At 62.6% G+C, this 56437-nt stretch carries 49 protein-coding genes, 6 tRNA genes and 1 pseudogene (2 of these 56 cut by a window edge); 26 read left to right on the forward strand and 30 right to left on the reverse strand.

Annotated elements, in window-relative coordinates; translation table 11 throughout:
• Both CAF78_RS10650 and CAF78_RS10655 read right to left on the reverse strand, forming a co-directional pair.
• Positions 1-1523, reverse strand: partial view of a hypothetical protein gene (locus CAF78_RS10650; RefSeq protein ID WP_085675518.1) — the 5' portion only. The gene continues 958 nt to the left of window position 1, outside the view; only the first 1523 of its 2481 coding nucleotides appear in the window; it begins with the start codon at positions 1521-1523; its stop codon lies off the left edge, out of view.
• A 27-nt stretch (positions 1524-1550) separates the two neighbouring features.
• Positions 1551-3359, reverse strand: coding sequence for a hypothetical protein (locus tag CAF78_RS10655; protein ID WP_085675517.1), 1809 nt, complete (start codon positions 3357-3359; stop codon positions 1551-1553).
• Between the two features lie 223 nt (positions 3360-3582).
• On the opposite strand from CAF78_RS10655, the gene CAF78_RS10660 reads away from it, so the two are divergent.
• The 4 genes from CAF78_RS10660 (at position 3583) to CAF78_RS10675 (ending at position 14564) form a co-directional block, all read left to right on the forward strand.
• Positions 3583-8517: an RHS repeat-associated core domain-containing protein gene (locus tag CAF78_RS10660; protein WP_085675516.1), complete on the forward strand. Its 4935-nt coding sequence runs from the start codon at positions 3583-3585 to the stop codon at positions 8515-8517.
• Positions 8518-8572: 55 nt separating this feature from the next.
• On the forward strand, positions 8573-10588 hold the full coding sequence (locus tag CAF78_RS10665) for a hypothetical protein (RefSeq protein ID WP_143515036.1): 2016 nt from the start codon (positions 8573-8575) through the stop codon (positions 10586-10588).
• 237 nt (positions 10589-10825) lie between these two features.
• Positions 10826-12979, forward strand: coding sequence for an autotransporter outer membrane beta-barrel domain-containing protein (locus tag CAF78_RS10670; RefSeq protein ID WP_085675514.1), 2154 nt, complete (start codon positions 10826-10828; stop codon positions 12977-12979).
• Between the two features lie 64 nt (positions 12980-13043).
• Entirely contained in the window at positions 13044-14564 is a 1521-nt protein-coding gene (locus CAF78_RS10675) for a hypothetical protein (RefSeq protein WP_256573865.1), read from the forward strand.
• A gap of 50 nt (positions 14565-14614) precedes the next feature.
• Here CAF78_RS10675 and CAF78_RS10680 read toward each other — a convergent pair.
• The 5 genes from CAF78_RS10680 to CAF78_RS10700 all read right to left on the reverse strand — a co-directional run bounded on the left by CAF78_RS10680 (position 14615) and on the right by CAF78_RS10700 (position 15177).
• Positions 14615-14690, reverse strand: a tRNA-Gly gene (locus CAF78_RS10680).
• Positions 14691-14776: 86 nt separating this feature from the next.
• Positions 14777-14852, reverse strand: a tRNA-Gly gene (locus tag CAF78_RS10685).
• A 3-nt stretch (positions 14853-14855) separates the two neighbouring features.
• Positions 14856-14931 (reverse strand) — tRNA-Glu (locus tag CAF78_RS10690).
• A gap of 92 nt (positions 14932-15023) precedes the next feature.
• Positions 15024-15099 (reverse strand) — tRNA-Gly (locus tag CAF78_RS10695).
• A gap of 2 nt (positions 15100-15101) precedes the next feature.
• Positions 15102-15177 (reverse strand) — tRNA-Glu (locus tag CAF78_RS10700).
• Positions 15178-15514: 337 nt separating this feature from the next.
• On the opposite strand from CAF78_RS10700, the gene CAF78_RS10705 reads away from it, so the two are divergent.
• Positions 15515-16282 carry a hypothetical protein gene (locus CAF78_RS10705; RefSeq protein WP_085675513.1) on the forward strand — a complete coding sequence of 256 codons (768 nt, stop codon included), beginning with the start codon at positions 15515-15517 and terminating at the stop codon, positions 16280-16282.
• A gap of 129 nt (positions 16283-16411) precedes the next feature.
• On the opposite strand, the gene CAF78_RS10710 is transcribed toward CAF78_RS10705, so the two are convergent.
• On the reverse strand, positions 16412-16894 hold the full coding sequence (locus tag CAF78_RS10710; RefSeq protein WP_085675512.1) for a GAF domain-containing protein: 483 nt from the start codon (positions 16892-16894) through the stop codon (positions 16412-16414).
• 2 nt (positions 16895-16896) lie between these two features.
• Complete coding sequence (locus CAF78_RS10715; protein ID WP_085675511.1) at positions 16897-17784, reverse strand: ATP-binding protein; 888 nt, start codon at positions 17782-17784, stop codon at positions 16897-16899.
• 76 nt (positions 17785-17860) lie between these two features.
• On the opposite strand from CAF78_RS10715, the gene CAF78_RS10720 reads away from it, so the two are divergent.
• The gene (locus CAF78_RS10720) at positions 17861-20215 is read left to right on the forward strand and encodes a response regulator (RefSeq protein ID WP_085675510.1); all 2355 of its coding nucleotides are present in this window, start codon (positions 17861-17863) and stop codon (positions 20213-20215) included.
• On the opposite strand, the gene CAF78_RS10725 is transcribed toward CAF78_RS10720, so the two are convergent.
• On the reverse strand, positions 20205-20693 hold the full coding sequence (locus CAF78_RS10725) for a glutathione peroxidase (protein WP_085675509.1): 489 nt from the start codon (positions 20691-20693) through the stop codon (positions 20205-20207). The two genes, CAF78_RS10720 and CAF78_RS10725, sit on opposite strands and share 11 nt — an antisense overlap.
• A gap of 1 nt (position 20694) precedes the next feature.
• Positions 20695-21096: a peptide-methionine (R)-S-oxide reductase MsrB gene (gene msrB, locus CAF78_RS10730; RefSeq protein WP_085675508.1), complete on the reverse strand. Its 402-nt coding sequence runs from the start codon at positions 21094-21096 to the stop codon at positions 20695-20697.
• A 165-nt stretch (positions 21097-21261) separates the two neighbouring features.
• On the opposite strand from msrB, the gene CAF78_RS10735 reads away from it, so the two are divergent.
• Both CAF78_RS10735 and htpX read left to right on the forward strand, forming a co-directional pair.
• On the forward strand, positions 21262-22473 hold the full coding sequence (locus CAF78_RS10735) for a pyridoxal phosphate-dependent aminotransferase (RefSeq protein ID WP_085675507.1): 1212 nt from the start codon (positions 21262-21264) through the stop codon (positions 22471-22473).
• A 245-nt stretch (positions 22474-22718) separates the two neighbouring features.
• Positions 22719-23606 carry a protease HtpX gene (gene htpX, locus CAF78_RS10740; RefSeq protein WP_003259721.1) on the forward strand — a complete coding sequence of 296 codons (888 nt, stop codon included), beginning with the start codon at positions 22719-22721 and terminating at the stop codon, positions 23604-23606.
• A 51-nt stretch (positions 23607-23657) separates the two neighbouring features.
• Here the strand turns inward: htpX and CAF78_RS10745 are convergent, their stop codons facing one another.
• Complete coding sequence (locus tag CAF78_RS10745) at positions 23658-24305, reverse strand: thiopurine S-methyltransferase (RefSeq protein WP_085675506.1); 648 nt, start codon at positions 24303-24305, stop codon at positions 23658-23660.
• Positions 24306-24407: 102 nt separating this feature from the next.
• Between CAF78_RS10745 and CAF78_RS10750 the strand changes: the two genes are divergently transcribed.
• Positions 24408-25160 carry a class III extradiol ring-cleavage dioxygenase gene (locus CAF78_RS10750; protein ID WP_085675505.1) on the forward strand — a complete coding sequence of 251 codons (753 nt, stop codon included), beginning with the start codon at positions 24408-24410 and terminating at the stop codon, positions 25158-25160.
• A gap of 154 nt (positions 25161-25314) precedes the next feature.
• Here the strand turns inward: CAF78_RS10750 and CAF78_RS10755 are convergent.
• Together CAF78_RS10755 and CAF78_RS10760 are read right to left on the reverse strand one after the other, a co-directional pair.
• Positions 25315-27037 (reverse strand): annotated as a pseudogene (locus CAF78_RS10755) (DEAD/DEAH box helicase).
• Positions 27038-27435: 398 nt separating this feature from the next.
• The gene (locus CAF78_RS10760) at positions 27436-28191 is read right to left on the reverse strand and encodes a spermidine synthase (protein WP_085675503.1); all 756 of its coding nucleotides are present in this window, start codon (positions 28189-28191) and stop codon (positions 27436-27438) included.
• Positions 28192-28308: 117 nt separating this feature from the next.
• Between CAF78_RS10760 and CAF78_RS10765 the strand changes: the two genes are divergently transcribed.
• A complete protein-coding gene (locus CAF78_RS10765) occupies positions 28309-29655 on the forward strand; it encodes a class II 3-deoxy-7-phosphoheptulonate synthase (protein WP_079227016.1) in 1347 nt (448 codons plus the stop codon).
• Here the strand turns inward: CAF78_RS10765 and CAF78_RS10770 are convergent.
• Positions 29636-30856 carry a winged helix-turn-helix domain-containing protein gene (locus CAF78_RS10770; RefSeq protein WP_085675502.1) on the reverse strand — a complete coding sequence of 407 codons (1221 nt, stop codon included), beginning with the start codon at positions 30854-30856 and terminating at the stop codon, positions 29636-29638. The genes CAF78_RS10765 and CAF78_RS10770 overlap by 20 nt on opposite strands.
• 134 nt (positions 30857-30990) lie before the next feature.
• The gene (locus CAF78_RS10775; protein WP_085675501.1) at positions 30991-31209 is read right to left on the reverse strand and encodes a DUF1127 domain-containing protein; all 219 of its coding nucleotides are present in this window, start codon (positions 31207-31209) and stop codon (positions 30991-30993) included.
• A gap of 96 nt (positions 31210-31305) precedes the next feature.
• On the opposite strand from CAF78_RS10775, the gene CAF78_RS10780 reads away from it, so the two are divergent.
• The gene (locus CAF78_RS10780; protein ID WP_085675606.1) at positions 31306-32157 is read left to right on the forward strand and encodes a LysR substrate-binding domain-containing protein; all 852 of its coding nucleotides are present in this window, start codon (positions 31306-31308) and stop codon (positions 32155-32157) included.
• Positions 32158-32226: 69 nt separating this feature from the next.
• Here CAF78_RS10780 and CAF78_RS10785 read toward each other — a convergent pair whose 3' ends face one another.
• Entirely contained in the window at positions 32227-32976 is a 750-nt protein-coding gene (locus CAF78_RS10785) for a sulfite exporter TauE/SafE family protein (protein WP_085675500.1), read from the reverse strand.
• A 140-nt stretch (positions 32977-33116) separates the two neighbouring features.
• Here CAF78_RS10785 and CAF78_RS10790 point away from each other — a divergent pair, with 140 nt between their 5' ends.
• The 3 genes from CAF78_RS10790 to CAF78_RS10800 all read left to right on the forward strand — a co-directional run bounded on the left by CAF78_RS10790 (position 33117) and on the right by CAF78_RS10800 (position 35154).
• Positions 33117-34073, forward strand: a complete 957-nt coding sequence (locus CAF78_RS10790; RefSeq protein WP_085675499.1) for a LysR family transcriptional regulator — start codon at positions 33117-33119, stop codon at positions 34071-34073.
• 55 nt (positions 34074-34128) lie between these two features.
• Positions 34129-34584 (forward strand): MarR family winged helix-turn-helix transcriptional regulator, encoded by a 456-nt coding sequence (locus CAF78_RS10795; protein WP_085675498.1) that lies wholly within the window; start codon positions 34129-34131, stop codon positions 34582-34584.
• A 141-nt stretch (positions 34585-34725) separates the two neighbouring features.
• The gene (locus CAF78_RS10800; RefSeq protein WP_027596038.1) at positions 34726-35154 is read left to right on the forward strand and encodes an organic hydroperoxide resistance protein; all 429 of its coding nucleotides are present in this window, start codon (positions 34726-34728) and stop codon (positions 35152-35154) included.
• A gap of 57 nt (positions 35155-35211) precedes the next feature.
• Here CAF78_RS10800 and efp read toward each other — a convergent pair whose 3' ends face one another.
• Entirely contained in the window at positions 35212-35781 is a 570-nt protein-coding gene (gene efp, locus CAF78_RS10805; RefSeq protein ID WP_060508821.1) for an elongation factor P, read from the reverse strand.
• Positions 35782-35829: 48 nt separating this feature from the next.
• On the reverse strand, positions 35830-36963 hold the full coding sequence (gene earP, locus CAF78_RS10810; protein ID WP_085675497.1) for an elongation factor P maturation arginine rhamnosyltransferase EarP: 1134 nt from the start codon (positions 36961-36963) through the stop codon (positions 35830-35832).
• A 130-nt stretch (positions 36964-37093) separates the two neighbouring features.
• Between earP and CAF78_RS10815 the strand changes: the two genes are divergently transcribed.
• Both CAF78_RS10815 and CAF78_RS10820 read left to right on the forward strand, forming a co-directional pair.
• Positions 37094-37492 (forward strand): hypothetical protein, encoded by a 399-nt coding sequence (locus tag CAF78_RS10815; RefSeq protein ID WP_085675496.1) that lies wholly within the window; start codon positions 37094-37096, stop codon positions 37490-37492.
• Between the two features lie 2 nt (positions 37493-37494).
• Positions 37495-37965: a GreA/GreB family elongation factor gene (locus CAF78_RS10820; protein WP_085675495.1), complete on the forward strand. Its 471-nt coding sequence runs from the start codon at positions 37495-37497 to the stop codon at positions 37963-37965.
• A 114-nt stretch (positions 37966-38079) separates the two neighbouring features.
• Here CAF78_RS10820 and CAF78_RS10825 read toward each other — a convergent pair whose 3' ends face one another.
• Positions 38080-39012, reverse strand: a complete 933-nt coding sequence (locus CAF78_RS10825; RefSeq protein ID WP_085675494.1) for a LysR family transcriptional regulator — start codon at positions 39010-39012, stop codon at positions 38080-38082.
• 117 nt (positions 39013-39129) lie between these two features.
• Between CAF78_RS10825 and CAF78_RS10830 the strand changes: the two genes are divergently transcribed.
• The 4 genes from CAF78_RS10830 to CAF78_RS10845 all read left to right on the forward strand — a co-directional run bounded on the left by CAF78_RS10830 (position 39130) and on the right by CAF78_RS10845 (position 43926).
• Complete coding sequence (locus tag CAF78_RS10830) at positions 39130-39879, forward strand: 3-oxoacyl-ACP reductase family protein (RefSeq protein WP_085675493.1); 750 nt, start codon at positions 39130-39132, stop codon at positions 39877-39879.
• A gap of 49 nt (positions 39880-39928) precedes the next feature.
• Positions 39929-41110: an MFS transporter gene (locus CAF78_RS10835; RefSeq protein WP_085675492.1), complete on the forward strand. Its 1182-nt coding sequence runs from the start codon at positions 39929-39931 to the stop codon at positions 41108-41110.
• A gap of 119 nt (positions 41111-41229) precedes the next feature.
• A complete protein-coding gene (locus CAF78_RS10840; protein ID WP_085675491.1) occupies positions 41230-41610 on the forward strand; it encodes a hypothetical protein in 381 nt (126 codons plus the stop codon).
• Between the two features lie 180 nt (positions 41611-41790).
• Positions 41791-43926: a TonB-dependent siderophore receptor gene (locus CAF78_RS10845; RefSeq protein WP_085675490.1), complete on the forward strand. Its 2136-nt coding sequence runs from the start codon at positions 41791-41793 to the stop codon at positions 43924-43926.
• Positions 43927-44164: 238 nt separating this feature from the next.
• Here CAF78_RS10845 and CAF78_RS10855 read toward each other — a convergent pair.
• Positions 44165-44254 (reverse strand) — tRNA-Ser (locus tag CAF78_RS10855).
• Between the two features lie 290 nt (positions 44255-44544).
• Between CAF78_RS10855 and CAF78_RS10860 the strand changes: the two genes are divergently transcribed.
• The 3 genes from CAF78_RS10860 to CAF78_RS10870 all read left to right on the forward strand — a co-directional run bounded on the left by CAF78_RS10860 (position 44545) and on the right by CAF78_RS10870 (position 47070).
• The gene (locus CAF78_RS10860) at positions 44545-45234 is read left to right on the forward strand and encodes a crotonase/enoyl-CoA hydratase family protein (RefSeq protein ID WP_085675488.1); all 690 of its coding nucleotides are present in this window, start codon (positions 44545-44547) and stop codon (positions 45232-45234) included.
• Between the two features lie 81 nt (positions 45235-45315).
• Entirely contained in the window at positions 45316-46035 is a 720-nt protein-coding gene (locus CAF78_RS10865) for a 1-acyl-sn-glycerol-3-phosphate acyltransferase (RefSeq protein ID WP_085675487.1), read from the forward strand.
• 63 nt (positions 46036-46098) lie between these two features.
• On the forward strand, positions 46099-47070 hold the full coding sequence (locus tag CAF78_RS10870) for a magnesium and cobalt transport protein CorA (protein WP_085675486.1): 972 nt from the start codon (positions 46099-46101) through the stop codon (positions 47068-47070).
• A gap of 106 nt (positions 47071-47176) precedes the next feature.
• Here the strand turns inward: CAF78_RS10870 and CAF78_RS10875 are convergent, their stop codons facing one another.
• Entirely contained in the window at positions 47177-47911 is a 735-nt protein-coding gene (locus CAF78_RS10875; RefSeq protein ID WP_085675485.1) for an amidotransferase, read from the reverse strand.
• 479 nt (positions 47912-48390) lie between these two features.
• On the opposite strand from CAF78_RS10875, the gene CAF78_RS10880 reads away from it, so the two are divergent.
• Complete coding sequence (locus CAF78_RS10880; RefSeq protein ID WP_085675484.1) at positions 48391-49191, forward strand: cytochrome c; 801 nt, start codon at positions 48391-48393, stop codon at positions 49189-49191.
• A gap of 115 nt (positions 49192-49306) precedes the next feature.
• On the opposite strand, the gene CAF78_RS10885 is transcribed toward CAF78_RS10880, so the two are convergent.
• From CAF78_RS10885 to CAF78_RS10900, 4 genes are all read right to left on the reverse strand, one after another.
• A complete protein-coding gene (locus tag CAF78_RS10885) occupies positions 49307-49639 on the reverse strand; it encodes a ribonuclease E inhibitor RraB (protein WP_085675483.1) in 333 nt (110 codons plus the stop codon).
• Between the two features lie 174 nt (positions 49640-49813).
• On the reverse strand, positions 49814-50050 hold the full coding sequence (locus CAF78_RS10890; protein WP_027919510.1) for a hypothetical protein: 237 nt from the start codon (positions 50048-50050) through the stop codon (positions 49814-49816).
• Positions 50051-50190: 140 nt separating this feature from the next.
• Positions 50191-52248, reverse strand: coding sequence for an LTA synthase family protein (locus tag CAF78_RS10895; protein ID WP_085675482.1), 2058 nt, complete (start codon positions 52246-52248; stop codon positions 50191-50193).
• Between the two features lie 144 nt (positions 52249-52392).
• On the reverse strand, positions 52393-52584 hold the full coding sequence (locus tag CAF78_RS10900) for a PLDc N-terminal domain-containing protein (RefSeq protein ID WP_085675605.1): 192 nt from the start codon (positions 52582-52584) through the stop codon (positions 52393-52395).
• A gap of 124 nt (positions 52585-52708) precedes the next feature.
• Here CAF78_RS10900 and CAF78_RS10905 point away from each other — a divergent pair, with 124 nt between their 5' ends.
• Positions 52709-53647, forward strand: a complete 939-nt coding sequence (locus tag CAF78_RS10905) for a ZIP family metal transporter (RefSeq protein WP_085675481.1) — start codon at positions 52709-52711, stop codon at positions 53645-53647.
• 62 nt (positions 53648-53709) lie between these two features.
• Here the strand turns inward: CAF78_RS10905 and CAF78_RS10910 are convergent, their stop codons facing one another.
• The gene (locus CAF78_RS10910; RefSeq protein ID WP_085675480.1) at positions 53710-54240 is read right to left on the reverse strand and encodes a hypothetical protein; all 531 of its coding nucleotides are present in this window, start codon (positions 54238-54240) and stop codon (positions 53710-53712) included.
• Between the two features lie 58 nt (positions 54241-54298).
• Positions 54299-54823, reverse strand: a complete 525-nt coding sequence (locus CAF78_RS10915) for an ankyrin repeat domain-containing protein (RefSeq protein WP_085675604.1) — start codon at positions 54821-54823, stop codon at positions 54299-54301.
• Between the two features lie 268 nt (positions 54824-55091).
• Here CAF78_RS10915 and CAF78_RS10925 point away from each other — a divergent pair, with 268 nt between their 5' ends.
• Positions 55092-55364: a DUF3509 domain-containing protein gene (locus tag CAF78_RS10925; protein WP_027596016.1), complete on the forward strand. Its 273-nt coding sequence runs from the start codon at positions 55092-55094 to the stop codon at positions 55362-55364.
• Between the two features lie 121 nt (positions 55365-55485).
• On the opposite strand, the gene CAF78_RS10930 is transcribed toward CAF78_RS10925, so the two are convergent.
• Positions 55486-56022 (reverse strand): oxidase, encoded by a 537-nt coding sequence (locus CAF78_RS10930; RefSeq protein WP_085675479.1) that lies wholly within the window; start codon positions 56020-56022, stop codon positions 55486-55488.
• Positions 56019-56437 carry the 3' portion of an MFS transporter gene (locus tag CAF78_RS10935; RefSeq protein WP_085675478.1) on the reverse strand. It continues 739 nt past the right edge of the window, so 419 of the gene's 1158 nt are visible here — the last part of the coding sequence; its start codon lies off the right edge, out of view — the gene reads right to left on this strand; the stop codon is at positions 56019-56021. Before CAF78_RS10935 ends, CAF78_RS10930 begins: the two co-directional genes overlap by 4 nt.

The following is a 56437-nucleotide window of genomic DNA, read 5'->3' on the forward strand; positions in this document are numbered from 1 at the left end:
ATTGCGCCGCCGAAGTTCAGCTTGATGGTGTTCTCGACCACCTCATCCAAACGTAGCTCGCTTGGAAGATCTTTGGCGAGCGCGGCCCTGATCGGCCCAAAAGCATTGGATTTGAAAAGACTAACTTGGCCACTGTAGGCGAGTAGCACAGCAAAGAAAAAATGCCCCAGATCCAACGGACTACCCGACGACTCAGGGTCAAATGAAAAGAGCCGTTCAGGGTCCTTGATCATTCCTGAGCGTGCATCAAAGCTGGACAATTCCAACTTGGCGCCATTTATATTATTTACCCGCCACTCGCCATTGATATTTAAACTGGTTTTACATTTCCAGATTCCGAGTAAAAATTTTGGGTTTATCCAAGGGGCCGGTGCGTAGCTGAGCTCCCTGTAACTTTGCACCCGCGTGAAAACCTCATGCGAATCAACCGCCAGTTTCAGCGTGACGCGATCTGCCATTGCATTGATTGTCAATCGTCCTGCGATGGGTACCTCATCTGTAATCATCAGAGTTTCAGCTTCACAGTGAACGCTTCCGTCCTCGGTTTCGTTCTGATAACTCTCTGTGATGACCTCTGACTGGTAGGCCAATTTCCCCGCTGTTGCGATTGCCGATAGCCCACCGCCTGGTGTCCGCTCAATCTTGAACTCGACATTTTGGAAAATGTCACGCGGAAGGTTTCTAATCACGGTCGCAAGCGCGACGCGCATGCGCTCAAAAAAAACACTCGCCGAATAATGGTCACTGTCATCAGGAATCAAGTAGCGGTATTCCGGCCCTGGGGTATCAGGCTTGCCGATGCCTGCAACCATGTTGACCAATCCCAGTATCGCGCCGTCAACCTCCTCATCACCGTCTTCCATCGGCGATTGCTTGACTGCAGGATTGCGCTGAGTAAACAGTAGGAACGACTCGGGTCGAAGCAGTTCATCATCACCGTGCTCGATACGCCCCAGCGACCAGATTCGTTTCGATTCGGGCAACGCCTTGAACAATGTCTTGAAAAAGTCGCCTCCCAGTTCCTGAATACGTCTGGAATCGGAGAAGGTCAAGACGAAATCATCACTGTTACGCAAATCGAGGATCAGGTTTGCATCCGCACTCACATAACCTGGCACGTCTGTCATCTTGAGCCGCAGGCGCAACTCCGGGCCCACCAGGGGTTCGATCCGATCAATCCGCTGGGGGTACCAATGGGCGCCGACCTGCTTCAAACCCACCTGGTTACCACCCACAATCTTCATGCGCAGACTGGCCCGTGAGCTGTCAATGTCGGCGTTGTCAAATGACAGGCGCGGGTGATCCAGAATAAAGTTGTGCATATAAACTTTATAGCCGTTATCCGCAGGCGTTTCGCCATTGACCGGGTCCAGGTAGGAATCAGTATTAAATCGGCTAATGTAAATTTGGGTCAACAAGGCGTTGAGTTTGTTCTTGCTGATGGCAAAAATATTATCACAGTTCAGCATTCGATCGCCGGACGCTAACCACGCCAACAGCGCGGACTTTGAATTGTTCGACATACGTCACCTCCAAATGAAATTATGTTCTCAGTCATCCAGATCTATATCTGGAGAGCGGAAGTCCCGCCACGTCTCGCCATCATCGAAACTAAGAGACGGTGTCACCCTCAGCTTACCGTTCAAATCCAGGCCAGCGAGAAACGCTTTGGGAAGTAGCGCTTCAATACCACCCGCGTAATACTCATCTTCAGTCACCTGCGCCGTGCGCGGACGTAGAACATGCGTGGCAGGTTTACCGGGTTTCGGCGTACCCTCGGCCACGATGCCGAGTCGCTGACCTTCTGCCATGAAACTCCAACTTCCCAGCGTGCAGCTGGCGCCTTGCTTTGGCACTTTGCTCAACGACAATGTCTGATTTTCGACGCCTTCAATCTGAATAGGGGGGTAGCTTTCAGCATCAAAATCGGCCACCTGCAGGTCGAACTTTTCCGATTCCCGAGGCGCCTCACCGAGACGCGTCAGCGTGTAATACACTTTAATCCGCCTGCCCAAGTTGGCAGCCATTGCCGATCGCGGCATTTTGAACAAGCGCCGGTCGCCAGAAACAGGCTGTGGCACAATGGCGCTCCCTGTACTGCCGTGCCCCTCCCAGTGCATGTAGACCTGCGGCGCCGGCAGCTCTCCCTCGCCGAGTTCTGCATCCGCTGGAATTCTTACTTCAGCACCATTGTTCAAGTTGCGGGGGTGGACCGTGCCCTGGTGAGATTCGTCACCGGGCTCTTGCACTGCATGTTTAATCACCGGCAGAGGAAGGTGCAGTTTGCGTTGCAATATCACAGTGAGCACCTCAGAGCGCTTCTGCACACCTTGCCGCGCGAACTCATAGCTGAAAGCGACCTGCTTGCCGCGGTTCTCGTCACTCTGCAGCCACGCGCGTTCCAACCGCACGGCAATCCGCCCGCCGTCCAGGGAGCTGACATCTGCGCGCACACCTCGCAATGTCACTTCAGGGCCCACTGCGTAGAGCATCAGTGAATCGCCCACCTGCAAGTCCGGGTCAACTTCCAGTTCCAACCACACCCCGTCCTTATAGGCCTCGTCATCGGGGTCCAGGGCGCCACCCGTAAACCCGTCAATATTGGGTGCCCGCAACAGTGGCGCACGTGGCGGGTCGGTAGCTTCGGGCCAGACAATATCGAAGCGCTGCACGGGTGATTGAATGGAAGCGCCATTGGCGAACGTGATGGAGTACTGCAACAACCCGTAGCCATACAGATAGTTGTATACATCGCTATATTCCAGGTGCCACAACAGTGGCTGGCCGATGTCACGTTCCTCGACCACATGGTTCTGCTGAATCGGCGTGCCTTCTGAAAACTCGTCATAGAAGGGCGTCCAGGTCAGGGTAAACTCATCACCCGTGCTCATGGCCGCATAAGGCGCTGTTGCCAACAGCACGCCTTCAGTGTTCAGCTCACTGGCATCAATTACACACTCGTGGGCGTCCTGAAGATGGGCGACAGCGAGTGACAACTGGCCAGCGTCCGGCCGCTGGACATAGAAGGCCCGACGTTTGGACTCCTCGCTCAGCGGGTCGCCTGATAACGTTACTTGCATGTACGAGTAAAAGACTTGCCCTCCGCGTAAGGCCATGATCCGGTCGTTTGATACTGGAAACATCCAGCCCTTGAGGGGATCCACGCGAAGGACTTGGCGAATGCCAATAATATCATCGACCGAATTATCTGCCCGACACCCCCGCCAGTTGACATCTATGTAATGGCCCACAGCGATACCGGGGTAGTTGATCCACGTCGACAGCGCTTCCAGGCCTAGTTTATCCAAGTTGACTGAGTTGCTCCGCTCATCAAGGTGCTCGACCTCTGGCATTTCCATTAATGCGTCTCCGTTGCAAATCACGGCCAATTGGCAAGTTGAGCTAGATATAGCACCCGCCCTGTCGGTCGACACCTGGCAAAACTGCTAGGTGCCAGCCCACGCAAGTTCATCTACTGTCGACCCATATCGCAGCCGTTGCGCTGCCCTGTACCAACCCTGTACGACCCGAGCGCAATGAAACGGCTTTGTTCATTCCTCATGCACAGCGAGACACCCCCTCATGAGTTCAGAACCTTCAGTTCACTCCAACGCCCTTAACTTCATGAGTTTCATGGAGAACGGTGTGGATACGCGCACGGGCCAATACACGTTGTCAGTCAAACTTCCAGCGTTGAATGCCAATAATTTCCAGGGCCCCGACCCAGAACTCAGCCTCAACTTCAACCCGCTCAACAACAGCGACTCTGGTTGGGGCAGAGGGTGGAACCTGTCACTGACCCAGTTGACTGCACACAACCAGGTCATCACCACCTATACCGGTGAAACCTTCAAGGTCACCGGCAGCTTCGGCAACCGCCTGCAAATGCGCGAGCAGCGGCTTGCGCACTTTCATCTGTATCGCGAACCCGCCGGGCCCGGCGGCAATGCGCGCTATCGGGTGGTACACCGTTCTGGCGTTGTGGAAATTCTTGAAGAAATGGGCAGCATGACGGGGCGCATCGCACTGCCGGTAGAGATCTATTCGGAGACAGGGCATAAGGTCAGCCTCGCGTACCAGCCCTTCAACCCGGCATACATGATGCTCAGTTCGATCACCGATGACAGCGGGCAGATCCTTCTGGAAATCGAACGCAAGGATGGCCGCATCGAGTTGCGCGAGCGGCCTTACCAGGGCGACGACGGCCAGCCCGTCGCTCGCCATGTGATGAAGCTGATCAACACCGACTGGGTCGATTCAATCGTTCTGCCAACTGCCGAGCAGGCAAGCTGGCGCCTGGAATACAGGCTGGTGCTCGATCATTTGTGCCTGACCAAGGTCGAGACCCCTACCGGCGCACGGGAACACCTGCTTTATCAAGATGGCGGGCATCAGTTTCCAGGCACCAGCCGCCCCCTGGCCTTGCCCCGTGTCACCCGCCACATCACCGAGCCAGGCCAGGGACAACCCACCTTTCAGCGAGCCTATTACTATCCGGGCTCGCATAATTTCCTGGGCTTTGGCAGTGGTATTGGCTGGAGTGACGACGGGCTGGACAACCTCTACAGGTACTCCGGCGACTACGAGTACCAGACCGTCGAAACCTTATCGGGGGCAGACACCAACCCACTGCAGGTCGTCACCCGTACCTTCAACCGCTTCCACCTGCTGACCGCCACCAGGACCGTACAGAACAATTGCGTTCATGAAGTCAATACCACCTACAACCTCAGGCCAGGCTCGTTCGACGAGCAAGCGCCAACCCTGCAGATGCCGATCCTGGAGCAGGTGCGCTGGTCGTTGGCCAACGACATTACCCGCAGCCGCCTGGAAACCGTAGAGACCCAATACGACACCCATGGCAATATCATTTGGCGCAAACTCGCCAGCGGCGTGACCGAGACCAATACCTGGTACGGCATGGACCCTGAAGATGGCTACCCGGGTGATGCCAATGGTTTCGTCCGGCACCTCAAGAGCCGGACCACCACCCCGTCCTTTGACGCAGACGGGCCAGCCCACACCCTCACCTATCACTACCACTATCGTGCGTTGAGGCCGCTGGCGGGTACTACCATCACGCTCAACCCAATGGTTGTCGAGCACACCGAGACACTGGTTGACGAAGCCAACCCGGCAGAGGTGCTCGCACAAACCGTGAGCAACTACATCGATGCGCCCTTCGCCAGCCTGCTGCATGGACGCTGCTACCAACAAACGGTCAAACGCAACAAGCTGGAAACCACCACCCAGTTTCAGTTCAAGGCGATGGTCGAGCCGCTTGGCAAACACCCGGTTCTGGAAACCCGCACTACCCTCATCGGTTATGACGGCACGCGGCGCACAACCGCTGAAATGCGTTCGCTACTGGTCGGTGAGACGGTGTTCGAAACCGATGAAAACGGCGCGCAGACCTACCGGGAATACGATGCCCTGCGCCGGGTTACCCGTGAGCGGGTATCGCCCGGCAGCGACTTCGAGGCTGGCAGGCGTTACGCCTATGAACTGTGTGCGCGTGATGGAGACATCGCCCGGCATCGCGTGACCAACGCGCGCGGCATTACCACCGAGACGGTACTGGACGGCCTGGGCAGGCCAGTCCTCGAGCAACGGGACAACGTCCACCCCTCCCGACCGGGCAGTTTTTTCGAAGTCATGGCCCTTGAGTACGACGCTTTTGGCAACCGGGTCCGAGAGACCGCTACCGACTGGCTGCAAGGTAGCAAGTTCCTGACCCTGACCAACCACCTGAGGTATGACGACTGGGGTGAACAATGCTGCACGATTGGCCCGGATGGTGTTGAACAACACGACGTGCTCGACCCTATCGGGAATGCCGCTCACAAAGGCGCCATCCGTTACACCTGGCGCGAAGGCGGCAAGGTGCAATCACGTACCCGGACAAAGACCCGCAAGGGTGTCGAAACCCGGGTAACCCAGGTGGCGCGTGCGATCAGCGGCAAGACCGAAACCTGGCTGAACCGGTTCAACAAGCCCGTGCGGCGCAAGCGCCTGGATGCCTTCGGCGAGCTGCTCGGTGAGCGCAGGTACAGCTATGACGGCCTCGGGCACGCCCTGAGCGAAACGGACGAACGCAACCACACCACAACCTTTACCTACGACCCATGGGGCCGAATGCTGGTCACCCGCCAGCCGAACAATACCCGGCTCACCCGTACCTATGCCGAGCACTCCACCGAAGAGTTGCCCGCCAGCCTGGTGGTCACTCCGGCGAACGCCTTGTTACCCGCTCGCGAGATTGGCGCGCAGTACCACGATGGGCTGGACCGACTGGTCGGTACTACCGTGGGGGGGCGGACCGAACATTTCGTGTTCCGTGAAGGCGAAAGCATGCCACGCCAACACATTACCCCTGCTGGCGAGACCATCGAGCTGGACTACAACCTGCAGCTCACCGCGATGCCGACCAGCAACAATGCGCCCGAAGACCACGCCCGATTCGACTACCATGCCACCAGTGCTCGTTTGCTAAGCAGCGACAACGGGCAAGGCAAACGACGTTTCGGATACAACCTCGCCAACCAGCTGATTGAAGAACATTGGGATGACGTGCACACAGGCAAGTCCTGGAGCAGGGAATTAGTCAACACCTTGCAAGACCGGCTGAAAAGTACAACGGAAGACAATGGTGTAACGACCACGCACGAGTACTACCCGAACGGTCACCTGGAATCCACTCAGCAGGGCCAGTTGAAGGCTGTCTTCGAATACGACGAGCTAGGCCGCGTGCAAGTGATCACCAGCCACGATCGGGCCGGCGACTATAAGCTGGAAACGACGATCGAATACGATGATCACGATCGCGAAACCAAGCGCACCTGGAGCCAGAGCGGTCAGCCAGATCGAGTCCAGGAGTCAGCCTGGGGCGCGGATGACCTGATGCTCAGCCGCACGCTGCATGTCGCGGGGGTTTTGCGCCTTGAGGAAGGCTTTGGTTACGACACCCATGCCCGCCTGGTCCGGCACACCTGCAAGGGGCCGGACCTGCCCCGCGATGCGCTGGACCGGAGCATCGAATCACAGGTGTTCACCTTCGATGCCTTCAACAACATCCTGACCACGCTTACCAGTTTCAGCAACGTGCCCCGCCCGGAAAGGGCCGAGTTCATTCATGCAGAGCGCGACCCCTGCCAGCTGCAGCGCATCAAGTACACACCTGCGCGTGCCGCGCCCGATCCTGATTTCAGCTACGACGCCAATGGCAACCTGACCCGCGACGAGCGTGGCCGCCCGGTCCGCTATGACAGCCAGAACCAGTTGCTGGGCCTGAACGCTACGGGCCAGCCCGATACCTACGGCTATGACGGCCATGGCCTGCTGGTCAGTCGCCACGACGCCGGCAAACGCACGCTGCTGCTGCATGACGGTGAACGTTTACGCCGGGCCGTGCGTGACGGCGTGCAGACACTGTACCTGCACCACGGCGAGCAACCGCTGGGTGTGCAGCAAAGCGGCAGCGGCGCGCACTCACCGTTGCTGCTGCACACCAGTGCCAGCCACAGCGTGATTGCCGAGAGCCAGGCCGGTAGCACGCGGGCCATACGCTACACGGCCTACGGCGAAGACCACAGCGACGACCCCACACTTGCCGCGCTGGGCTACAACGGCGAGGCGCTTGACCCGGACAGCGGCTGGTACCTGCTGGGCAACGGCTATCGCGTCTACAACCCCGTGCTGATGCGTTTCCACAGCCCGGACTCGCTGAGCCCGTTCGGCGAAGGGGGGCTGAACTATTACGGCTATTGCCAGGGCAACCCGGTGACCTTCCGCGACCCTACCGGGCATTACAGCACCGGTTACAGCGGTACCAGCCAGTCGCGGCACGAGCTTGAGCGGCATCGGATCTCGCCGCGCGTGGAGCTCGGCGTAGTTGGCTGGATCGGCATGGGTATCGGTTTTGTTTTCGCGGCCATCGCCTCGGTAGCGGCGATTGTGCTGACGTACGGAGCGGCGGCGCCGGCGGTAGCCGCCGCCTGGACGGGAGCTTCCTCCGCGGTAGCAGCCGCCGTGGTAGGAACCTCAGGGGTAGCCATCGGAATAGGTGCGGGCGCGGCAGCCGCCGCACCAAGCGTTGCGGCAGCTGCGGCAGCGACAGCGGCAGTCTCCGCTGCGGTAGTAGCGGGCAGTTTGATCACCAGTATCAAGCTTGGGACCGCGATCATCTCGGCCACGTTGTCAGTCGGCGGTACGGCAGTACAAACCGAGGGGGTTCTTTCAGGGCATGAGACGCGGAGCAACATCGGCATGATCTTGAACTATACAGCGGCTGCCGTGGGCCTCACTGGCGGCGGTCTGACATATGCAGCAAGTGCACTGAAAACGGCTACAAAAGTTGGCGCTTATTCATCCAGCTCAGTATTTAAAGTTGCTGCAAATAGCGCTTCTAATAACGGAATTCCTCCTCTACCTAACTCAAAACCTCTATGGATGTCAAACGTGAAAAATTGGAAATTCTTGAAGCGCATAGGGCATAGAAATCCCCCCTCAAGAACATAGGTTTTAATTCTCACATTTGCCACAACAAAATATTTTTGTACTGCGAGGACCCAACATGAAAGACTCAGCACCGCTTTCAGACAGCCGCAGCAAAGCTGAAGAAGCCCGCAAGCGCTATCTGAAATCAAAAACAGCCAACTTGCAGCCATCCCCAAAGAGCCTCAACGCCCCCGATGTCAAAGGCATCGTCGATCCCTCAGATGGCACACTACACCGAGATGCCTTGACTCAAGCTCTTGAAGTCCGCATTCCACCATGGCCGATTCTTCCGGACGACCCCGAATTGGGTTGGGAAGAACTGCAACTGGAGTTTTCCCTGACCGGTGCCGACGGCTCTTTCAAGGACATCGGCCCCCTGGAGCAGTATGACGCGCCGATCTTGCCGGGCGATTTCCCTATTCTGCTGTCATTCCCCCAGCGTGACATCCCCGTCAATGGTGAGTTATGGATCCGCTACAAGCACATCGATTATCTGGGCTCGGAGTCCTGGTCGGCTGCCATCAAGCTGATCTGTGACAGTATCCCGCCGTGGGGTGAACAGGTCGTTCCGGATCCAGTACAGCTGCCCCCGGGCCATATCAACGAATCCTATCTGGCCTCACACCCAGGTGGTATTGAAGTCATATTGCCGCCGCGAGCGGATGAGCAGCCTGGCGATACGTTCAAGTTGTACTACCTCGAGAAATGGCCAGAAGAACAGAGCGAGTTCGGCACGCCGGTGGCCGAGGGCCCCGTTCCCGCCGACCGCAAGGTGATAATCTCGGTCGAAAAGGTACGGGAAAAGGGCGATGGCCGTTTCTTCGTCACCTTCTTCGAGTTCGATAAAGCGACCAACAAAAGCCGCATGGCCTACCCAGGCTCGGTCGACGTAGTGCTCGGCGACGAACCGGAAGATCTGCAGCCACCAGAAGTCTTTCTGGCCCTGGACGGCATACTGGACCTCAAGGATGCGCAATGCGGCGTCACGGTGGACATTAGGGAGTACAAGAACCGCGGCATGCGCGACACCATCGAGGTCACGTGGAAGAGCGCAACCTCGGCCGGCTCCGTGTTGCGCCCTGAGCCTGTGGGCTCACGCCCCTTCCCTATCAGCGTCCCGGTTCCCCCCGAGGTACTGCGAAAAGAATACGGCACCAGCACAGGTATCGAAGTCACCAACGTCAGCTATCGAATCTTGCGCGGCGAAGTGCCCTATGGCCCGGTAGATGATGACATAAACGTCGATTTTTCCTACGTAGGCCCCGAACGCCCCGAAGAGGATCTCGAATGGCCGACGCCTATCAACCCCGGTTTGAACGCACCCGAGATCACCAGCGACTCGGGACAGAGCAACAAACTGGTGCGGGCTGACGCCGGTAAGGACGCGACGCTAAGTTTTGCCCTGTACGAGCGCATCGAGCTCGGGCATGTCGTGGACTTCTACTGGAATGGCACCTTGGTTGAAGAGGCCACCTGGGTGGTCGACCGGGTAACAGGTGCGCCCAAGGTCGTCACGATCCTCTGGAAGTACATCCTTGCGGCAGGGAACAACCCGAGGCTGCCCGTGCACTACACCGTGCGCGCCGAAGCCGACGCGCTCAATGAACAAGAGTCAGAACGCCAGTACGTCGATGCCGACGCGGTCACGATTACCCCGGATGCCGGGGAGTTCGAGGGGCTGACCTCCAAAGGCTGGCTAGGTTGCTCATCCTTGTGGGACCCGGACGACAGCACGGCAGCTCCTGCATTCAGGATCAGGATCCCGGCCAGTGCCCAGTACAACCTCGTCCCTGGCAACGAGATCACGCTCGAATGGACCGTCGTCGAAGGGCTTAGCGGTGAAGTCCCGATCGCCGTGGACAAGCGGGAAACGCTGACTCTGAACCAGGAAATGATCGACGACGGCTTCGTCTGGAAAATTCAGCCGTACGCCGACCATATTCTGCCGATCTATGCCCAGTCACCGCTGGCGGCACGCGGCCGGGTGAAGTACAGCTTCCCCGGCAAAGGACTGGTATCGGCACCGGCGGAAAACAAAGTCAGCATCGGTGACAACGGCACAGGAAACACTTGCGATTTGACCCGACCCTGACCGCCGCTGGCAGCGGCCTTTGGAAAGCGGGCCGCTGCCACCGCATAACGTAGGACTTATCCATGTTATTTGTAGGGTAATCCCTACATTCATCGTGAAGTGGCGCACATAAGCTGACGACTTGAAAGATCCCCCTACAAAAAGGAGAGATGGATCTTACATACGCAGCCCTATCTACAAGGAAATTCCATGTCTAGCCACCCGCGATCAACCTTCTATTCTCTTCGGCACCTGTCCATGTTGGGCAAACTGAGCCCGCTGCTGCTGGCAACTTCGGCCTGGGCCCAGACCAACGTTACCAAGGACACCCTGATCGATGCCGGCAGCGCGCTCGACAGCTACCGCGTCATAGGCCCCGCCACATTGACCGCCAATGGCGCGAAGGCGTTGCAGGTGTCCGCAGAGACAGGTGCCACTGTCACGTTCAGCGATAGCCGAATCGACGCCCAGAACAATGCCAACGGCCTTGGCCTGCGCGGTGCCGTTGCCACGCTGGAGCGCACCAGCGTGGTGAGCGAGTCCCGCGGCCTGAGCCTGACAGCAGATACCCTCTCGGGCACACGCTCCCAGGCACTGGCAGTGGACAGCAACATAAGCGGCGCACGCCAAGGCGCCCTGGTCAACGACAGTACGCTCGAACTGCAACGCAGTGAACTGCGTGGTACTGGCGCAACGGGCCTCGGCGCCGAGTTGGCCAATGGCACGCTGATAGCCCGCGAAGGCTCCACCATCAGCGGTAGCGAGAACGGCGTACGCCTGCGTGAAGGCAGCGACCCTTCCGGCAACGCCACGCTGGTGCTGGACAACAGCCACGTGGAGGGGGTGAACGGATCGGCAATCGTCGTGGGCATCGGCGCCATCCGCCCGGCTACCGCGCACATCGATGTGCTCAACCGCTCGACCCTGAGCGCTGGCAATGGCGTGCTGCTCAACGTTGCGCACAGCGCCGACGCGACCCTGCGGGTAAATGACAGCCACCTGGAGGGTGACATTGTCGTCGCCGAAGGTGGCAGTGCCTCAGTTCAGCTCGAAAACGCCGCCACCCTCAAAGGCCGGCTGGAGAACGTCACCCACCTGGGCATCGACAGCAATGCGCAATGGGTGATGGTCGGCGATGCCAAAGTCGGCGCATTGAGCCTGGATGGCGGCTCGGTGCGCTTTGGCCAGCCGAACGATTTCTTTACCCTTTCGGTGGACAGCCTGGCGGGCAACGGCACGTTCGTGATGGAAGCTGACTTCAGCAGTGGCCAATCGGACAAACTGGACGTGACGGGGAGCGCCAGCGGCAACCATACCTTGCTGATCAACAGCAGTGGCCGCGACCCGCACGCGGACAGCAGCCTGCACATGGTGCACATCGGTGGCGGCGACGCGCAGTTCGCACTGCAAGGCGGGCCAGTCGACCTCGGTGCCTATTCCTATGACCTGGTGCGCAAAGGCGACAACGACTGGTTCCTCGACCTGACCACTCGAGTGGCCAGCCCGGGTACGCAATCGGTCATGGCCCTGGCCAATGCAGCCCCAACCATCTGGTACGGCGAACTCGGCACCTTGCGCAGCCGCATGGGTGAAGTGCGGCGCAACCCGGCCAACTCGGGTGCCTGGGTGCGCACCTTCGGCAGTAAATACAATGTCGCGGCCAGCGCTGGCGTGGCCTACCAGCAACGACAGCAAGGTTTGTCATTCGGCGCCGATACCCCGCTGTCAGCCGGTGATGGCAACTGGCTGGTCGGGGTAACGGCAGGCATCAGCACATCCGACCTGAACCTTGTCCGCGGCTCCTCCGCAACCGTCGACAGCTACCACGTCGGTGCCTATACCAGCTGGTTCGAGGCCGAAAGCGGTTACTACTTCGACGCCACGGCGCGGCTCAATCGCTTCGAGAACAGCGTTGACGTACGCCTGAGCGACGGCAAGAAGACAGAGGGTGACTCCACCAGCCATGGGCTGGGGGTGTCGCTGGAAGTCGGCCGGCATCTGAGCCTGACCGACGGATACTTCCTCGAGCCATTTGCCCAGCTCTCGGGGCTGGTGGTCCAGGGCAAGGACTACAGCCTGGACAACGGCATGCGTACCGAGGGCGAACGCACACGCTCACTGCTGGGCAAGCTCGGCGCCACCACAGGGCGCACCTTCAGCGCTGCGGACGGGCGCACCCTCCAGCCCTACCTGCGCGTCGCGGCCGTGCATGAATGGGTCAACGATAACCAGGTGAAGGTTAACGGCAACCGCTTCGCGAACGACCTGTCCGGTACACGCGCAGAGGTCGGTGTGGGCCTGGCGCTGTCCTGGGCAGACCAATGGCAAGCGCATGCCGACCTCGATTACAGCCACGGCGACAAGATCGAACAGCCCTGGGGCGTCAATCTCGGGGTGCGTTACAACTGGTGAACACTTGAGGGAAGGCCACAGCGCCTTCCCTTTTTCGTCTCAATGTCAGGCTCGGAGAAGGCCGATGACTCGTAAAAGAACCACCCAGGAAATCACAGACTCCAGCAATGCGTCGACCACAGCGCCTTCACCGGCCACGGATACCGCGCTGCTCGTTCCTCCAACCGTACCGGACCTGGTGCCCGATGTAGAGGGAGCGCCGAGCAATGTCGTAGATTTCATCGCCACCTACAAGCCATTGCGCGTCGAGTTCCCTGAGTGGGCGCACCCGGCCCCCCCGGAGCTGGGTATTGAATACGTGACGCTGTACTGGAAGGATGAGAAGGTCGATACCAAGCCTTTCAACAAGCCAATCCAGCCTGAAGATCTGTTCATCCTCGCACCTGTCCGCTTCATGATCGAGGGCCAGCACAAACTGCATTACGAGTTGTGCGACTACAAGGGCGATCTCTCCCAGTCGCGGCCGCTGACGATCTACATCGACAAGACCCCACCACTGCTCGCACCCGGTGATGACAAGCTGCAATTTCCCGAGTCCATCATTCGTGAAGGGGTGACCGAGGACTACCTGAAGGCCAATGACGACAAGGTTACAGCCACAGTACCGCCCTTCCTCGGTGCCGAGCCAGGCGACAGTGTAAAGTGGTACTGGAGCGACGACCCGGTCGGGGAGCAGATGGTCGGCATGATCAAGCTGACCAAAGACCACATCGAAATCCTGGGTACACAAAGTAGCAGCAAACCGCTGGAGCTGGACTTTCCAGGCGTCTTCATTCGCCAGTCTGGCAACGGTACTCGCTTCGCCCGTTATGAAGTGCAGGATCGGGCCGGTACGGCACCTCAGCGGGCCTTGGCGCGTTCGCTGCTTTCAGACCCGTCCCCGCCACCGCGCGAGCTGCCCCCGCCCCGCATCAAGGAAGCGACCGGCAGTGATTACTTCAGCACCCTGGATCCAGCCAAGGCAGCCAACGGCGTCACATTTGTCATACCGAAGGATGCAGACATCAGACCCGGAGAAACAGTCACCGTGCACTGGGGGGAACCAGGTACCCTCGGCGGTTATTCCACCAGCACACCTACATCGCCAGGTGCGCGTGAATACCTGATCCCTCGCATGCATGTACCGCCGCACATGGATAACCGGGTCGAGTTGTATTACCAGATCAACAAACCTGACGTGCCGCCATCGCCCTCGCACTTTGTCACGGTCCGAAGAATCGAAGGCCTGCCAATCGTACAGAGCATCAGTATCCGCGATGGTGCGCTGAACCTGCGCTACCTAGGCAATAGCGCCAGCTTTACCCTCGGTGACTGGTCATTCCGGCATACATCGCAGTTCATCAACGCCTGGATTCTAGGGGTGGAGCGAGGCAACATCGGGCGCGAAATCAGGCTGCCGATTGCCACAGAATTGCCGGTGACCACCGAGGCCGGCATCATTACGCTAGGTACTGTCAGCAAGACCGACCTGGTGAAACTGGCTCTCAAATACCAATTCCAGGTATTCGTGGAGGTGTCGTTCGACGACAAGGTGAGTTGGCTGAAATTCCCGGATGTAGCCGCCCAGCTGATAGACGAGGCTTGAGGCGAACCCAAAAAAAAAACGCCACTCGAAGAGTGGCGTTTTTTTGTATTTGGAGCGGGAAACGAGACTCGAACTCGCGACCCCGACCTTGGCAAGGTCGTGCTCTACCAACTGAGCTATTCCCGCAATTTGAAGCTTTACCGCTAATCGGCGTGAAGCGCGTTGACGACCTTCACCACCACTGCACCGCATAGACGCCACAGTACTTAAACTGGAGCGGGAAACGAGACTCGAACTCGCGACCCCGACCTTGGCAAGGTCGTGCTCTACCAACTGAGCTATTCCCGCATTTGGCGTCCCCTAGGGGACTCGAACCCCTGTTACCGCCGTGAAAGGGCGGTGTCCTAGGCCACTAGACGAAGGGGACACACAACACTTTTCAGTGCACCAGGACCTGAACCTCACGATCCAGACTGGATTTTTATTTCCTGCCGCGCCGTTAAGCGTTGCCGGAGAATTTGGAGCGGGAAACGAGACTCGAACTCGCGACCCCGACCTTGGCAAGGTCGTGCTCTACCAACTGAGCTATTCCCGCATTGGCGTCCCCTAGGGGACTCGAACCCCTGTTACCGCCGTGAAAGGGCGGTGTCCTAGGCCACTAGACGAAGGGGACACGCTGCTGGCATTACTGCCTGCTTTCACTCCCTGCCGCGTTTCGCTGTGTGCTTTACGCTGCAAGTGGCGCGCATTCTATGGAGGCTTCGAACAGGCGTCAACCCCTTTCTATAAATTTATTTAAATCAATGACTTCGGTCCATATAGAAGGCGCCGCCAAGGCCCGCCGAAGGATTGGCGTTGATTTTCTGACACAGTCGTCGCAAAGTGCCATCACTTGAGGAATGCGGCGGTCAGCCGACAAAGTGCAGCAAGGTGGCCACGCCGGTCCCTTCGCGGCAGCGGCCGCTACCACTACACTCTATTAAGCAAAACTTCTTGATGAGGCGTTAACGGTGACACCACTTCTGATCACTCTGCTCATCGTGGCGGGTATCGCGTTGCTGATCGTGATCGGCTACCTCAACAACGTGGTCGAAAACAGCAAGCTCGAACGCGCACGACTGAAGATCGACCTGGCCGACCGGGTCCGCCGCTGTGGCGAAATCACCGAGACGTTCCCCGGCCAGTTCATGACCCCGGCGTTGAAGCTGGTGCTGGCCCGCCTGGAGCTGAGCCTTAACCAGCGGCGCCTGGCACTGGACAAGCACAGCGCCGAACTCAAGGCGCGCATCGCCGAACTCGAGGGGCTGATCGGCCAGGGCGAGCGGATCCCGGTGAACAACCCGCCCTGCCCGATCCAGACCGAGGTCAAGGCCAAGGATGTGCGCTTCCTGCTCGAAGCGTTGCACACCCAGATCGTCAAGGCCACCCAGGAGAACGTGCTATCGACCAGCGAAGGCAAGCAGTGGGTCAAGGAGATCCGCCATATCCTGGTGCTGCTGCATATCGAGTTCTTCAACAACCTTGGCCAGCAGGCGCTGCAGCAGGAACAGCCCGGCCAGGCACGGCTGGCCTTCGAGCGCGGCGTGCAATACCTGCGCAAGCAGCCGGAACCGAAAGTGTATGAAGAGCAGTTGACCTATCTGGAGAAACTGCTGGCGCGGGCCAATGCCCAGGTGCTGGACAAGATGGAGCCGGCGGAGAACGAGCAGAACGAATTGACCGAGGGGCTCAAGACCGATGAGGAAGAGACCTGGAAAAAGCGGGTGATCTACGACTGACCCTGAAACCTGTATCGGCCTCTTCGCGGGCAAGCCCGCTCCCACAGGGCTAACACTGCCCTTGAAGTCAGTGATGTACCTGTGGGAGCGGGCTTGCCCGCGAAGAGGCCGGTACAGGCAGCACAGGCTTCAGCAGTCGGTCAATTCCAGGAAGATCGCTGCCAACCTTTCCAGCCCCACCTGATCCGCCTCACTGAAACGCGCCAGCTTCGGGCTGTCCAGGTCCAGCACGCCAATCAACCGCCCAGCCTTCACCAGCGGAATCACCAGCTCGCTGTTGGACGCGCTGTCGCAAGCGATATGCCCCGGGAACGCATGCACATCCTCGACCCGCTGGGTCTGCCGGGTGGCCGCCGCCGCGCCGCACACGCCCTTGCTGAACGGAATGCGCACGCAGGCCACCTGGCCCTGGAACGGGCCGAGCACCAGCTCTTCGTTGCGGTTGAAGTAGAAGCCCGCCCAGTTCAGGTCGTCCACCTGGTTGTAGAGAAATGCCGAAAACTGCGCGGCGTTGGCGATGAAGTCGCGTTCGTCGGCAAACAGCGCCTGCACTTGCGCCGCCAGCAGGTTGTAGCCGTCGAGGCCAGCGCCACTGGCATTGAGGTCGATCATGTTTACTTTTGCTCCAGCAATTGCAGCCCGACCCAGTAGCGGGCGAACTGATAGGCACAACGGCCATTACGGTTGCCGCGGCCGGTGGCCCAGCGCACGGCGAGGATGTCGAGTTCTTCGGTACGCTGCCAGGCCAGGTCGGCGGGGCGCGCCAACTGGCCGATCCAGTGCTCGACCACGTTGAGGAAATGCTCCTGGGTGAACGGGTAGAACGACAGCCACAAGCCGAACCGGTCAGACAAGGCAATCTTGTCTTCCACCGCTTCGCTGGGGTGCAGTTCACCGTCGACGCGCTTCCAGTTCTCGTTGTCGCTTTCCTTCTCCGGCACCAGGTGGCGGCGGTTGGAGGTGGCGTACAGCAGCACGTTGTCTGGCGCTTGTTCGAGCGAGCCGTCGAGCACGCTCTTGAGCACCCGGTAATCGCCCTCCCCGGCTTCGAACGACAGGTCGTCGCAGAACAGGATGAAGCGTTGCTCCAGCTTCTGCAGTTGCTCGACGACGCGTGGCAGGTCGGCCAGGTGGTCGCGCTCGATCTCGATAAGGCGCAGCCCGGCGCCGGCGTGCTCGGCCAGCAGGGCGCGCACCAGCGATGATTTGCCGGTGCCGCGCGAGCCCCACAGCAAGGCGTGGTTGGCCGGCAAGCCGTTGATGAACTGGTGGGTGTTGCGGCCCAGCTGATCACGTTGCTTGTCGACCCCGATCAGGTCGGTCAGGCGGATGTCCAGGCTGACTTCCAGCGGCATCAGGTAGCCCGTGCGGCCATCGCGCTGCCAGCGCGCGGCCAGGGTGGTGCCCCAGTCGATGTCCGGGCGGGGCGCCGGCAACAGCGGTTCGAGGCGTGCCAGCACCGATTCGGCGCGGTCCAGGAAAGCAATCAAGCGAGCGTCCATGACGACTCCTAGCAAGACAGGTGAGATTTAAAGCTGAATGTGTGACAGGCCCGCCAGCAGCCGGGGCTGATCGGCTATGCTTGCGCAGCGCAAGGGACGTGAAACCGGCTCGGGACCCATGGATATCAAGTTCACCAATCGCCTGTCATACAAGCAAGCCCGGTTGACAGTCCTGGTCGGCTTCATCCTGGGAACATTGCTCAGTCTCATCCAGATCGGCATCGATTATGCCAGCGAAGACGCATCCATCAACCGCGAAGTGCAGGCGTTGCTGCAAATCAGCCACAATCCGGCCTCGCGCATCGCCTACAACATCGATTCGGAGCTGGCGCTGGAGCTGACCCGCGGCCTGCTGCAGTCGCCGGCGGTGATCCGTGCACGGCTGATCGACAACAATGAGACGGTGCTGGCCGATGTCGAGCGCCCACGCCTGCAGGACCGCTACCGGCCACTGAGCGACTTTCTGTTCGGCGAGAAGCGCCAGTTCAAGGAACGCCTGTACCTGACCCACATGCCCGAGGAATACCTCGGCACGTTGTACCTGGACGTCGACACCTACGCCTTCGGCGGGCGCTTCCTCGACCGTGCCGGGGTCACCCTGCTCAACGGCTTCGCCCGCAGCCTGGTGCTCACCGGCATTCTGCTGGCGTTGTTCTACATGATGCTGACCAAGCCACTGGTGACGGTGATCGGCGCCCTCACCGGCCGCGACCCGCGCCAGCCCAGGCAAACCCGGGTAGATTGCCCGCCCGGCCACGAACTCGACGAGATCGGCGTGCTGGTCAGGGTCGCCAACCAGCAGTTCGTCAGCATGGCCACCGAAATCCAGCAGCGGCGCACTGCGGAAAACCGCCTGACGCACTACCTCAACGAGCTGGAAGACATCGTTTCGGCCCGCACCGAAGAGCTCAAGGCCAGCAACAGCCGCCTCAGCCAGTCCAACCAGGAGCTGGAAGAAGCCCGTCAGCGCGCCCTCGACATGGCCCAGGCGCGCGCCGCCTTCCTGGCCAACATGAGCCACGAGATCCGCACCCCGCTCAACGGCATGCTCGGCATGATCGCCCTGGCCCTGGACAGCCCGCTGGCCGGGGAGCAGCGCCAGCAGCTGTCGATCGCCCACGACTCGGGCAAGGTGCTGGTGGAATTGCTCAACGATATTCTCGACCTGTCCAAGTTCGATGCCGGGCAGCTGGAACTGGAGCGCATCCCCTTCGATATGGGCGCCATGGTCGAGGACACCGCCAACCTGCTATCGCAGAATGCCGCGCAAAACGTCGAGCTGACCTGCCTGATCGCCAGCGACTTCCCCAGTTCGGTACTCGGCGACCCCACGCGGGTGCGCCAGGTGGTCAGCAACCTGCTGTCCAATGCCCTCAAGTTCACCCGCTTCGGCCGCGTCGACGTGCGCCTGGTGCGCATCGTCGGCGGTGTGCGCCTGGAAGTGCGCGACACCGGCATCGGCATTCCCGAAGCGGCCCAGGCGCGGATTTTCCAGCCGTTCACCCAGGCAGGCGCCGGCATCACTCGCCAATACGGCGGCACCGGGCTGGGGTTGGCCCTGACCCGCAACCTGTGCAAGGCCATGCAGGGGCAACTGCGCATTCAGTCCGAGCCAGGCTTTGGCAGCCGCTTCAGCGCCGAGCTGCCATTGACCACCCATACCGAGGCCATTGCACCAGCCGCCCTGCAGGGCAAGGTCGTCGCCCTCAGCGACGCCGGCAGCGGCCTCAGCGAACTGCTGCAAGGCCTGCTGCCGGGCTGGGGGCTGGACTACCAACGGCACGACAGCCGCGCAGCCCTGGACAACAGCATCGACCTGTTGATCACTGACGACCTGGAGCAGCTGTTTCAACTGCGCCCGGCACTGAAGGCACCGATCCTGCTGGTGACCGCCTACGGCAACTTCTTGCCCGGTGAGCAATCGCTGCAACTGGCGCCCTTGCACCAACTGGCCCGGCCGCTGGCACGCAACGCGCTGTATCAGACCCTGCGCCGCACCTTGCAGGGGCATGCCCCGGAGCACCCGCTGGCCACCCCGCTGCTCACGGCCACCGAGGGCCGCGCGCGCATCCTGCTGGTGGAAGACAACCCGGTGAACCAACTGGTGGCCAAGGGCATGCTGGCCAAGCTCGGCTGCCAGGTGCAGATCGCCACCCAGGGCGTCGAGGCCCTGGAGTGGCTGGAGCGGGAAGACTACGATCTGGTGCTGATGGACTGCAACATGCCGGTGATGGATGGCTACGAGGCCAGCCGGCGCATTCGCCAGAGCGGGCGCTGGCCGGAGCTGCCGATCGTCGCCCTGACCGCCAACGCCATGCCCGAAGAGCGCGAACGCTGCCGCGCGGCGGGCATGAGCGATTACCTGGCCAAGCCGTTCCGCCGCGAGGAGCTAATGGCGCTGATCGACCACTGGGTCCCGCTCAGCGGCTGAGCAGGCGCTCGATGTCGGTTTCCAGCGCTTGGGGCTTGGTGTTCGGCGCGTAGCGGGTGACCTTGCCGCTGGCCGGGTCGACCAGGAACTTGGTGAAGTTCCACTTGATCTTCTGCGTGCCGAACAGGCCTGGTGCTCGCTGCTTGAGCTCGACGAACAGCGGGTGGGCGCCAGGGCCGTTGACCTCGACCTTGCGGAACAACGGGAAACTCACGCCGAAGTTGGCTTCGCAGAACTGCGCAATTTCCCGCGCATCACCCGGCTCCTGCTTGCCGAACTGGTTGCAAGGGAAGCCCAGCACCACCAGGCCGCGCTCGCGGTAGTCCCGCCACAGCTGCTCCAGGCCCTTGTACTGCGGGGTAAAGCCACACTGGCTGGCGGTGTTGACCACCAGCAGCGCCTTGCCGGGAAAGTCGCCGAGCTTTTTCTGCTCGCCGCCCAGGGTCACGCAGGGGATGTCCAGCATCGATCCGGCCATTTCAGGCTCCGTCGCGGGGTTTGAAGTCCAGGCACACCGAGTTGATGCAGTAGCGCAGGCCCGTCGGCGGCGGGCCGTCGGGGAACACATGGCCCAGGTGGGCGTCGCACTGGGCGCAGGTTACTTCGGTACGGATCATGCCGTGGGAGGTGTCGCGGATCTCGATCATCGCGCTCGCCTCGATCGGCGCATAGAAGCTCGGCCAGCCGCAGCCGGAATCGAACTTGGTCTGCGAGTCGAACAGCGCCAGGTCACAGCAGATGCAGTGGTACACGCCGGCACGGCGCTCGCTGTTGTACTTGCCGCTGAACGGCCGTTCGGTGCCCTTGAGGCGGCACACCTGATACTGGGCGGGGTCGAGCATTTCGCGCCATTCTTCAAGTGTCTTGTCGATCTTTTGCATAAGTGAACCTCGGCAGGCTGAATTTCACCTCGCGCCGTCTTTTCCGTAACGCGGGTGGCACGTATATTAGTTGGCTTCGTGTGCAAGGCCTCAAGTCTGGCACCCGCTTCCTGCCCTTTCAAACCTTTCGAACAAGGGCAGCGTATTCTCAATCGGGATCACATCATGCAGTTCAGCAAATCGAACAAGCTCGCCAATGTCTGCTACGACATTCGCGGCCCGGTGCTCAAGCACGCCAAACGTCTGGAAGAGGAAGGCCACCGCATCCTCAAGCTGAACATCGGCAACCCGGCGCCGTTTGGCTTCGAAGCGCCAGACGAAATCCTCCAGGATGTGATCCGCAACCTGCCCACCGCCCAGGGCTACAGCGACTCCAAGGGCCTGTTCAGCGCACGCAAGGCGGTGATGCAGTACTGCCAGCAAAAGGAAATCGAAGGCGTCACCATCGAGGACATCTACCTCGGCAACGGCGTTTCCGAGCTGATCGTGATGTCGATGCAGGCGCTGCTCAACAACGGCGACGAAGTGCTGATCCCGGCCCCCGACTACCCGCTGTGGACCGCCGCCGTGAGCCTGGCTGGCGGCAAGCCGGTGCACTACCTGTGCGACGAGCAGGCCGACTGGTTCCCGGACCTTGAGGACATCAAGGCCAAGATCACCCCGAACACCAAGGCCCTGGTGATCATCAACCCGAACAACCCGACCGGCGCGGTGTACTCCAAAGAGCTGCTGCTGGGCATGCTGGAGCTGGCGCGCCAGCACAACCTGGTGGTGTTCTCCGACGAGATCTACGACAAGATCCTCTACGACGAAGCCGTGCACATCAGCACCGCCTCGCTGGCCCCGGACCTGCTGTGCCTGACCTTCAACGGCCTGTCCAAGTCGTACCGGGTGGCCGGCTTCCGTTCCGGCTGGCTGATCATCTCCGGGCCCAAGCACCATGCCCAGAGCTACATCGAAGGCATCGACATGCTGGCCAACATGCGCCTGTGTGCCAACGTGCCGGCCCAGCACGCCATCCAGACCGCGCTGGGCGGCTACCAGAGCATCAACGACCTGGTGCTGCCGCCGGGCCGCCTGCTGGAACAGCGCAACCGCACCTACGAGCTGCTCAACGAGATCCCGGGCGTCAGCTGCGTGAAACCGATGGGCGCGCTGTATGCCTTCCCGCGGATCGACCCGAAGGTCTGCCCGATCCTCAACGACGAGAAGTTCGCCCTCGACCTGCTGCTGTCGGAGAAGCTGCTGATTGTTCAGGGCACCGCGTTCAACTGGCCGTGGCCGGACCACTTCCGCGTGGTGACCTTGCCGCGAGTGGATGACCTGGAAGCGGCGATTGGGCGGATTGGCAACTTCCTGCGGACTTATTCGCAGTAATTGAAGGCCCTGGGGGGCGCTTTGCGCCCCTTTCGCGACACAAGGCCGCTCCTACAAGCAGCCCCCTGCAGTCTCACAGAATGTTTCTTACATCCTGCAACGCTCTATCTCACAGCCCGCGCAAAATCCTCTGCCATACTCCGCCGTACACAGTTTGAAATAGTCGCCCGATTGAATCTGTGCGACCGGCACCTTATATACCCCGCAGTAAGCAACAACTCATCCGTCAGGAGAACGTAACAACCATGATGCGCATTCTGTTGTTTGTAGCCACCAACCTCGCGGTGGTGCTGGTTGCAAGCATTACCCTGAGCCTGTTCGGCTTCAACGGGTTCATGGCCGCCAACGGGGTTGACCTCAACCTCAGCAGCCTGCTGGTCTTCTGCGCCGTGTTCGGCTTTGCCGGCTCCCTGGTCTCGCTGTTCATCTCCAAGTGGATGGCGAAGATGACCACCGGCACCCAGATCATCAGCCAGCCGCGCACCCGTCACGAGCAGTGGCTGCTGCAAACGGTCGAAGAGCTGTCCCGCGAGGCCGGCATCAAGATGCCCGAAGTGGGTATCTTCCCGGCCTACGAGGCCAACGCCTTCGCCACCGGCTGGAACCGCAACGACGCGCTGGTAGCCGTATCCCAGGGCCTGCTGGAGCGCTTCTCGCCCGATGAAGTGCGCGCCGTGCTGGCCCACGAAATCGGCCACGTGGCCAACGGTGACATGGTCACCCTGGCGCTGGTGCAGGGCGTGGTGAACACCTTCGTGATGTTCTTCGCCCGCATCATCGGCAACTTCGTCGACAAGGTCATCTTCAAGAACGAAGAAGGCCAAGGCATCGCCTACTACGTGGCGACCATCGTCGCCGAGCTGATCCTCGGCATCCTCGCCAGCATGATCGTCATGTGGTTCTCGCGACGCCGCGAGTACCGTGCCGACGAAGCCGGCGCGCAACTGGCCGGTACCGCCGCGATGATCGGCGCCCTGCAGCGCCTGCGTGTGGAGCAAGGCCTGCCGGTGCACATGCCCGATACCATGAAGGCCTTCGGCATCAATGGCGGGCTCAAGCACGGCCTGGCCGGCCTGCTGATGAGCCACCCGCCGCTGGAAGACCGCATCGAGGCCCTGCGCCGCCGCGGTTGATCCAACCGGTAAAGAAAAGGGCGACTTCGGTCGCCCTTTTTTCGTTTTCACTCAAAACTTTACGCGGTACACCCGCTCGACCAGGCTCTTGGCCCCGGCCTGCAGGAACTTCGGGCTCTCGCTGATCACTTCCTGCGCTTCAAGCGCCTCTACCTCCCAACCAGCAAACCCACGGCGCACTTCATCATCCGCCACCGAAAACGGCGGCCCGGCCAGCAGCTCCTGTTGATAGTCCAATGTCACCAGCAGCCCGGCACCTGGCGGCAATAGCTGTGAAAGCAAGCGCATGTAGTGCGCACGCATTTCAGGCGGCAGGGCAATCAGTGCGGCGCGATCATAGAGCGCCGCGCAATCCGCCACATCCTCCGCGCGCAAAGCAAAGAAATCGCCACACCACAGCTGCACATCGCCACTGCGCCAGACTTCGAAAGCGCCCTGCTGCGTCACCTGCGGCTCCAGCCCATGCTCACGGAAGAACGCCTCCACCGCCCGCCGCGACAGCTCGACCCCCAACACCCGGTGCCCCTGCCCCGCCAGCCAGGCCAGGTCCAGGCTCTTGCCACACAGCGGCACCAGCACGCGGCTGCCCGGCGCCAGCTGCAACTGTGGCCAATACCTTTGCAGGTAAGGGTTCACCTGCGCTTGATGAAAACCGATCTGGTTGTCGGCCCACCGCTGCTGCCAGAACGCTGGCTCCATGATCACTCCCGATTTTTAGATGGTTTGTCGGCAAAACTTGGTTTGGATTTCGATCGGTAGTTGATCGAAGATGATTGCATCTTAACCCTCAGGACCCCCGCCATGCTGCCCAGCCTGTTCATTTCCCACGGTTCCCCCATGCTTGCCTTGCAACCCGGCGCCAGCGGGCCGGCATTGGCCGGGCTGGCCAACGCCCTGCCCCGGCCAAAGGCGATCGTGGTGGTGTCGGCGCACTGGGAAAGCCGCGAGCTGCTGGTAACCAGCGGCACGCAGCCAGAGACCTGGCATGACTTCCACGGCTTCCCGCCGGCACTGTACGCAGTGCAGTACCCGGCGCCTGGCGAACCAGCCCTGGCCAGCCGGGTCGCTGAACGGTTGCAGGCCCGCCTGGACCCGCAGCGACCGTTCGATCACGGCGCCTGGGTGCCGCTGTCGCTGATGTACCCGGATGCGAGCATTCCGGTTATCCAGGTATCGCTGCCCAGCCAGATGGGGCCTGCGCTGCAGATCAAGGTCGGCGAGGCGCTGGCAGGGCTGCGCGCGGAAGGTGTTTTGCTGATCGGTTCCGGCAGCATCACCCATAATCTAGGTGAACTGGACTGGCACGCCGGGCCGGATGTGATCGAGCCCTGGGCGCTGGCGTTCCGCGACTGGGTGGTGGAGCGGCTGCAGGCAGATGACCAGGCCGCACTGCTGGATTACCGGAAACAGGCGCCATTTGCGGCGCGCAACCATCCCAGTGATGAGCATTTGCTGCCACTGTTCTTTGCCCTGGGGGCCGGCGACAGGTTCGGGATCGTGCACCAGGGCTTCACCCTGGGGGCTTTGGGGATGGACATCTATCGGTTCGACTGAATGGCCTCTTCGCGGGCTTGCCCGCTCCCACACGAACCTCACAGCTCTCAAGGCCTGTGAAGATCCTGTGGGAGCGGGCAAGCCCGCGAAGAGGCCGGTACTGGGCAAAAAAAAATCCCCGACCTAGGCCGGGGATTTTTTCATTGCGTCAGGATCAATCTTCGCGGTAGCGGCGCAGCTTCAGCTGCTTGCCAGCTACACGAGTGTCCTTGAGCTTGGACAGCAGCTTCTCGAGGCCATCTTCCGGCAGCTCGATCAGGCTGAAGCTGTCGCGCACCTGGATGCGGCCGATCGCATCACGGGCCAGGCCACCTTCGTTGAGGATTGCACCCAGCAGGTTCTTGGCGGCGATACCGTCACGGGCACCCAGGGCGGTACGGCAACGCACGCGGCCTTCGGCCAGCGGCATTGGCGCACGACGCTCGCGGTCACCACGATCACCACGGTCGCTACGCTCAGTGCGCTCACCCCGTTCGGCACGCTCGCCACGCGGGGCGAAGCTCGGCACCAGCGGCTGCTCGCGCTCTACCGCGGCCAGGTCCAGCGCCTGGCCATTGGTGGCCTTGCGCAGCAGGGCCGAAGCCAGGGCACGTGCACTGCAACCGAGGTCGGCGGTCAGGCGGTCGAACAGCTCGCCATGGGTGGCTTCTGCTTCGGCAACCAGCGGCGCCAGGCTCGAGGTCAGCTTCTTGATGCGGGCATCCAGCACAGCCTGGGCGTTCGGCAGACGGGCTTCGGCAACCTTCTGCCCGGTCACGCGCTCGATCACCTGCAGCATGCGGCGCTCACGCGGGGTGACCAGCAGCAGTGCACGGCCATCGCGACCGGCACGGCCGGTACGGCCAATGCGGTGCACGTAGGACTCCGGGTCGTACGGCATGTCGACGTTGAACACGTGGGTGATGCGCGGTACGTCCAGACCACGGGCAGCGACGTCGGTGGCGACGACGATGTCCAGGCGGCCATCCTTCAGCGAGTCGATCACACGCTCACGCTGGTTCTGGGCGATGTCACCGTTCAGCGCAGCAGCCTTGTAGCCCTTGGCTTCCAGCGCGGCGGCCAGGTCCAGGGTGGCTTGCTTGGTGCGCACGAAGGCGATCAGCGCGTCGAACTCTTCGACTTCCAGCAGACGCAGCACAGCCGGGATCTTCTGGTCGGCGTGGACCATCAGGTGGGCCTGGTCGATCGCGGTAACGGTCTGGGTCTTGCTCTGGATCTTGACGTGCTTGGGCTCGCGCAGGTGGCGTTCGGCGATCGAGCGGATCGACGACGGCAGGGTGGCGGAGAACAGTACGGTCTGGCGGCTGGCCGGGATGGCGTCGAAGATCACTTCGAGGTCGTCCATGAAGCCCAGCTTGAGCATTTCGTCGGCTTCGTCCAGTACCAGGTACTGCACGGTCGACAGGACTTTCTCGTCACGACGCAGGTGGTCGCACAGACGGCCCGGGGTGGCGACGACGATTTGCGCGCCGTTGCGAATGGCACGCAGCTGTGGGCCCATCGGGGCGCCACCGTATACAGCCACTACATTAACGCCTGGCATCTGCTTGGCGTAGGTTTCGAAAGCGGTGGCTACTTGCAGCGCCAACTCACGGGTTGGCGCCAGGATCAGGGCTTGCGGTTCGCGCTTGCTCACATCGATCTTGTTGAGGATCGGCAGGGCGAAGGCAGCGGTCTTGCCGGTGCCAGTCTGCGCCTGGCCGATCATGTCGTGACCGGCGAGGATGATCGGGATCGATTGTTGCTGAATGGCGGACGGCTCTTCGTAGCCGGTAGCCAGAACGGCAGCAACAATGTTCGGATTAAGATCGAGAGCGGCGAAGCCGCCGGTTTCCTGGGTCATGGGTCTGCCTCTAAGTGCATCCGCAAAGACCCATGCTGCAAAGCTGCACATGCCTTGAAAGACCGGAACGGTCACCCAGGCAGCTTTGTCGGCGGGGATTTGCGAAAACGATTGAAAAAGAAAACTTTGGGAAGGTCCGCCTAGCGGACGTGCAGCCGAAGCTGGACTCGGAGGATTTGCACCACCTGATTTTGAGGTCCGCTAAAAGACCGGCGCGTACTATACCCGAATTAATGCCGGGGAGTGAGTAAATTTTTCTGGCCCAACGGCCAGTATCGGGCCATCAACCTTGGCCCGCTGAATCGATTCCTCCTGATGGTTGCGAGTTGCCCTTTTCGCGGGCTTGCCTGCTCCCACAGGTACCGCGCAGATCCTCAGGGCAGAGATATTCCTGTGGGAGCGGGCAAGCCCGCGAAGCAGGCGACGCGGTCTTCAGGTAGCCGGGCGAATCTCGCGAATCAATCCTTCCAGGCTGTACCCCAGGCGCGGCGCCAAGGCCTCGGCCCGCGCCCGCAGGCCGTCGATATCCAGTTGCTGCTCAAGGTCCGCCGGCACCAGCAAGATCACATTGCCCTCCTTCACCGGCAGCTCCCAGTAATGCCGGTGGTACAACCCGCGCAGCAGCGCCGCGCCCAGTGGCTTGCCGTCGTCGTTGGCCCACTGGTTGATCACCAGCCAGCCACCGGGGTTGAGCTGCTTCTGGCAGTTTTCGAGGAAATTCCACGCCAGGTGCCCGACACCCGGCCCATGGTCGGTATACAAGTCGACGAACAGCAGGTCGGCCTGCTCGGCCGTGGGCAGCAACTCCAGGGCGTCGCCGATGCGCACGTACAGGCGCGGGTCATCATCCAGCCCCAGGTACTCCATGGCCAGGCGCGGCACGTCGGCACGCAGTTCGATGGCCTCGATGTCGTCCAGCGGCAGGAACTTCATGCACGCCTGGGTCAGGGTGCCGGCGCCCAGGCCGAGAAACAGCGCGCTCTCCGGCTGCTCATGGCACAGCGCACCGACCAGCATGGCGCGGGTGTAGTCATACTCCAGCCAGCTGGGGTCGGCGGTGAACACGCAGCTTTGCTCGATGGCATCGCCAAACTCGAGGAAGCGGTAATCCTCCACCTCGTACACGCTGATCACGCCAAAGGCATCTTCGACCCGGGCCAACAGCTTCTCTTCCCGCTCCGTCGCCATCTACCTGCCACCCACCCGCGCAAAAACGCGCATTGTCCGTCAACGCCCCGGATGCAACAAGCTCGGCGCCGCTGTTACCATGGCAGTCAGCCTATAACAGACAAAACCGAGCCCGTGATGAACCGACCGTGGAGCCCCGACAGCTGGCGTGCCCTGCCGATCCAGCAGCAACCGACCTACCCCGACGCCGCGCACCTGCTCAAGGTCGAGCAGACCCTGGCCAGCTACCCGCCGCTGGTGTTCGCCGGTGAGGCGCGCGAGCTGCGCCGGCAGTTTGCCGAGGTCACCGAAGGCCGTGCCTTCCTGCTGCAGGGCGGCGACTGCGCCGAGAGCTTCGCCGAGTTCTCCGCAGCAAAAATCCGCGACACCTTCAAGGTGCTGTTGCAGATGGCCATTGTCATGACCTTCGCCGCCGGCTGCCCGGTGGTGAAAGTCGGGCGCATGGCCGGGCAGTTCGCCAAGCCGCGCTCTTCGGGCGACGAAACCATCGGCAACGTCACCCTGCCGGCCTACCGCGGCGACATCGTCAACGGCATCGGTTTTGACGAAAAAAGCCGTGTGCCGGACCCGGAGCGCCTGCTGCAGGCCTACCACCAGGCCACTGCCAGCCTCAACCTGCTGCGTGCTTTCGCCCAGGGCGGCTTCGCCGACCTGCACCAGGTGCACAAGTGGAACCTCGATTTCATCGCCAACTCGGCGCTGGCCGACAAATACCACCAGCTGGCCAACCGCATCGACGAAACCCTGGCCTTCATGCGCGCCTGTGGCCTCGACAGCGCGCCGCAGCTGCGCGAAACCAGTTTCTTCACCGCCCACGAGGCGCTGCTGCTCAACTATGAAGAAGCCTTCGTGCGCCAGGACAGCCTGACCGGCGACTACTACGACTGCTCCGCGCACATGCTGTGGATCGGCGACCGCACCCGCCAGCTCGACGGCGCCCATGTCGAGTTCCTGCGCGGCGTGCACAACCCGATCGGGGTCAAGGTCGGCCCGAGCATGAACCCTGAAGAGCTGATCCGCCTGATCGACACGCTCAACCCGGCCAACGACCCCGGCCGCCTCAACCTGATCGTGCGCATGGGCGCAGGCAAGGTCGGCGCGCACCTGCCTGGGCTGATCCGCACCGTGGAGCGCGAGGGGCGCAAGGTGCTGTGGAGTTCCGACCCGATGCACGGCAACACCATCAAGGCCAGCAGCGGCTACAAGACCCGCGACTTCGCGCAGATCCTTGACGAGGTCAAGCAGTTCTTCCAGGTGCACCAGGCCGAGGGCAGCCATGCGGGCGGCATCCATATCGAGATGACCGGGCAGAACGTCACCGAGTGCATCGGCGGCGCCCGGCCGATCACCGAGGATGCCCTGTCCGACCGCTATCACACCCACTGCGACCCACGGATGAACGCCGATCAGTCGCTGGAACTGGCCTTCCTGATCGCCGAAACCCTCAAGCAGGTGCGGCGCTGAGCAAGGCCTGAAGCAACCGGCTGCCCTCTGCCCGGGGGCAGTTCAGTTGCACCCGCTGCAGGCCCAGCCACCGGGCCATGCGCAGCAGATTAGCCGCCAGGGCTTGATAACCCTCTTCGTCCAACGCTATCGATTCCGCATGCACGGCGTGCACCGCCAGTTGCCCAAGGGCACGCTCGGCGCGCAGGTCCAGGCGCGCGGCAATGCGCTCACGGTAAAGGAACGGCAGCACGTAGTAGCCGTAAACCCGCTTGTGCGCCGGGGTGTAGATTTCCAGGCGGTAATGGAAATCGAACAGCCGCTCGGTGCGGCTGCGCTCCCAGACCAGTGAATCGAACGGCGACAGCAGCGCGCTGGCCTCGATTCTGCGGGGGATGCGCGGTGTGCCGGCACTATAGGCGAGCTGTTTCCAGCCCTGCACCTCGACCGGCTGCAAGCGGCCATCGGCGACCAGCTCGTCGAGTGCCGCCCTGCCCTGACCGGGCTCAAGGCGGAAGTAGTCGCGCAGGTCGCGCTCGGTGGCCACACCCAGAGCTGTAGCCGCATGCAGCATCAGGCCTTGATGGGCTTCGGCTTCGCTCGGCAGCGCCTGATCGAGGATCGCCTTGGGCAACACCTTTTCCGGTACGTCGTAGAGCCGTTCGAAGCCGCGGCGCCCCGCCACCGTCACTTCACCGGCGGCGAACAGCCATTCCAGCGCATGCTTTTCTTCGCTCCAGTCCCACCATGGGCCGGCACGCTCCTGCCGGGTGGACAGGCTGCCCGCGCCCAGCGCGCCCTGTTCGCGCACGGCCGCCAGCACGCGGGCGATCACGTCCTGGCGTTCACGACCGAACTGCGCGAGCTGGCGGTAGATGCCGCGGCCATCGGCGGCATGGGCCATGCGCCAGCGCAGCAGTGGGTAGAGGTTGAGCGGTAACAGCGAAGCTTCGTGGCCCCAGTATTCGAACAGCTGGCGCTGGCGGCCACGGCCCCAGGCGAGCTGGTCGAGCATGGCCGGCGGGTAGTCGCCGAGGCGGGAGAACAGCGGCAGGTAGTGGGAGCGGACCACGGCGTTGACCGAGTCGATCTGCACGACGCCCAGGCGTTGCAGCATGCGCTTGAGTGCGGGCAGGGTCGGGCGTAATTCAGGCTGTTTGCCGAATCCTTGGGCAGACAGGACCAGGCGGCGGGCCTGTTTGATGGACAGCTTGAGCGGCAAACCTGATCTCCTTGTGGTGCCTGTAATGGCCTCTTCGCGGGCAAGCCCGCTCCCACAGGTACTGCACAATGGCGAAAATTGTGCTGACCCTGTGGGAGCGGGCTTGCCCGCGAAGAGGCCACTACAGGTTTAGCCTATTTACGCAAAGGGTCATCCCAGAAATGCCGGTCGGCCTCTTGCTGGATGTCCGCCCGGCTCAAGCCCAGGTCATGCAGGGTCGCATCACTCAGGCTGGCCAGTTCCTGACGCTGGCGGTACAGCTGCAGCCACCGGGCCGGACGGTCCAGGGCCACATGCCACAGGTGGTTCAGGGAAAAGGCAGGTTGCTGGATGCTGCTGACATGACCTTTCATCGTGAAGCCCTCCGTGTTGATGGCTTCAGTCTCTGCCCAGGCTTAAGATCAATCCAACGAATGTTTCTGATGCCATGCATCTCGGAGATTGATGCAATGTCCCAGTACCAGAGCCTTGATGCCGACGTGCTGCGCACCTTCGTCGCCATCGCCGAGCAAGGTGGCTTCACCCGCGCCGGGGAAGTGGTCAACCGCACCCAGTCGGCGGTGAGCATGCAGATGAAACGCCTGGAAGAAGACATCCTGCAGCGCCAGCTGTTCGAACGCGACGGCCGCCAGGTCCGCCTTACCGCCGAAGGCCAGGTGCTGCTGGGCTACGCCCGGCGCATCCTCAAGCTGCATGGCGAGGTGTTCAACACCCTGCGCATGCCGCACATGGTCGGGATGGTGCGCATCGGCACGCCGGATGACTACGCCATGCGCTTTCTGCCGACCATCCTTTCGAGCTTTGCCCAGGCTTACCCGCTGGTCCAGGTGGAGGTGCATTGCGACTCGTCCAAGCAACTGATGCTGCGCCAGGACCTGGACCTGACCATCGTCACCCGCGAGCCGGGCAACGAGGTTGGCCAGCTGTTGCGCCAGGAGCGCCTGGTATGGGCCGCCGCCGAAGGCTTCTGCCCGCAGGAGCAGCGGCCAATGCCGCTGGCGCTGTTCAACACCGACTGCTTCTGCCGCGCCTGGACCTGCAATGCCCTGGAGGCCCAGGGCATCGATTACCGCATCGCCTACACCAGCCCCAGCCTGGCAGCGATTTTCGCCATCGTCACCGCAGGGCTGGCGGTGACCGCGCAATTGCAGAGCCTGGTCGGTGGCAACATCCGCATTCTCGGCGAAAACGAAGGCTTGCCGCAGTTGCCGGTGGCCAACGTGATGCTGCTACGCAACAGCCAGAGCCAGTCGCCGATCACCGACTGCATGGCCGATTACATCGTCGAAGGATTCATCTGAGCCGGGGCAGCTTCGCGATCCTTGAGCGGCCTCGTGTCGCGAAAGGGCCGCAAAGCGGCCCCGGCGATCTCAAAGTTCAAACCCCAACATCACCGCACACACCACCAGAAACACACAGAACATCGCCCGCAATACCTTCTCAGGCAGCGCATGGGCCAGTTTCACCCCCCAACTGATGCTCAGCAGCCCACCCACCGCCAACGGAATGCCCACCCCCCAGTCGACACTGCGATGCACCCCATAGGTCACCAGCGTCACCAAGGTACTCGGTGCCGCCAGCGCCAGCGACAACCCCTGCGCCACCACCTGGGTAGTGCCGAACACACTGGTCAGGATCGGCGTAGCCACCACCGCCCCGCCCACACCGAACAGGCCGCCCATGGTCCCGGCAAAACTGCCCAGCACACCCAGCCAAGGCCAGGCATAGCGCAGCTCGGCAGAGGGTGGCGAAACCTTGAGGAACATCCGCACCACGTTCCACACCGCCAGCGCCACCAGGAAGCCGACAAAGCCCAGGCGCATGGCGTGGGCATCGATGCCCACCGCCCAGATCGACCCCAGCCAGGCAAACAGGAAGCTGCACAGCGACAACGGCAAGGCATGGCGCAGTTCGATGCGGTTGCGCTGGTGATAACGCCACAGGGCCAGTAACACGTTCGGCACCACCATCACCAGCGCCGTGCCCTGGGCCAGTTGCTGATCAAGGCCGAACAACACCCCCAGCGCCGGGATGGCGATCAGCCCGCCGCCGATGCCGAACAACCCACCCATGGTGCCCAGGCCTGCGCCCAGCACGATATACAACAACCACTCGATCATCAGGGTCTCACCCGCCTGTTTTGAATGCGAGCATGCTAACGATTGCGGGCTGGCAGGGAAACGCACAGCAACGCACAATGGCTGTGCGCTTTTCGCAAAAGCAAAAGTGCAAAACTACCCGTCGAAGACACACAGTGACCATGAGCCCCGATACCCTCACCGACCAGTTGAGCCTGTTCCTCGACGTGCTGGAAACCGGCAGTTTCTCTGCCGCCGCCCGCCGCCATCCGCTGACCCCCTCCGCCGTGGCCAGGCGCATCGACAACCTGGAGAACGCCGTCGGCAGCCGCCTGTTCACCCGCAGCACGCACGCCGTGCGCGCCACCCCGGCAGGCCATGCCTTCGCCGAGCGCGCCCGGCGCATCATCGAGGAGCTGCGCCTGGCCCGTGCCGAGGCGGTATCGCTGAGCAATGCCCCGGAAGGCCTGATCCGCATCGACGCCCCGGCCGCCTTCGGCCGCCGTCACCTGGCACCGGCGATCGCCGACTTCCTGGTGGCCTATCCGGGGCTGGACGTGCAACTGCGGCTGATCGACAGCTTCGTCGACCTGCATGGCAGCCACCTGGGTGAGGTCGATCTGGTGCTGCGCGCCGGCCCCCTGGCCGACACCCGCCTGGTCGCGACAAAACTGGCGCACATGGTGCGCATCGCCTGCGCCAGCCCTGCCTACCTGGCCAGCCGCGGCATACCCAGTTGCCCCAGCGAGCTGCCCGGCCACGACGGCCTCGACTGGGACGGCCTGGCGCCACCGTTCGCCTGGCGTTTCGCGGTCGACGGGCAGATGCGCCTGTACCGCCCGGCACGCATGCGCATGGCCGCCAACAACGCCGAGACCCTGCTGTTCGGCGCCCTCGCCGGCCTCGGCATCGCCCACCTGCCGACCTGGCTGATCAGCGACTACCTGCTGCGCGGCGAGCTGGTGCCGCTGTTCTGCGACAACGGCCTGCCCGACGCCGAAACCAGTGGCATTTATGCACTGCGCCTTGAACATGAAACGAACTCTCGCAGCCGTTTGCTGCTCGAATTCCTCAAGAGCCGCTTCAGCCCGGTGCCACCCTGGGACCTGGCGCTGCGCAGTGAACTGCGCTGGCAGTAAGCGCCCACACCTTCAGCGTGCTAGATTTCTCCATTGATGACATTCAAGGACCTGCATGAACGCCAACGCCCAAGCTTCCTGTGACGAGCTGCTGCTGGACAACCAGGTCTGCTTCGCCCTGCACTCCACCTCGTTGCTGATGACCAAGGTCTACAAGCCGCTGCTGCAAGCGCTGGGCCTGACCTACCCGCAGTACCTGGCCATGCTGGTGCTGTGGGAGCAGGACGGCCTGACCGTAGGCGAAATCAGCCAGCACCTGCTGACCGACCCTGGCTCGCTCACCCCCCTGCTCAAGCGCCTGGAAAGCGAAGGCCTGCTGCAGCGCAACCGCAGCCGCGAGGATGAGCGGGTGGTGCTGGTGCAACTGACCGACAAGGGCCGCGCCTTGCAGCAGCAGGCCCGGGAAGTGCCGCAGTGCATCCTCAAGGCCAGCGGCCGCAGCCTCGAACGCCTGCAGCAGTTGCAGGCGGACTTGCTGGAGCTGCGCGACAGCCTGCAAAAAAACCTCTGACGGCTACGCTGTGTGATGCCCGTTCGGACGAGCGGTGAAGATTTATCTTGCGCACTAACTAATTGCGCGCTAATTTAAATCCCGTACTCACATGACGCCACCTGATGACCAGGGGCGCACAGCACACTAGCGAGGCTCAAGATGCAAAAGGTCACTCCGCTGTACATCGCAGAAGCCACCTCCACCGGCGGTCGCGACGGCAAATCCCGCTCCAGCGACGGCAAACTGGAAGTCAAGCTGAGCACCCCCAAGGAACTCGGCGGCGCCGGTGGTGACGGCACCAACCCTGAGCAGATGTTCGCCGCCGGCTACTCGGCCTGCTTCATCGGCGCGCTGAAGTTCGTCGCCGGCCAGGAGAAGAAAGCCCTGCCTGCGGATGCCTCGATCACCGCCAATGTCGGTATCGGCCAGATCCCCGGTGGTTTCGGCCTGGACATCGACCTGCACATCAACCTGCCGGGCCTGGCCCAGGCCGATGCCGAAGGGTTGGTGGAGAAGGCCCACAAGGTCTGCCCGTACTCCAACGCCACCCGCGGCAATGTGGATGTTCGGTTGCACGTGACCGTGTAAATCACAGGCATAAAAAAACCCGGCCAAGGCCGGGTTTTTTGCGTTTCGCAAGAAGGATTACTTCTTGGAGCGGCCTTTGAAGCTGTTGTCGCGAGTGTCGATGTCGATCCACTCGTCGATCTGGATGAAGTCGGCAACCTGGATCTCGGTGCCGTTCTTCAGCTTGGCAGGCTTCATGACCTTGCCCGAGGTATCGCCGCGTGCAGCGTTCTCGGTGTAGACAACCTGACGGCTGATGGTGGTCGGCAGTTCAACCGATACCAGGCGGCCTTCGAAGAACACGGCTTCGCAGACGTCTTCCATGCCTTCTTCGATGTACGGCAGAACGGCGTCGATGTCTTCGGCGTTCAGTTCGTACATGGTGTAGTCAGTGGTGTCCATGAAGGTATACGAGTCACCGCTGATGAACGACAGGGTCGCTTCTTTGCGATCCAGGATCACGTCGTCCAGCTTGTCGTCTGCACCGTAGACGGTTTCAGTCTTGTAGCCGGTCAGCAGGTTTTTCAGCTTGGTCTTCATGATCGCGCTGTTGCGACCCGACTTGGTGAACTCGGCTTTCTGAACCAGCCACGGGTCGTTGTCGATCCGCAGTACGGTACCGGGTTTCAGTTCTTTACCAGTTTTCATTACGAAGTATCCGAATCTGGATGGATTTATAAAAATCGAGGCCGCATATCATAGCCAATTTCGGTAAAACTGTACCAGCGCCTTGGCAAGGTCCGGCCGAGCGGCCTGACTCACTGCCCAATCAGCGGCGTGCTGTTGCAGTTCCGCCCAGTGTTTGCGGGCACCTTGCCAGGCCGCGTGCATGTCACGGTCCATGTTCCACGCACGCCACAGGGCCATCAGCGCCTCGCCGGCAGCGTCCGACAGGCCCTGCCGATAATGGGCGAGGAAGGCCTCGAGCTTTTCCCAGTGGGCATTCTCGTCCTGCACATAGATGTGCCACAACATCGGCCGGCCAGCCCACTGGGCGCGCACGAACGAATCTTCCCCGCGCACGGCGTTGAAATCGCAGCTCCACAGCAGGCGGTCATAATCGTCCTGGCTGACGAACGGCAGGACCTGCACCGTCAAGGTGCCACGCTGGTGCACATCGCCGGCTTGCAAGGCCTGCTCACCGAGCCAGGCGCCGAGGTCGCCGAGAATGCGCCCTTGCGGGACCAGGAGGTGGACCGGGTCGGCATCCTCGACCAGCGCGTCGAGCCAACGGCCCAGTTGCCCGTTTTCGTAGGCGAACAGCGACATCAGCAGCGCACCGGGCTGCGCGTGCACACCCAGGCCCTGGAGAAACGCCGCACGCGCCTCGGTCGATTGCTCGAAGGCCTGCCGGCGCGGCAGCAGGCTGGCCTCGCGCAACAGCCCGCCGGTCTTGTCGGTGAACCCCGGAAAGAAAAACACCTTGCGCAGGCCATTGGGCTGGGGCGATGGCAAGCCATGGCAACCTTCCACCCAGTCCTCGGCACTGAGGTATTCCAGGTTCAGCCACAGCACTGGCGAGGAGCGTACGCGCATCGCTTCGACGTAGTCTGCCGGCAGCTGGCAGGCAAAGGCACCGATCACCACATCCGCCGGCGCCACGGGCTGCCATTCGGCGGCCCAGGCACGCACCTCGACACCCTGCTGCCACTGCTGCTCGGCATCGGCGGAGGCGCCCGGGCACAGCGGCACGAAGGCGTTCAGGTCGTCCACCCACAGGCGCACCGCCAGGTCGTGCTCGGCCACCAGTTGCCGGGCCAGGCGCCAGGTCACGCCGATATCGCCATAGTTGTCGACGACGCTGCAGAAAATGTCCCAGGTGGTTTTCATGTGCCCTGTCTCGCCCTGCGCAAAAACCGCGAATTCTGCGGATAAATTGTCGCCGACAAAAGCACCGCACGGCAAAAACCCTGGCGCCATGCGACAATGGCCCCCTCGCCCGCCCTGCCAGGAGGCCGCCATGCCCCGCCACCGTGAACTGAAGATCACCCTCAAACCGCTGCAGCTGATTTTCTGCGTGGCCTTTGGCCTGTGGCTCGGCGCCGTGGCGATCGCCCTGAGCCTTTGGCTGGCCCTGCAGCTGTGGCCGGAACAGGTGGAACCGGTGGCCCAGGCAGTGGCACCGGCCTACAGCAAGCCGCCAGCGGCGGCGACACCGGCACAGCCGCAGGACGCGCAAAGCGAGATGTTCGAGCGATACAAGGACATCCTGCACAAACAGGAAATCCAGCAGGCCGCCGAGGCGGCCCAAGGCAACCCGCGCAACCTCAACAGCCCCAAGTGCCAGTTCTGGCTTGCGCAAAACCGCACCGCGCCGACCGACAAGAGCCAGGCCAACGTCCTGGAGTTCTGTTACTGACCATGGACAAGGCCACCCTGCTCACGCGCATCGTCGCGGCCCTGGAAACCGACATGGAGGTATTGCGCCGCGCAGCCCAGACCGCCTACGAGGCGGCCACCGCCGAAGAGAACATCGCCGAGAACAAGTACGACACGCTCGGGCTGGAGGCGTCGTACCTGGCCACCGGGCAGGCACGGCGCACGGCCGAAATTCGCCAGGCACTGCTGACTTACCAGCAGTTGCTGCTGCGCGAGTACGACCCGGCGCGGGGGGTGCAGGTGAGCAACCTGGTGACGCTGGAGGATGAGGATGGAGGGCAGCGCTTGCTGTTCCTCGGGCCTGAGGCGGCGGGACTGAAGATTGGCGAAGGGGATGAACGGGTGACCGTGATTACCCCGCGCTCACCCCTGGGGCAGCAACTGGTGGGCAAGAAGGTCGAGGATGAGGTGAAGCACGGGGCCCAGCTTTTCTACATCATCGATGTTGCCTGACAGGGCCCTTTCGCGGGCTCGCCCGCGCCCACAGGCATCGCACAATGCCCGAGACCGTGGTGACACTGTGGGAGCGGGCTTGCCCGCGAAAGGGCCGGCACTGGCGACACACCTCTAGGCCAAGGCATCGAAACGCCCCGCCAACCCCCGTTCGGCAAACTGCTCCACCACAAAGTCGATGAACGCCCGGGTCTTGCCCGGCAACAGTTTGTGCTCGGCGTAATACACGCTGATAGCCCCATCATCCACATACCAGTCCGGCAGCACCCGCTGCAGCTGCCCCGCCTCCAGGTAAGGCACGGCGAACGGCAAACTGACCAGGGCAATCCCCAACCCCTGCTGCGCCACCGCACACGCCGCATCCGAATCGCTCATGGTCATCGCTTGGCGCAACTGCAACGGCTGCTGTTCCTGCCAGCGGCTGGTCAAGGGCCAGGAGCGCACCCGCCCGGTCTGTGGCGAGCGGATCAGAATCCCGTCATGGCGCTGCAACACCTGTGGCTCTTCGATGGCGGCATGCCGGCCCAGGTACGCGGGCGCCGCCACCAGCACCCGATGCGCCGGGGTCAGCTTGCGCGCCACCACCCCAAGCGGCAGCTCGAAACCGCCGCCAATGGCCGCATCGAAGCCCTGCCCGATCAGGTCGACCTGGCGGTTGTCGAAATGCCAGTCCGGGGTGATCGCCGGGTAGCGGCGCAAAAACTCACCCAGTAGCGGCAGCACGTACAGGCGGCCGAACACGGTGCCCATGCTCACCCGCAGCAGCCCGGCCGGCTGGCCCTCGGCGCTGGCCAGGTTGGCCACGGCGTACTGGATGGTCCGGAAGCTGTCACTCACCTCGCCGAGAAATCGCTGCCCCGCCTCGGTCAAGGTCAGCTTGCGCGTACTACGCTGGAACAGCCGCACACCGAGGCGCGCTTCCAGTTGGGCAACGTGCTTGCCCACCGCCGCCGGGGTGATGCTCAGGCGCCGGGCCGCCTCGGCGAAACTGCCCACCTCGGCGCTTCGGATGAAGCACTCGAGGGCGTTGAACGACTCCATGGCCATGATTGCCAACCAAAGGTTTACTCTGCTGATAGTGATTGCCATCTTATCAGCAGGTAATCATCGGTCGATACTGCGTCCATCCAAGGCATCCGGCCTTGCTTCCAGCAGGAGATCAGCATGTCCAAGCAACTTACCCTCGAAGGCAAAGTCGCCTTCGTCCAAGGCGGCTCGCGCGGTATCGGCGCGGCCATCGTGCGGCGCCTGGCCCGCGAAGGTGCACAGGTGGCCTTTACCTACGTCAGCTCCGCCGGCCCGGCCGAAGCGCTGGCCGAAGAGGTCAAGGCCGCTGGCGGCCAGGCCCTGGCCCTGCGCGCAGACAGCGCCGACGCCGCCGCCCTGCAACTGGCGGTGGACGATACCGTGAAGGCATTCGGCCGCCTCGATATCCTGGTCAACAACGCCGGCGTGCTGGCCGTGGCGCCGATCACCGAGTTCGACCTGGCCGACTTCGATCGCACACTGGCGGTCAACGTGCGCAGCGTGTTCGTCGCCAGCCAGGCCGCCGCCCGCTACATGGGCCAGGGCGGGCGCATCATCAACATCGGCAGCACCAACGCCGAACGCATGCCGTTTGCCGGCGGCGCACCGTACGCCATGAGCAAGTCGGCGCTGGTCGGCCTGACCAAGGGCATGGCCCGTGACCTGGGACCACAGGGCATTACCGTGAACAACGTACAGCCGGGGCCGGTGGACACCGACATGAACCCGGCCAGTGGCGAGTTCGCCGAGAGCCTGATCCCGCTGATGGCGATCGGGCGCTACGGGCAGGCGGATGAGATTGCCAGCTTCGTCGCCTACCTCGCCGGGCCTGAGGCTGGCTACATCACCGGCGCCAGCCTGACGGCCGATGGTGGCTTTGCCGCCTGATAGACTGGGGGCCTTGCGCCCCCAGATTGCCATTGAACACGAGAGACACATGAGATCCCCAACGCTCAGCCGCGCGCTGATCCTGCTGATGGCCACCGCCACCGGCCTGGCGGTGGCCAGCAACTACTACGCCCAACCGCTGCTGCACAGCATCGCCCAACAGTTCGGCCTGAGTACCGCCAGCGCCGGCAGCATCGTCATCGCCGCGCAGCTCAGCTATGGCGCCGGCCTGCTGTTGCTGGCGCCACTGGGTGACCTGTTCGAGCAGCGCCGGCTGATCGTGGTGATGACCGCCATTTCCACCCTCGGCCTGGTCATCAGCGCCTGCGCCCCGAGCCTGCCCTGGTTGCTGCTAGGCACTGCGCTCACCGGCCTGTTCTCGGTGGTGGCGCAGATTCTCGTGCCAATGGCCGCCACCCTGAGCGAGCCGCATCAGCGCGGCCGCGCGGTGGGCACCTTGATGAGCGGGCTGCTGCTGGGCATCCTGCTGGCGCGCACCGCAGCCGGCTTCATGGCCGAGCTGGGCGGCTGGCGCAGCATCTATGTGCTGGCCGCGGTGCTGATGGCGCTGGCGGCACTGGCGCTGTACCGCAACCTGCCCGAGCACAACAGCCATGCCGGCTTGAAGTACCCGGCGCTGATCGGCTCGGTGTTCCGCCTGTTCATCGAAGAGCCGGTGCTGCGCCTGCGCTCACTGCTCGGCCTGCTGGCGTTCAGCCTGTTCGCACTGTTCTGGACACCGCTGGCATTTCTGCTGGCGCGCGAGCCCTACCACTACTCCGACGCCGCCATCGGGCTGTTCGGCCTGGCCGGCGCGGCCGGTGCACTGGCGGCCAACTGGGCCGGGCGCCTGGCCGACCGTGGCAAGGGCTCGCTGGGAACCACCGTCGGCCTGGTGGCGCTGCTGTTGTCGTGGGTCCCGCTGGGCTTTGCCGAACGCTCGCTGCTGGCCTTGCTGGTTGGCGTGCTGGTACTGGACCTGGCCGTGCAGCTGGTGCACGTGAGCAACCAGAATGCGGTGATCGCCCTGCGACCTGAAGCACGTACGCGGCTGAATGCCGGCTACATCACCTGTTACTTCATCGGTGGTGCGCTAGGCTCGTTGCTGGGCACGCAGCTGTTCCAGCGGCAAGGGTGGATGGGCATCGTGGTGGCAGGCCTGGCGATCGGCACACTGGCCCTGGTGGTATGGGGCCTGGCGCTGCGCAAGGCAGCGGCGCAGCTAGCCTGAAGCCATCATTGAGCGCGACAACCCGACGCATTACCCTCCGTCGCCTGGTCGTTGACTTGCCTGCCCCGGCGGCGCTCAGTAGGCGCTGGTCTAGGACCTTTCACTGACAGGACGAATCAATGACAAGACTCACGGTGCAATCCGGCGATTTCTTGCAAGGTGAAGGCGAGTTTCGCAATGGATCGCTCACACTCAAGACCCCGCGCAGCCCTTCACCCGGCGAACGCATTTCCCTTGCCCGCATCGCTGACCTGCGCCTGGCCAGCCTGGAGTCCAGCCGCAGCCTGGGCACCGCCCTCGGCTGGGGCGTGGCCGGGGCGCTGGTGGCGGGCCCGGTGGGCTTGCTGGCCGGGCTCTGGCTGGGCGGCAAAGAGGAAGAAGCCACCTTCCTGGCCACCTTCAAGGATGGCCGCAAACTGATGGCCATCACCGACGGCAAGACCTGGTCGAAAATCGACGACACCTGGCGCCAGCATCGCCGCCCGCCAACTGCCGATTGAAGACCCGCAGGACTGGGGCCTGATAAGATAGCGCCCCTTTTTTCTGCCTGTTCCGGCCTCTTCGCGGGCAAGCCCGCTCCCATAGGTCATGCACTGTCATCAAGGGCAGTGCAGCCCATGTGGGAGCGGGCTTGCCCGCGAAAGGGCCTGCGCGGTATCTGCCCCAAGGACGCTCCCTGCATGCCCCTGCTTCGCCCTCACCTGCCCCTGAGCCTGCTCAGCCTGGGCCTGGCCCTGCACAGCCCCCATGGCCTGGCCGAAGACAGCCTCGAACTGGCCCCGGTGCAAGTGTCCGATACCTACGGCGATGAGGGCTACCAGGTACGCGAGGCTTCAGTCGGCGGCTTCCAGCCCGCACCACTGCTCGACACCCCCGCCTCGGTCAGCGTATTCAGCCAGCAACTGCTGGAAGACCGCCAGGTCCGCCTGCTCAGCGAAGTGCTGCAAAGCGACGCTTCAGTGGGCGACAGCTATGCCCCGATCGGCTACTACGAAAACTTCAACGTGCGCGGCTTCGAACTCAACGCCGCCAGCAGCTACCGCATCAACGGCCAGACCATCGCCGGTGAGCAGAACGTGGCGCTGGAGAACAAACAGCAGGTCGAGCTGCTCAAGGGCCTGTCCGGGCTGCAGAGCGGCGTATCGGAGCCAGGCGGGCTGATCAACTACGTGACCAAGCGCCCTGCCGACGTGCGCAGCGTGACGGTTTCGACCAACGCGCAAGGCGAGCGCTACCTGGCCACCGACCTCGGCGGCTGGTTCGGCAGCGAGCGCCAGTTCGGCCTGCGCGCCAACCTGGCCCACGAGGACATCCGTTCCTACGTCGACCATGCCGACGGCCGCCGCGACTTCGCTTCGCTGGCCTTCGACTGGCAGATCAACCCCGATGCCACCTTGCAGCTGGATGCCGAGTACCAGCACCGCGAGCAGCGCTCCGTGCCGGGTTACCAGCTGCTGGGCGGCAGCCAATTGCCCCATGGCATCGACCCGAGCGACCGCCTGGCCTACCAGCACTGGGCCAAGCCGGTGCAGAACGACGCACTGAACCTCGGCGGGCGCTTCGAGTACCGCTTCAACGAGGCCTGGACCGGCACCCTGAGCGCATCGCGCAGCCAGGTGGTGATCGATGACTACAGCGCGTTCGCCTGGGGCAGCGAGGGCGGCTGGCAGTCACACTTCAGCCCCAACGGCGACTACGACATCTACGACTTCCGCAGCCCCGACGATACCCGCCGCACCGATGAGGCCCAGGCCATGCTCAATGGCCATTTCGACGCACTGGGCGTGCAGCACGAGCTGACCGTGGGCAGCAGCGCCCAGCGCCGCACGCTCGATCAGCGCCCCTACTACAACGAGCTGGTCGGCAGCGGCAACATTTATACCGGCGCACCGGCTGTGGCGCCATCGGGCAAGGCGGTCGGCGCCAGCGAAAAGCGCCTGGACAGCCGCCAGTACGGCCTGTTCGTCAGCGACCGCATCCGCTTCAACGCGCAATGGCAGACCGTGATTGGCGCCCGCGAAGTGCGCCTGGATGAAAAGACCTGGGACGAGAACGGCGTGACTGGGCGCCATACCCGGCAATACCAGCTGCTGCCCAATGCCGCGCTGATCTACAAACCGCGCCCCGACACCACGGTGTACGCCAGCTACGCCAAGGGGCTGTCGGCGGGCGGCACAGCGCCCTGGTATGCCAGCAACGCGGCAGAGATTCTCGCCCCCACCCTCTCGCACCAGCTGGAGCTCGGCATCAAGCGTGACTGGCAAGGCATGAGCTTCAGCGCCGCGCTGTTCCAGATCCGCCAGGCGTACCAGTACGCGAAGCCGCAAGGCAGCGACTTCGTGTATGTCCAGCAGGGCCAGCAGAAGAACATCGGCCTGGAACTGGGCGCCAGCGGCTGGGCCACCTCGAACCTGCAGCTGCAGGCCAGCGCCGCGGCGATTCGCGCACGGGTGCAGGACAGCGGCACTGACGCCTATGAAGGCCATCAGGCAATCAACGTGCCGCGGCTGCGCGCAGCCCTGCAGGCCGAGTACAGCCTGCCAGTGCCTGGCCTGGCACTGCTCGGTGGGGCGCGCTACAGCGCCAGCAAGTATGCAAGCCAGGCCGGCAACGTCGAGGTGGGTGGGTATACCGTGTTCGATCTCGGCAGCCGCTATCGCACGCGCATCGGCGGGTATGACACGACGCTGCGGCTGACCGTGGATAACGTCTTCGACAAGCGCTACTGGCGTGATGTGGGGGATTATCTGGGCGACAACTACCTGTTCCAGGGGGCGCCGCGGACGGCGCGGTTGTCGGCTTCCATCAGTTTCTGACAGCTTCGTAGAAACCCTGTGGGAGTGGGCAAGCCCGCGAAGCATGCGACGCGGTGGATGGCACGGGCTGCGCCCGTGTTCGCGGGCAAGCCCGCTCCCACAGGGATTGCGCCAGATTCTAGAAATCGAGCAAGACAGTTGCTTCCACAGGGTCCGCGCAAGGCTCAGAAATCTGGGCACAAACGTCCCAGAATGCAAAAAGCCCCCGAGCTTTTCAGCGCGGGGGCTTTTCAGAATGTGGCGGTGAAGAAGGGATTTGAACCCTTGATACGATTTCTCGTATACACACTTTCCAGGCGTGCTCCTTCGACCACTCGGACACTTCACCGTTTTCTCTTCAAGGCTTTCACCCCGTCGAGGCGCGCTAATTTAGTAGAAGAGCTTTTCTTTAGCAAGCATTTTTTTCAAATTTTTCATGCATTTAAGCCAACCCACTGAAAACCCGAGGTTGCCAGGGCAATGCTGCCAATCTCGCCAGCGCTTTTACCCGCCGCAAACGCTCTGCCCTCGCCGTGCAAGGCATCGCGCCGCAGCGCTGACTGGCCGGTCAGCCTTGCTGCTTTACCTGGCCCGCCGTGCTGGGTAACGTCGTCGCCACGCCACCCTAAGGATTGCGCCATGAGCGAGCTGATTACCTACCACGCCGAAGACGGCATCGCCACCCTGACCCTGAACAACGGCAAGGTCAACGCCATCTCGCCGGATGTCATCACGGCCTTCAATGCCGCCCTCGACCGCGCCACGCAGGAGCGTGCCGTGGTGATCATCACCGGTCAGCCGGGCATTCTCTCCGGCGGTTACGACCTCAAGGTGATGACCTCCGGCCCCAAGGAAGCCGTGGCCCTGGTCACCGCCGGTTCCACCCTGGCCCGGCGCCTGCTGTCGCACCCGTTCCCGGTGATCGTCGCCTGCCCCGGCCATGCCGTGGCCAAGGGCGCCTTCCTGCTGCTGTCGGCCGACTACCGCATCGGCGTCGAAGGCCCGTACAAGATCGGCCTGAACGAAGTGCAGATCGGCATGACCATGCACCACGCCGGCATCGAGCTGGCCCGCGACCGCCTGCGTCGCTCGGCCTTCCACCGCTCGGTGATCAACGCCGAGATGTTCGAGCCCAAGGATGCACTGGATGCCGGCTTCCTCGACAAGGTGGTGCCAGCCGAACAACTGCTGGACATCGCCAAGGGCGTTGCCGGTGAACTGAAGAAGCTGAACATGCTGGCGCACAAGAACACCAAGCTGAAAGTGCGCAAAGGGCTGCTGGATGCCCTGGACGAAGCGATTCTGCTCGATCAGGGCCACATGGGCTGATTGCGCCGGCTCACACCAGGGTTTGCCCCGGCCAGTGCACAGCCGTACACTGCGCCGCGACTGTCTGGTGTGAGTCGTACCATGCTTTACTCCCTTCGCATGCTCCTGCTGGGGCTGCACTTTCTGCTGGTGGGCGCCGTCGGCCTGCTGATCGGCCTGCTGCGCCCCTTCAACCGCGACAACAGCCGCGTGTTCGCCCGCCTCTACAGCCTGCCGGCCACCTGGCTGATGCGCATCAAGGTCAAGGCCGAGGTCGGCCCGTTGTGGGACCAGCCGCCCGGCTGCGTGATCGTCGCCAATCACCAGTCCAACTTCGACCTGTTCATCCTCGGCCATGTGGTGCCGCAACGCACTGTCGCCATCGGCAAGAAGAGCCTCGGCTGGATTCCGCTGTTCGGCCAGCTGTTCTGGCTCGGTGGCAATGTGCTGATCGACCGCAAGAACGCCTACCAGGCGCGCAAGGCCATGCAGACCACCACGCGCATCCTGCGTGACGACACCTCGATCTGGATCTTCCCGGAAGGCACGCGCAACCCGGCAGAACGGCTGCTGGCGTTCAAGAAAGGTGCGTTCCACATGGCCATCGAAGCCGGCGTGCCCATCGTGCCCGTGTGCGTCAGCCGCTATGCCCGGCGCCTGAGCCTGAACAGCTGGCGGCGGCGGACCGTGATCGTGCGCTCGCTGCCCCCGATCGCCACCAGTGGCCTCAGCCTGCAGGACCTGCCGGCGCTGATCGAGCAGTGCCATACCCAGATGCAGCAGTGCATCGACCATATGGAAGATGAACTCGCCCACCACTAGGTTGCTCTGCGGCCAACTACAGCCCAAGCTGTAACCCGTGTGCAACCGAACAAGTGGATAACCATGGGTCGAGTCGTGGCATCGGCGGTGTATGCCGCCGGCAGAAAGGTCACCAACATCAGCATCGACGAAGGCAGCGAGTGGGCGCGCAAGCCGGGGCACTTCGTGTGGATCGGCCTGGAAGAGCCCAATGCCGAGGAGCTGGCCAACCTGCAGTGCCAGTTCAACCTGCACGAACTGGCCATCGAGGATGCGCTGGAAAAACACAGCCGGCCAAAGCTGGAAACTTTCGGCGACGCGCTGTTCATCGTCACCTATTCGCCGGTACGCCACGAAGGCAAGCTGGAGTTCATCGAAACTCACATCTTCGCCGGCAACGGCTACATCATCACCTGCCGCAATGGCCACTCGAAATCCTACGCCCTGGTGCGCCAGCGCTGCGAGGCGCGCCCGCTGCTGCTCGAACATGGCGAGGACTTCGTGCTGTATGCCCTGCTCGACTTCGTCACCGAGAACTACCAGCCGGTCAGCGAGGCCATTCATGGCGAGATCGAGGAGCTGGAGCAGAGCGTGCTGAGCACCACGCTGCAGGAGGAAGACATCCAGCGCCTGCACAGCCTGCGCCGCGACATCCTGCGCCTGCGCCGCTATGTGGCACCGATGGTGGAGGTCAGCGAGGAACTGCAGCGCCTGAGCTTCCCGTTCATCGACAAGAACATGCGCCCGTACTTCCGTGATGTGCAGATCCACGTGACGCGGCAGATGGAGGACCTGGCCGGGATCCGCGACATCGCCAGCCAGACCATCGAGATCGGCATGCTGCTGGAGTCGTCACGGCAGAGCATCGTGCAGCGCAAGTTTGCCGCCTGGGCGGCGATCCTCGCCTTCCCCACGGCGATTGCCGGGATCTACGGGATGAACTTTCAGAACATGCCGGAGCTTGGGTGGCACTATGGCTATTTTGGGGTGCTCGGCGTGATTGCGCTGGGGTGTAGCGGGCTCTATGCCAGCTTCAAGAAATCTGGCTGGCTGTGAGGGCCTCTTCGCGGGCACGCCCGCTCCCACAGGGTTCGAATGCGCTCCGATAACCGTGGGAGCGGGCTTGCCCGCGAATGGGCTGCAAAGCAGCCCCGGCAATTGATCAGGCGGCGCTGTCGCTGGCCTTGGCCGGCTGCTGGATGAAGCGCATCATCCACTCCCCCACCAGGTCGCCCTGATGCTCGGTGGCCAGGCTGGCAATGGCCTTGTGGTACACCTCGTCCCCCAGGTACTCCTGACGCGCATCGAGCAGCGCCCGCGAGTAGTCATGGACGAACTCCGGGTGGCCCTGGAAGCACAGCACCTGATCGCGAATGTGGTAGGCCGCATTCGGGCAGAAGTCGCTGGAGGCGATCACCGTGGCGCCTTCGGGCAGCTCGGTGACCTGGTCCTGGTGGCTGATCAGCAAGGTCAGCTCGGAAACCTCCGGGTCCATCCACGGCGCATGCGCCGCCAGCGAATAGCGGTGAACACCCACGCCCCAGCCCTGGTCGGCGCGCTCGGCCTTGCCACCCAGGGTCAAAGCCAGCAGCTGGTGACCGAAGCACACGCCCAGCAGCTTGTCGCCACGCTCGTACAGCTTGAGCAGGTAGGCCTTCAGCGTCTGGATCCAGGGATCGCTACCAAACGAATCGGCCTTGCTGCCCGTGACCAGGTAGGCATCGAAGCGTTCGCCGTCGGGCGGGTAGTCGCCGTTCATCACGTTGTACACACGAAACTCGGCTGCGATCGGCTGACGCGAGAAGAGCTGCTCGAACATCCTTCCGTAGCCCTGGTACTGCGCGGTCAACTCCGGTCGCAGGACATCGGTTTCAAGGATGCAGATGCGTAACGACATAGGGATAGTCCTGAACGACATGGGTGGGAATCTGTTGTAGAGACTGCCGCGAAAGCCACGTACAAGCAAGTAGGCTGCACTGACGAACGGTCACATTCTGTCGGGGAAGCGCGGGTGGATACGCGGCTGTCTAGGCAGAGCCTGTCAGCGGGGTGGCCAGTGGCCTCATAGCCAATCGAAATTGCGCCGTTATCCATTTAGAACAAAGGGTTCTCAATAATGGATAACACTCGCCCTGTGGGTGGTTTATATCCACATACATGAGGCAAGCAGACCCGACAAGGAAGCCACCGGGTATTCAGGAATAACAACAAGAAGGCGGTCCGCCATGTTCAGACAATCGAAACTTCGCCAAGCCGGGCTCATTCTTTTCGCCACGACTTTGCTGCTCATCCTTCCCAACCTCACGCGTTTGTTCGGCTGAGAGCGCCAATGCTGCGCTTGGGTTAATCTTCCGGCTTTAAGGTCGGAGATTGCCCATGCGCCATTGCCTTGCCGCGCTAACCCTGCTGTTGAGCTTGCCGCTATCGGCGGCGCAGTTGCAGCTGGAGCTGGGCGACAGCGCCCGGCAGTGGTCCAGCGAAGCACTGCTGAAGCACCCTCAGGCGCGCGACATCGACATTGATCAGGACGTTTCCTACAAGCGGCCCATGCATTACCGCGCCGTGCCGTTGGCTACGCTGCTGCCTGGGGTCAAGGCCGATGATCATCTGCAGGCGGTGGCGCTCGATGGCTTTGCCGCAGAAATGCCCGCCGGGCCGTTGCTGGAGGAAGGCCCGGCGCGTGCCTGGCTGGCCGTGGAGGACCCAGCCAGGCCGTGGCCGGCGCTGGGCGACGGCAAACCGGGCGCAGGGCCTTTCTACCTGGTCTGGACTAACCCGCAGGCAAGCGGCATTCGCCCCGAGCAATGGCCCTTCCAGGTTGCCACCATCCGCCGCCTGGCGCCGGTCGAGCAGCGTTTTCCGGCGCTGCTGCCCGACCCCGCTTTGCCAGCCAACGACCCGGTGCGCCGGGGCTTTGCCCTGTTCCAGCAGAATTGCCTGGCCTGCCATCGGCTCAATGGTGCGGGGGATTCGCAGTTCGGGCCGGACCTGAACGTGCCGCACAACCCGACCGAGTATTTCCGGCCTGAGTTCTTGCGCAGGTACATTCGGGACCCGCAGAGCTTGCGGCATTGGCCGCAGGCGCGGATGCCGGGGTTTGCCGAGAATGTGCTGAGTGAGCAGGAGCTGGATGCGTTGTTGGCTTATCTGGGGCATATGGCTGGGCGCAGGCCCTGAAATCGGGGAATCTTCTTCGCGGGCACGCCCGCTCCCACAGGGATATCACAGTGTTTGAGGGCGGTGATATCTCTGTAGGAGCGGGCGGGCCCGCGAAGAAGGCAACGCATTCGTTTCAGGCAATCGGCCTTTCCTGCTTGACGCCCCACCCTTCGACTTCGCCGCCACAGGGTGAAACGACCTGCTCGAAGGCCTCCTCGAAGTCACCTATCCCACCGTAGGTGGCATACATGACCTTGCTCAGTTCCAGGTGCCACGCGCCATCGTCCAGTTCACGCACCTGAGCATTCAACGATTCGCCACGAAACTGCCCGGCTGCGCGTCGCGCGCCGGCTTCATCTGGAAATACCGCGTAGAACTCGATGGGGTGGATGCGGGTGAAGTCGAAGCCGCCAGCTTTCATCTGGCGCAAGACATTACTGCTGATATCGTCGTTCAGGCTGCTCATGAATCGTCCTCCCGAATAATGCGATGGATAGACTTTCCGTGCACTACGCACCTGCCGGCATTGCCAGCAGATCGAGCTGATGCAAGACGCGAATTGAATGGGTGCAGGCCCGCAGAAAAGGCCGACACCTCCCACCAGCGTAGTGCCTGTGCAGGCACCACGCCAACCTGTGATTCAGGGCGCTTCGTGGATGCTGGTGATGATCACGCCGTTCTGCTCCTTGAGCCAGCGTGCGGTAGGGGATGGGGCGCGGTCCTGGAAGTCGTTGAGGTCCAGCTCATCCATGACCGGAAACAGATGCGAACGGATGGCACGGGCTGCCTCCTCCTCGCTGGGGCACTGTTCACCGTGCAGCAGCAACGTGGTTGGCTCGCCTTTCTGGTCGGCAAAGATGACTTCCCACTCTTTCATTGAATAGCCCTCTCAATCAAAGAACACCCGGTGTGTGACGCCTGTAGATGCAGACATTGGGCCTGGAAATTCGTTCCTGCAACAGAAAGGGCCGCAATGCGGCCCTTTCTGTCTACAGCTTGCTACTGGCGGGTGGCCGCTTACTTCTTAGGGGTGCCGTGAACGACCCCGGCGGTGTTGTCCAGCAGGCTCTTGGTCGCCGTCTGGATGAAGGCCTCGAGCTGCTGCAGCATCTGCGGCTGCTCCGGGCTTTCGATCAGTTCGGCCTTGAACTCGCTGCCCAGCTGGTAGCGATACAGGCGCGGGCTCATGTCCTTGGACTCGATCAGCAGGTGGTCGCCCTTGACCAGGCCGACGATCTGCTCGCTGCCCGACGGCTTGATCATGCCGATGCCCGGGTCGCCCTCAGGCAGGTTGAGCAGGTCGCGGCCCCAGCACTGGTGGCGGGTCTCGCCACCCAGGCGGCCCATGATGGTCGGCACGATGTCGACCTGGGTACCCACGGTGTGGTTGACCGCACCGAACTTCTCCTGGATGCCCGGCGCGATCAGCAGCAGCGGCACGTTGAAGCGGCCCAGGTCCAGCTCGGTGACCTGCTGCTGGTTGCCAAAGCCGTGGTCGCCGACGATGACGAACAGGGTCTCCTTGAAGTACGGCTCTTTACGCGCCTTCTCGAAGAACTGGCCCAGTGCCCAGTCGGAATAGCGCATGGCGGTCAGGTGTTCGTCCAGGCGGCCCTGGCCGGTGACCTTCTCGACCGGCAGGTTGGCCGGCAGCGCATACGGGGTGTGGTTGGACAGGGTCTGCAGCAGCGCGTAGATCGGCTTCTTGCCGTCGTGCTTGGCCAGCTCCTCGTTGCCACGGTCGAACATGTCCTGGTCGGACACGCCCCAGGTCGGGTCGGAGAACACCGGGTTGACGAAGTCGTTACGGCCGATGAAGGTGGTCATGCCCTGGTTGCCGAAGAACCCGGACTGGTTGTCCCAGGCGAAATCGCCGTTGTAGACATAGACGTCGTCGTAGTCGCGGGCACTGAGCAGCGCCGGCAGGCCCGACAGCTTGTGGCCGCCTTCAGGGGTCTGCATCAGGTATTCGAAGCCTGGCAGGTTGGGGAAGCAGGCCATGGTGGCGAACATGCCCTGGTGGGTATGGGTGCCGTTGGAGAAGAAGCGGTCGAACAGCAGGCCTTCCTTGGCCAGCTTGTCGAAGTACGGGGTGATGTTGTTAGGGCTGCCCAGGGCGCCTACCGAGTGGCCGGCGAAGCTTTCCATGAGGATCACCACGACGTTCTTGATCGGCAGGGTGCGGTCGGCCGGCGGCACGAAGTCGCGGCGCACGGCAGCCTCGTCGGCATCGACCAGGGTGTCGTTGGCGGTCAGCAACTGCTTGCGCACGGTCTCGGTGGCCAGCTCCTGCTTCAGCACCGGCTTCCAGATATTGGCGCGGTCTTCGCCGAAGCGGCTCTTGGCGGCGTCGATCAGGGTCAGGGTGCCGTTCAGGCCCAACTGGTTGACGAAGTTGGAGTCGGTGGTGAAGGCATCACCCCAACGCATCGGCGGGCCCTGGCGCAGGGTGCCACGGGCGGCAACCACGGCCACCAGCAGGATCACCATGAACACCGCCAGGCGGTTGTACCACGGCGCCACGCGCTGTTCGCCGGTACTGCGGGTCAGGCGGTCGATACCCTTGAACAGCAGGCTCAGCAACCAGGTGCCAAAGGCCCAGGCCAGCAGGTAGCGGACCACCGGGAAGCCGTACCAGAGCATGCTCAGCACGGTCTTCGGGTCTTCCTTGATGTACTGGAAGACCAGGCCGTTGAGGCGCTGGTGGAACTCACGGTAGAAGTCCATCTCCATCAGGCCGAGGAACATCACCACGCTCGAGGCCACGGTCAGCCAGAAGCGGAACAGCCCACGGCGGGCCATGAGCCAGGGGCTCAGCAGCGCCAGCAGCAGCGGAATGCTCAGGTACACCACCACCCGCAGGTCGAAGCGCAAACCGTTGAGGAAGCCTTCGGCGACGGTCGAATAAGGGGTGTCGCCGATCATGTCGCTGTTGTAGACCAGCAGCGCCAGGCGCACCAGGCTGAGCATCAACATGATCACCAGGCCGCTGAGCAGCGTGTAGGCCAGGTGCGATTTCAAGGTCGGCGTGAAAGCGCGCGCGCCCTGTTGCCTCAAGGCATCCGTGTTAGCCATGAATGGGAAAGTCCTAGGATTGCGGGTTTGCGGAGATGGCGCTGGGGCTGGCCCAACGCAGCATTGTGCGGGTGCGGATTCTGTTTAAACCAATGTGAAAATTTTGTCACCACCCTGTTGCTGATTTTGTCTGGGCCGCGGGTTTCATATACGGACATTGCCCCGCGGCCCGGCAATCGCCCAGATCACCAGGCCGAGCACCGGCAACAGGGCGATCAGCAGAATCCACAGCACCTTGATCCCCACTTCGCTGCTGCTCTTGATCACATTGAGGATCGCCCAGATGTCCAGGGCGAGGATGATCAGGCCGACCAGGCCGTTGAAGGTAGAGCCCATTGCCACGTTCTCCTTGAAAGGCTGATGCTGAGCATAGTCCTCTATCAAGGCCATAGAAGGGAATCCTTGGCCTGCCACACAGGTCACTACCTAGACTGCAAGCATCCACGGATTCGAGGTTCCTATGCCCACCGCCCACACCCACAGCGCCACCCCGCCCTCCTTGCTGAACGCCTGGCGCCAGCAGGCGCTCAGCAGCCCATGGCTCAGCGCGGGCCTGGCCGTGAGCTTGCTGGCGGTCATCGTACTGCTGGCGGCCAGCTTCTGGAGCGCGATCAACGGCGACCATGCCGACAACCTGCACCTGGCCGCGCTCGGCGGGCTTTCCGGCTTCGCCGCCACGGCCCTGGGGGCGGTGCTGGCGGTGGTGCTGCGCGATGTCAGCGCACGCAGCCAGGATGTGATGCTCGGCTTTGCCGCCGGCATGATGCTCGCCGCCAGCTCGTTCTCGCTGATCCTGCCGGGCCTCGATGCCGCCCGCGCGATCACCGGCAATGGCCCGGCGGCGGCGTTCACCGTGGTGCTGGGCATGGGCCTGGGCGTGCTGCTGATGCTCGGCCTCGACCGCTTCACCCCCCACGAGCATGAAAGCACAGGCCCCTGCGGCCCTGAGGCCGAGCGCATCAGCCGGGTGTGGCTGTTCGTGCTGGCGATCACCTTGCACAACCTGCCCGAGGGCATGGCGATCGGCGTGAGCTTCGCCAATGGCGACATGAACATCGGCCTGCCGCTGACCAGCGCCATCGCCATCCAGGACATCCCTGAAGGCCTGGCCGTGGCCCTGGCGTTGCGGGCGACCGGGCTGTCGAACCTGAAAGCTGCGCTGGTGGCGATTGGTTCGGGGCTGATGGAGCCCCTGGGCGCGGTGATCGGCCTGGGTATTTCCACCGGGTTTGCCCTGGCCTACCCGATCAGCATGGGGCTGGCGGCGGGGGCGATGATCTTCGTGGTGTCCCACGAGGTGATTCCCGAAACCCACCGTAATGGGCACCAGACTTCGGCGACCCTGGGATTGATGGGTGGGTTTGCGGTGATGATGTTTCTCGATACCGCGTTGGGCTGAAGTAGCCGGGCGCCTTCAATGGCCCCTTCGCGGGCAAGCCCGCGAAGAGGCAAACGCTGCTGTCAGACGTGAACGGCGACCCTCAAGGCCTCCAGCGCCGGCTCCACCTTGATCCCCACCTCGGCCCCCAGCTCTAGCACCCGCGCCAGGTCCTGCTGGCCAACCATCACCATCTGCAGTTCATCATCGAGCAGCTGGCTGAAGTTGAGCAGCACATAGCCACCGGCTTCCTTGTTCAACGCGCCCATCTGCACCTGGATGCGGTTGAGCGCGGTCAGTGGCTCGGTGCGCGCCAGCTGCTTGGGCTTGAGGGTGAACGGCACGCTCAGGTCGAACGAATCGCTGATGTGCTGGAACAGTTCCTGGTAGCTGTCGGCCTGGAACACCACGGTGTCTGGCAGGCTCCCGAGCACGACCCATTCACCCAGCGGGATCGGGAAACTGTCGTCGTAGTTGATGTCCGGGTTGGCGGCCAGGAAGGCGGCCGGGTCGGCGTAGGCCTGGGCAGCCTCGTCGGCGATGCGCTCGATGTCCTCATCGCGCATGCAGCCGGCACCGATGAGGCTGATGAATTCGAGCAACTGGTTTTTCATGAAGGGGCCTGCGACGGGTGAAAAGTCGCCAAGGATAGCCGCAAATGCCCCCGGGCGGTTAGCCGGCCAGCACTTGCAGGCGTGCGGCGGTGTCCACCGCGCCCATCGTCTGCGCCGCCGTCAGTGCCGTGGCGCCACGGGCGTCCTGGCGCGCCGGGTCGGCGCCCTGGGCCAGCAGGTAGTCGAGGATCTCGCCACGGTTGAACATCGCCGCCAGCATCAGTGCGGTACGCCCGTCCTGCGCGGCAGCATCCACCGGCACGCCACTTTCCAACAATAGGCGGATCATCGCCAGGTCGCCCTTGAACGCCGCGCCGGCGATGGGCAGCTGGCCATTGTCGTTGGCGATCAGCGGGTCGGCACCGTGGGCCAGCAGCACCCGTACCGCTTCGTGCTGGCCGTGGTAGCTGGCCAGCATCAGCAAGGTGTCGCCCTTGTGGTTACGCAGGTTGGCCGGCAGGCCGCTGGCCAGCAGGCGCCCGAGCATTTCGGCATCGCCCTGGCGGGCACGCTCGAAGACCTCATCAGCAAACGCTGCGGTCTCGTCATCGGTCATGGCGGTAGCGGTGGATTGAGCGGACATCGGGAACCTCCTGGCATAAATGATTGCCCAAGTCTTTGTCAGGCATGCCATTACGGTCAAAGGTTCAGATTCTATAGGGTCGATAGGCAAAAGCCTGAGCCGTGCAAAATGCACTGTGCAAAATGCACGACCATGCAGCCTGCACGATACCGCTTCTGAAAAAAACCCATAACAGCCTGTATTTACTGGGTTTTTCCCGCCTCCATATTCTGGCACGGTCACTGCAACGATCAACTCACGTCTGCCCACACAACAGTCAGGAGTTGATATGGACCTCATCCAGGAAAAATTCGTCTCGGTGTTCTCGGCCTACCAGGTCGCTACCCAGCCCCGCCCTGACGGTGGCGTATTGCTGACCCTGCGCGCCGCTGACGGCAAGGTGACCCGCCGCGTGCTGACCTACGGCCAATTGCACAGTGCCGAGCAGCTGTCCTGGGCGATCAGTGCCATTCGCCGTGACCTGGCCGAGCAGGCCAGTGAATTGCCAGTGATTTCCATGCTGCAGAGTCAGCAGCGGTTTGCGCTGCCGACCTACCGCTGAGTTTGTCTGTACCGGCCCTATCGAGCTTTGCTCGCTCCTACAGGGGTATTGCATTGCCCATAGGGATGGCGGGATACCTTTGCAGGAGCGAGCGCAGCTCGCGATAGGGCCCGGTCAGACACTAAAGCTCATCAATCCCAAGAAATGCCCGAGCATTCGCATCCCCGGTAAATCGTGGCTCCACGCCCTGCTCACTGCCAAACAGTCGCAACGCCAGGCAGAACGGATTGCCCCCCAGCTCCACCCAGCGCCGCGTCCCCGCCGGCACCTTCAGCTGATCCCCCTTCTCGCACAGCAGCGCATACACGTACTCGCCCAGGCGCAGGCCGACTTGCGCGCGGCCGGCCACCACGCTGAACACCTCGTCGCTGTCGTGCACATGCTCGTCACGCACATCCACCTGTGACGGGTCGAGGCCGTCACGGTTGAGCAGCGTGAACGCCACACTGCCCTGGGCCGTCATCAGTTGGTCGAGGTGCTCACGGCAGGCATCGAGTACATCCGCCTGGCTGCTGCCCGGGCGCACACGCAGCGCCAGCGGGCTGTGGCTGAAACGCACGCCCTGCTCAGCCAGGGTCGCGGCGATGTCGTCGTGATGGGTCAGCACCTTGTTCGGCAAGTCCGGGCTGGACGGGTGGAAAACACAGAGGATGCTCATCGGCTGCTGGTCCTGGTCGATTTCGAACGAGTGGCAATGATAACGGCTGCCGCCAGCGCTGCGGCGCTGGCCATACCAAAGGTGAAGGTCGGCCCCAGCAGTTTCCAGCTGTAGCCCGAATACAAGGCGCCCAGCGCACCGCCGGTACCCGACAGCGCCGCATACAGCGCCTGCCCCTGGCCTTGCTGGCGGGCCCCGAAACTGGCCTGGACGAAGGCGATGGATGCGGCATGGAAGCAGCCGAAGGTGGCCGCGTGCAGCAACTGGGCGAAGATCAGCACGGCCGGTTCATCGGCCAGGTTGCCCAGCAACAACCAACGCAGCGCCGCCAGCAGGAAGCTGACCAACAGTACCCGCTGCACGCTGAAGCGGGCGAACACGCGGCTCATGACCATGAACATCAGCACTTCGGCAA

Origin of the sequence: Pseudomonas sp. R28(2017) (assembly GCF_002112505.1) — a bacterium.
Classification (GTDB): domain Bacteria; phylum Pseudomonadota; class Gammaproteobacteria; order Pseudomonadales; family Pseudomonadaceae; genus Aquipseudomonas.

Bases quoted from the DNA above. Each gene is read 5' to 3' on its own strand.
- CAF78_RS10710 (WP_085675512.1), bottom strand. From the start codon at position 16,894: ATGATCGACCTCAATGCCAGTGGCGCTGGCCTCGACGGCTACAACCTG.
- CAF78_RS10895 (WP_085675482.1), bottom strand. From the start codon at position 52,248: ATGGCTAACACGGATGCCTTGAGGCAACAGGGCGCGCGCGCTTTCACG.
- CAF78_RS10780 (WP_085675606.1), top strand. From the start codon at position 31,306: ATGTCCCAGTACCAGAGCCTTGATGCCGACGTGCTGCGCACCTTCGTC.
- CAF78_RS10735 (WP_085675507.1), top strand. From the start codon at position 21,262: ATGCAGTTCAGCAAATCGAACAAGCTCGCCAATGTCTGCTACGACATT.
- CAF78_RS10670 (WP_085675514.1), top strand. From the start codon at position 10,826: ATGTTGGGCAAACTGAGCCCGCTGCTGCTGGCAACTTCGGCCTGGGCC.
- CAF78_RS10815 (WP_085675496.1), top strand. From the start codon at position 37,094: ATGCCCCGCCACCGTGAACTGAAGATCACCCTCAAACCGCTGCAGCTG.
- CAF78_RS10775 (WP_085675501.1), bottom strand. From the start codon at position 31,209: ATGAAAGGTCATGTCAGCAGCATCCAGCAACCTGCCTTTTCCCTGAAC.
- efp (WP_060508821.1), bottom strand. From the start codon at position 35,781: ATGAAAACTGGTAAAGAACTGAAACCCGGTACCGTACTGCGGATCGAC.
- CAF78_RS10860 (WP_085675488.1), top strand. From the start codon at position 44,545: ATGAGCGAGCTGATTACCTACCACGCCGAAGACGGCATCGCCACCCTG.
- CAF78_RS10915 (WP_085675604.1), bottom strand. From the start codon at position 54,823: ATGTCCGCTCAATCCACCGCTACCGCCATGACCGATGACGAGACCGCA.
- CAF78_RS10820 (WP_085675495.1), top strand. From the start codon at position 37,495: ATGGACAAGGCCACCCTGCTCACGCGCATCGTCGCGGCCCTGGAAACC.
- msrB (WP_085675508.1), bottom strand. From the start codon at position 21,096: ATGCAAAAGATCGACAAGACACTTGAAGAATGGCGCGAAATGCTCGAC.
- CAF78_RS10835 (WP_085675492.1), top strand. From the start codon at position 39,929: ATGAGATCCCCAACGCTCAGCCGCGCGCTGATCCTGCTGATGGCCACC.
- CAF78_RS10655 (WP_085675517.1), bottom strand. From the start codon at position 3,359: ATGGAAATGCCAGAGGTCGAGCACCTTGATGAGCGGAGCAACTCAGTC.
- CAF78_RS10665 (WP_143515036.1), top strand. From the start codon at position 8,573: ATGAAAGACTCAGCACCGCTTTCAGACAGCCGCAGCAAAGCTGAAGAA.
- htpX (WP_003259721.1), top strand. From the start codon at position 22,719: ATGATGCGCATTCTGTTGTTTGTAGCCACCAACCTCGCGGTGGTGCTG.
- CAF78_RS10890 (WP_027919510.1), bottom strand. From the start codon at position 50,050: ATGAAAGAGTGGGAAGTCATCTTTGCCGACCAGAAAGGCGAGCCAACC.
- CAF78_RS10925 (WP_027596016.1), top strand. From the start codon at position 55,092: ATGGACCTCATCCAGGAAAAATTCGTCTCGGTGTTCTCGGCCTACCAG.
- CAF78_RS10900 (WP_085675605.1), bottom strand. From the start codon at position 52,584: ATGGGCTCTACCTTCAACGGCCTGGTCGGCCTGATCATCCTCGCCCTG.
- CAF78_RS10675 (WP_256573865.1), top strand. From the start codon at position 13,044: ATGACTCGTAAAAGAACCACCCAGGAAATCACAGACTCCAGCAATGCG.
- CAF78_RS10725 (WP_085675509.1), bottom strand. From the start codon at position 20,693: ATGGCCGGATCGATGCTGGACATCCCCTGCGTGACCCTGGGCGGCGAG.
- CAF78_RS10760 (WP_085675503.1), bottom strand. From the start codon at position 28,191: ATGGCGACGGAGCGGGAAGAGAAGCTGTTGGCCCGGGTCGAAGATGCC.
- CAF78_RS10720 (WP_085675510.1), top strand. From the start codon at position 17,861: ATGCTTGCGCAGCGCAAGGGACGTGAAACCGGCTCGGGACCCATGGAT.
- CAF78_RS10880 (WP_085675484.1), top strand. From the start codon at position 48,391: ATGCGCCATTGCCTTGCCGCGCTAACCCTGCTGTTGAGCTTGCCGCTA.
- CAF78_RS10750 (WP_085675505.1), top strand. From the start codon at position 24,408: ATGCTGCCCAGCCTGTTCATTTCCCACGGTTCCCCCATGCTTGCCTTG.
- CAF78_RS10825 (WP_085675494.1), bottom strand. From the start codon at position 39,012: ATGGCCATGGAGTCGTTCAACGCCCTCGAGTGCTTCATCCGAAGCGCC.
- CAF78_RS10865 (WP_085675487.1), top strand. From the start codon at position 45,316: ATGCTTTACTCCCTTCGCATGCTCCTGCTGGGGCTGCACTTTCTGCTG.
- CAF78_RS10930 (WP_085675479.1), bottom strand. From the start codon at position 56,022: ATGAGCATCCTCTGTGTTTTCCACCCGTCCAGCCCGGACTTGCCGAAC.
- CAF78_RS10875 (WP_085675485.1), bottom strand. From the start codon at position 47,911: ATGTCGTTACGCATCTGCATCCTTGAAACCGATGTCCTGCGACCGGAG.
- CAF78_RS10800 (WP_027596038.1), top strand. From the start codon at position 34,726: ATGCAAAAGGTCACTCCGCTGTACATCGCAGAAGCCACCTCCACCGGC.
- CAF78_RS10785 (WP_085675500.1), bottom strand. From the start codon at position 32,976: ATGATCGAGTGGTTGTTGTATATCGTGCTGGGCGCAGGCCTGGGCACC.
- CAF78_RS10660 (WP_085675516.1), top strand. From the start codon at position 3,583: ATGAGTTCAGAACCTTCAGTTCACTCCAACGCCCTTAACTTCATGAGT.
- CAF78_RS10830 (WP_085675493.1), top strand. From the start codon at position 39,130: ATGTCCAAGCAACTTACCCTCGAAGGCAAAGTCGCCTTCGTCCAAGGC.
- CAF78_RS10885 (WP_085675483.1), bottom strand. From the start codon at position 49,639: ATGAGCAGCCTGAACGACGATATCAGCAGTAATGTCTTGCGCCAGATG.
- CAF78_RS10905 (WP_085675481.1), top strand. From the start codon at position 52,709: ATGCCCACCGCCCACACCCACAGCGCCACCCCGCCCTCCTTGCTGAAC.
- CAF78_RS10795 (WP_085675498.1), top strand. From the start codon at position 34,129: ATGAACGCCAACGCCCAAGCTTCCTGTGACGAGCTGCTGCTGGACAAC.
- CAF78_RS10765 (WP_079227016.1), top strand. From the start codon at position 28,309: ATGAACCGACCGTGGAGCCCCGACAGCTGGCGTGCCCTGCCGATCCAG.
- CAF78_RS10910 (WP_085675480.1), bottom strand. From the start codon at position 54,240: ATGAAAAACCAGTTGCTCGAATTCATCAGCCTCATCGGTGCCGGCTGC.
- CAF78_RS10745 (WP_085675506.1), bottom strand. From the start codon at position 24,305: ATGGAGCCAGCGTTCTGGCAGCAGCGGTGGGCCGACAACCAGATCGGT.
- CAF78_RS10870 (WP_085675486.1), top strand. From the start codon at position 46,099: ATGGGTCGAGTCGTGGCATCGGCGGTGTATGCCGCCGGCAGAAAGGTC.
- CAF78_RS10840 (WP_085675491.1), top strand. From the start codon at position 41,230: ATGACAAGACTCACGGTGCAATCCGGCGATTTCTTGCAAGGTGAAGGC.
- CAF78_RS10715 (WP_085675511.1), bottom strand. From the start codon at position 17,784: ATGGACGCTCGCTTGATTGCTTTCCTGGACCGCGCCGAATCGGTGCTG.
- CAF78_RS10845 (WP_085675490.1), top strand. From the start codon at position 41,791: ATGCCCCTGCTTCGCCCTCACCTGCCCCTGAGCCTGCTCAGCCTGGGC.
- CAF78_RS10790 (WP_085675499.1), top strand. From the start codon at position 33,117: ATGAGCCCCGATACCCTCACCGACCAGTTGAGCCTGTTCCTCGACGTG.
- earP (WP_085675497.1), bottom strand. From the start codon at position 36,963: ATGAAAACCACCTGGGACATTTTCTGCAGCGTCGTCGACAACTATGGC.